Origin of the sequence: Rhodoflexus caldus (assembly GCF_021206925.1) — a bacterium.
GTDB classification, from domain to species: Bacteria; Bacteroidota; Bacteroidia; order Cytophagales; family Thermoflexibacteraceae; genus Rhodoflexus; species Rhodoflexus caldus.
Genome location: NZ_JAJPRF010000017.1, coordinates 1 through 57,671 on the forward strand (window position 1 = coordinate 1; position 57,671 = coordinate 57,671).

Sequence of the window (57,671 nt, forward strand, 5' to 3'; positions counted from 1 at the left end):
TTGTCACTTTTAAGATGCGACGTGCAACGTGTGAAAAATACTTGCCATAGTTATATAAATTTGAAAGAATCACCAAGTAAAATTAGGTAATTCACTGATAATCACCAACCAAAAGGTCTAAGGTAGACTGATAAAAGAAGGCAAACTTTAGAATTACAAAATTACCTTTCTTAATCTTGTACAAGAAAGTAGTTAACCTTCACTCTCTCTTATTTGCGGCATGAAAATCAGTTGGTACGAACTGCCAACAAGCGCATTGCCCTCACATACTCGTAAAAAGCAAGTCTATGTTCAGGCTTGCTTTCCGCTTTTTTAGCATCTTAATAAAGAGCATCCTATACTACACACCAAAAAATCCGTGTGCATGAAAACAAGGCAGTAGCGCTTTGCAATATCTTTGCGGCATGAAAAATCAGCCGCTGTTACAACCCGTTCGTCAGGAAGATTTCTGGTACGAACTGCCCGATGAGCGCATTGCCCGTTTCCCGTTAGAAGAGCGCGATGCCTCCAATCTGTTGGTCTATCGCGATGGTGAAATCCGCCACAGTCGTTTTCGCCAAATTGCCAATGAATTGAAAAAAGGGGATACGCTGTTTTTCAATAACACCAAGGTAATTCCTGCCAGAATTTATTTCCAGAAGGAAACAGGGGCACTTATTGAGGTTTTTTTGTTGCATCCCGTGGCTCCTACGTCGGATGTGGCGCTGATGATGCAGCAGACCGAGCGCTGCACATGGGCTTGCGCTGTCGGCAACCTGAAACGCTTGAAAGATGACACCTTGTTGGAGCGTGAGGTGGAGATAGAAGGCAAAACGGTCAAACTGCAAGCCACTTTGCAAAACCGCGAAGTGCAATGGGTTGATTTTCGGTGGAACAGTTCGGATATAAGTTTCGCCGAGCTGCTGACCTACGTGGGCGTAACTCCGCTGCCGCCCTACCTGAAACGCGAAGCGGAAGAAAAAGACAAGCAGGTTTACCAAACCGTTTATGCCAAACAGGAAGGGGCAGTAGCCGCACCAACGGCGGGGTTACATTTTACAGACTACATTTTACAGGAGGCCTTGCCGCAAAAAGGCGTACAAACCGACTATCTGACGCTGCACGTGGCAGGCGGGACGTTTCAGCCCATCAAGCATGAGAACGTGTTAGACCACCCCATGCACTCCGAGCAGATGATTGTCAGCATGGAAAATATTGACCGCCTGTTGGCTGCCGAAGATGTGATAGCCGTCGGCACAACTTCCATGCGCACGTTGGAAAGCCTTTATTGGTACGGCGTACTGCTTGGCGAAAACCCCGATGCCACTTTCCACATTCCCAAACTGATGCCCTATGGCTACGAGCCGGCACAACTGCCTACACGCAAAGCGTCCATTGCTCGCGTAAAGGACTACATGCAGCGCCATCAGTTGAAAAAACTACAAGGCGAAACTGAAATCATGATTATCCCGGGCTATGATTTCAAAGTTTGCGATGCGCTGATTACCAACTTCCACCTGCCCGGCACCACGCTGATTATGCTTGTGGCAGCATTTATTGGCAATGATTGGCAAAAGGTTTATCAGGAAGCGTTGGATAATAATTACCGCTTCCTGAGTTTTGGCGATTCATCGCTGCTGTTTCGCAAGAAAATGTAGCATCGCATTTGCCAAACAGCACCTGCGGTTTACTCTTTCCCTTCTGCGAACGCCTGCAAATAGGCATACCGCTGGGTCAAGTGTCCGCCTTGGGTGATGGTAGCGCGTGCAATTACGCCCTCGTCATCTTTGAACAGGTGAGCCAGAATGCGCTCAATGAAGATACCGCCAAACTCCTCCGAGGCATCGCGGGGCAGTTCGCTGGGCAGGTTATCTATTGCCATGACCGAAACATTGTCGGGATTGCTGTAGGGCGGCTCCAACTGTTCGGTAAAGCGGTTGTAGTCGTACACGGGGTCGCCGATTTTGCTGGGGCGCTTGGTGGAAGGGATAGAGCCGTCGATGTCGCAGGTAATGTCGGCAATGACGCGGATGCGGAAATCATCGCGCTTCATTTCTTCCGCCGTAAACAGTCGGGGGGCTTTCGGATGCCAGTAAGCGGCAGCAATCAACAGGTCGGTATTCCGATAAAAGGGTTCAAAATGCGATTCAAAATGCTCGGGGAAGCTGTAAAATTCTTCGGCAATAAACTTGCGTCCTTTTTTGTGTACGTGGTAGGCAGAGGAACTCAACTGTGTATAAACAGGCATGGAAAACTGTTTTTGGTTGAGATATTCCATCACATCCACGCGCTCAATTTTCATTTCGTCCAGCATTTCCATTGCTCCTTTGGCAACGCGCCCGCTGCCTGTCAGGGCAATTTTGATGGGTGGCAAGGCTAATTTGTGCAGTCCGAAAATCAACTCGTGGCGGTCGAAGCACTGATGCGCAGGTTTCAGATGGAACAGGTTGTACTTTTCGCCGTAAGCCAAAATGCCGTTATAAGCGCCTACCAACCCTGCATAATGCCCGAAAGCAATCAGACGATTACCTTTTTCGTCGGTGAGCGTTTCATAGTCCACCATGGTAATATTTTTCTGCAAAAGTGCTTGCAAAAGCGGACGATTGTATGCCTGTTTTTTTATCGTATGTGAAAAAAAGAAGTACGTTTTATTAGCTATCAGGTTAGCAATCGGCACTTCTTTAATGCCCAGCAATACATCGCAGTGGCTCAAATCTTCGGTGAGCGGCAGCCCTTCGGCGGCGTATTCTTCGTCCGTGTAGCAACGAATGGGGCTGGGCTGTACATATATTTCAACATCCGGATGCAGACGGCGCAACAGGGTGCACTGGCGCGGTGTCAGCGGTACGCGGCGGTCGGGTGGGGTCTTCCCCTCTCTGATGATTCCGATTTTCATGATACCGTGGTTGGTTGATTTGTGATGGGTTGATTTGGCAGTAGAATGATGTAAATGATTCGGTGATGCAATGATTTTGACGGTGTGGGATTGCTCAGTTTGCCTGATGGTGCACAAAGTAATGCCACAAAACAATGCCTGTTGTTACGGCAATATTAAATGAATGTTTGGTGCCGAACTGTGGAATTTCCAGCGCAAAGTCTGCCATGCCAACGGCTGCATCGCTTACGCCGCTTGCTTCATTGCCAAAAATAAAAGCATAATTAGCTTCCGATTGTGGAGCAAATTCATGCAGCATGATTTTTTCGTCGGTTTGTTCTACAACGGCCAGTTGAAAACCTTCGCTTTTCAGATGTGCCAAGCAGACTTCCGTATCTGCAAAGTGTTCCCATGCAACGCTTTCCTGCGCGCCGAGTGCTGTTTTGTGAATATCGCGGTTGGGCGGAGTGGCCGTAATGCCGCACAAATAGAGCTTGTAAATCCCAAAAGCATCTGCCGTTCGGAACACCGAGCCCACATTGAGCGCACTGCGCACATTGTCCAGCACAACAGCTACGCGGCGATTCGCAAATTGACCATAGGCGGCGGCATCTATCCGCCCCAATTCTTCCATGCTGAGTTTGCGCATTTTTTTGACTTTTTTTGAATGCAGATATCGGCAGACTGCACAGATACAAGCAGATAAAGCATCTGTGAGTATCCGTTTGTCCGCATTCCCCAATTAAACGGCGCAAAGTTAGGGCAATAATGCCGACATTTGCCTCATGTCTGCTGTCTTATACGTAACCTGTGCCATCATCGTAGCCAACGGGCGCGTGCTGGCCGCGCGTCGTGCGCTTAACCGTTCGCAGGGTGGCTTGTGGGAATTCCCCGGCGGTAAAATTCACGAAGGAGAATCCGCCGAGGAGTGCATTCGTCGCGAAATTGCAGAAGAACTTGGCGCAACTGTTTGCATCATTGACCGCCTGCCCGATAATGTGCATCATTACGCCGATAAATCCGTTTGTTTGATTCCGTTTGTCTGCAAACCTGCCAATAATACAGACTTTCAGGCGATTGAACATGCGGAAATTCGCTGGTGTACCGATGAGGAGTTGCACGCATTGGACTGGTGCGCCGCCGATATAACCGTATTGCAACAGTACATGGCTTGGAAAATTACAGACAAAAAATCGGATTAACCTTTATCTTTGCCCGTTCAAATGTCTATGGACATATTTCCACCTATTAAAATGATGACTTCCAACGAAATACGCCGGCAATTCTTAGACTTTTTCACCAAAAAATGCGGCCATGCCTACGTGCACTCTGCACCAATGGTACTGAAAAATGACCCTACCCTGATGTTTTCCAACTCAGGTATGGTGCAGTTCAAAGATTATTTTTTGGGCAATCGCATTGCCGAACATAAGCGCGTAGCCAATTCACAAAAATGCTTGCGTGTTTCGGGCAAGCACAACGACCTGGAAGACGTGGGGCTGGATACCTATCACCACACCATGTTTGAGATGCTGGGCAACTGGTCGTTTGGCGATTATTTCAAAAAAGAAGCCATTCAGTGGGCGTGGGAACTGCTGACCGAAGTTTATCGCTTGCCAAAAGACAGACTGTATGTTACCGTTTTTGGCGGCGATGAAAAAGAAGGCCTCAGCCGCGATGACGAAGCCCGCGAACTCTGGAAACAACACATTGACGAAAACCGCATTTTGTACGGCAACAAAAAAGACAACTTTTGGGAAATGGGCGACCAAGGGCCTTGCGGGCCTTGCTCCGAAATCCACATAGACTTGCGCCCCGACGAGGAACGCGCACAGATTTCAGGTTACGATTTGGTAAACAACGACCACCCGCAGGTAATTGAAATCTGGAATCTGGTATTTATGCAGTTCAATCGCAAAGCAGACGGCAGCCTCGAGCCGCTTCCCGACAAGCACGTGGATACAGGCATGGGCTTCGAGCGTCTGGTGCGCGCCATTCAGAACAAAGTTTCCAACTACGATACCGATATCTTCCAGCCGATTATCCGCCAATTGGAGGAGGAATCCGGCAAAAATTATCATCAGGCCGAGCGGGAAAACAGCAAAGTTGCGGTTGCCATGCGCGTGGTTGCTGACCACCTGCGCGCGGTTGTCTTTGCCATTGCCGATGGACAGTTGCCCTCTAACAACAAGGCTGGTTATGTTATCCGCCGCATTTTGCGCCGTGCCGTGCGCTACGGGTACACGTTTTTGGGATTCCGTCAGCCGTTTATGTGCCGCCTTGTGCCACTCATGGCAGAGCAATTTGCAGGTATTTTCCCCGAAGTAAAAGCACAGTTAGATTTTATCGTCAATGTTGTGCGTGAAGAAGAAGCCGCTTTCCTGCGCACATTAGAAAACGGCTTGCGCATGTTGGATGACATCATCGCGCAGTCTGTTGCCACTAAACTCATTGACGGCAAAGTAGCATTTGAATTGTACGATACCTACGGTTTCCCGCTGGATTTGACGGCACTGATTGCACGCGAAAACGGCTTGCTGATAGATGAGGCAGGTTTTGACAAAGCCATGCAGGAGCAAAAAGACCGTTCGCGCAATGCTGCCGCTTCCGAAAAAGGCGATTGGGTCATTCTGGAATCTTCTGACGAGCCTACGGAATTTGTGGGCTACGAAGCCGATGAGGCCGAAGCCCGTTTGCTCCGTTACCGCCAAATAACCGACAAAAAAGGTACACAATACCAGATTGTATTAGACCGTACCCCATTCTATGCCGAAAGCGGCGGACAGGTTGGAGATACAGGTATTTTGGTAGTGCAGGGCGAAAACCCGCGCAAAATCCGCATTGCCGATACCAAAAAAGAAATTGACCAGATTATTCATTTTACTTACGATAACCTGCCTGAAATTTTGGCAGGAGTTAAGGGTGCGCCTGTTGTTACGGCACTGATTGACAACAGCCGCCGTCGCTTAATTGAAAGCAATCACACGGCCACTCACCTGATGCACGCTGCCCTGCGCGAGGTGCTCGGTACGCACGTTGCGCAAAAAGGCTCATTGGTGAACGATGAAGTGCTGCGTTTTGATTTCTCGCATTTTGCTAAAATGACCGAATCGGAAATTGCTCAGGTAGAAAAAATTGTCAATGCAAAAATTCGCGAGAATATTCCGTTGGACGAGCAGCGCAATGTGCCGATTGAAAAGGCCAAAGCAATGGGTGCAATGGCCTTGTTCGGTGAAAAATACGGCGACTTTGTACGGGTGATTACATTTGATAAAAATTTCAGCGTAGAACTTTGCGGAGGTACGCACGTTGCGCAAACAGGTGCTATCGGGCAGTTTAAAATTCTTTCCGAAAGTTCTTCTGCTGCCGGTGTGCGTCGCATTGAGGCCGTTACGGCAGCCAAGGCAGAGCAAATAATCAACGAAGAACTTGCCTTGCTCGATGCCGTGCGTGCGTTGTTAAAAAATCCGAAAGATTTGCTCAAATCCGTAGAAAACCTGCTGGACGAGAAGCAAGCCTTACAAAAAGAAATCGAACGCCTGCAAAATGAAGCGTTGCAAGGCATCAAACAGCAGTTGCGTACACAAATTGCCGATAAAAATGGCGTTCAGTTCCTTGCCGCACAGGTAGAAGTGCCCAAGCCTGATGCCCTCAAAACACTGGCGTTCCAACTGAAACAGGAAACAGAATCGCTGTTTGCGGTGCTTACGGCAGCCATTGACGGCAAAGCACATATTGCGGTGATGATTGCCGATGAGTTGGTAAAAGAGCGCAACTGGAATGCCTCCCAAATCGTGAAAGATCTTGCCAAGTTGGTAGAAGGGGGGGGGGGCGGTCAGCCTTTCTTTGCCACAGCCGCAGGTAAAAATACGGCACAACTGAAAGCCGTGCTTTCGGCTGCCGAACAGATTTTGGCGTAAGTACTTTATCGCGCTGCAACTGCTTATTTGCAAGCAGACGAATACTGTATTGATTCAGGACACAAGCGTGCAAGCGTCTTGTGTCCTTGTGTTTTTTGTGATAAAATCCAAGGCGGCGGCTCGCTTACACACAAATATTTTCTGCTAACCGCTCGCGCTTATGTGCACATATTCAGAGTTTGACATTGGCGCTGCGTTGCGCCCGTTCGCGGCTGATGAGTTCGTGGGAGTTGCGCATGAGTGTGTTATTCATTTGTCGGATGACCTCGTCCATCGCCTTGGCCTCTTCCTGCAACTTCGCGATAATTATCTTTGCATCTTCGCCCATTTGGAAAAGAGCGGTCAGTCCAAGAATGCGTGCCAGCGGGCCGCGCAGTTCATGCGAGGTCAGAAAAGCATATTCGGAGAGGTCTTTCAGCAGTGCTGCCTGATGCTGCTCCAATTGCTTTCTTTCCGAAATTTCATAGTTGATGGAAAGGTATTTGTAAATTTTCCCCTCGGGCGAAAATACCGGATTGATAACCGTTTTCACCCAATAAATGCTCCCGTCTTTGGCGCGGTTGCAGATTTCTCCCCGCCAACTTTTCCCTTGGCTGATGGTTTCCCAGAGTTGTTGCCAGTAGGTCGGCGGGTGTACGCCCGAATTCAGCAGATTGTGGTTTTTGCCGAGCAGTTCTTCGCGGCTGTATTTGCAGACTTCGCAAAACTTGTCATTGACGGTTTCAATGTTGCCTGCTAAGTCCGTAACACTCAACAAAGTTGAGTTGAGCAAGGCATTTTCTAAATTGATGCGCTCCTGTTCAGCAAGGATGTGTTGATTGACATTCTGCGCAACAACAATGCGGCAAGGAGTATTTTGATAGATGGAACTGTGCGAAAATATATTCACGTAGAAAGTTTCGCCCGACTTGCGTTTATGCAGCCAAATGCCACTATTGCTGTAGTCGGCCGCAGGTTTTTGCAACTTAGCGGATAGCTTATGATGTTCACTTTCAGGGCGTAAATCGTACAGGTTGAGTTGGCAAAACTCCTCGGGCGTATAGCCGTATTCGGTACAGGCGGCGTGGTTGGCAATCAAAATTTGACGGGTATCCGTTCTGTAAATCCACATCGGGTGCGGATGGTTTTCAAACAATCGCCTGAAATCTTCGGTTACGGCAAGCAGTCGGTTGGTGTGTTTGCGTATGAGAAAATACAGTAGCACGCTTGTCAGCAATACATAAAAGTAACCCTTGTATTGGCTGATGTGTTCAAGTGTAGCCCTATCGGCATTGGTGTAAGATATGATTGAAAACAGCAGTCGGTCGCTCAGCGTAATCCATACAAGGCCAAGTATCCCGTAAATAACGGGAATGGTAATATTATTGCCTGTGTTTTGCTTTACGTGGTTGATTGGCATTTTCCGTTTTGATAAGGCCAACAGTAGCGTTTAAGTAACGAAAAAAGCCTGTGAATATTGGCATCCACAGGCTTTTAATTGATGACAAAATTTTTAAATGTCCATTTTTAGCCGCGCGGCAATAATTTTTTCAACATGCCTGCGAACGCTTTCTACTTGGATGCGCTCCAACACGTCTTCGGCAAAAGCGAACATGAGCAGGGCTCGGGCGTTTTCTTCGTTGATACCACGGGCGCGCAGGTAGAACAAAGGCTCTTCGTCTAATGCGCCCACCGTGCAGCCGTGCGAACATTTTACGTCATCCGCCCAAATTTCCAATTGCGGTTTGGTATCCACATTGGCATTGGGCGAAAGCAAAATGTTTTTGTTTGATTGGAACGCATTGGTTTTTTGTGCATCCTGACGGACAAATATTTTGCCGTTGAATACTGCCTGTGATTTGCCGTCCAGCAAACCTTTGTAGAGTTCGTTGCTGTGCGAATGTGGTTGGCGGTGGTCGGCTACGGTGTGGTTATCTACGACCGTGTTGCCGTCCAGCACATACAAACCGTTCATGAAGGCTTCGCAATTTTGCCCGTCAATGGCAATGTGCAAGTTGTTGCGCACAATTTCGCCACTGAGCGAAACGGTTGTGTTGGCATAGTGGCTGTCTTGCAACTGCCAAGTTTGCGTAAAGCCAATATGAGAAGAAGTGTTTGCTTCGTTCTGAATTTTATAGTGGTCAAAACGGGCATTGCCGCCTACAAACACCTCTGTTACCATGTTGGTCAGGCTGTGGTTGGCCTGTTCGGTGCTGTTGTAATGCTCTACAACGGTCAGTTGGGCGCTTGTGCCTACTACAAACAAGTTGCGGGTTTGTACCAACACGTCGCCGGCTTCTGCCGAGGCGATGTAGTGCAAAATAACAGGGGCTTCCACCGTTTTGTTGTTCGGCACGTAAATAAAAGCGCCTTCTGCATCGGCAGCCGTGTTGAGCGCAGCAAAAATATGGTGCTCGTCGTTGGCATACTTGCCGAAGTACTTGCCGAACTCGGCGGCGTATTTGCTCTTGGCTTCGCGCAGGTTGCTGATTTTCAGGTCTGATTCGGGCGAAACTACACGAGAAAGTGCGGGCATATAAACGCCATTTACAAACACCAACACATTGGCGTTTTGCTCGTCGTAAGCCTCAACGAAAGGTTTGGCAATTGCAGCAGCCGTATCGCTTGCGTTACCATTGGCAAACGTATAGGCGCGTGAAGCAATGTTTTTCAGATTGAGATATTTCCACTCTTCGTTTTTCGTAGTGGGAATATCCAACGAGCGAAAAACTTCGGCGGCGTGCTTTTGTATATCGGATTGCGGCGGTTTGGATTCCAAATAAGCCAATGCCAGCGATTTTAAATCGGTTTTTTCCATTCCTCAAACGGACATTTTAAGGGTTTACGGTAGCTGATTAGGCGTTTTCGGCTTCTACTTCTGCCTTAATCCAGTCGTAGCCTTTTTCTTCCAACTCAAGCGCCAACTCTTTGGTGCCCGAACGCACGATGCGCCCTTTGTAGAGTACGTGCACGTAATCGGGAACAATATAGTCCAGCAGGCGCTGATAGTGCGTGATAACCAGAATGCCGTTGTCTTTGTTGCGCAGCGTATTTACGCCGTTGGCAACAATGCGCAGCGCGTCAATGTCCAGTCCTGAATCGGTTTCGTCCAGAATGGCCAGTTTTGGCTCCAGTACTGCCATTTGGAAAATTTCGTTGCGCTTCTTCTCACCACCCGAAAAGCCTTCATTCAGCGAACGGTTCAGCAGCGCTTGGTCCATGTTTACGAGTTTCATTTTCTCTTTAATCAGTTTGAGAAAATGAACGGCATCCAAAGGTTCTTCGCCGCGGTATTTGCGCACCGAATTAACGGCAGCTTTTAAAAAGTTGGTATTGCTTACGCCGGGAATTTCTACCGGATATTGGAAAGCCAGAAACAGCCCTTCGCCGGCGCGCTCTTCGGGGGCAAGTTCCAAGAGGTTTTTACCGTTGAATTCTACTTCGCCGCCTGTTACTTCGTAGTCTTCGCGACCTGCCAGCACGGATGCCAAGGTGCTCTTGCCCGAACCGTTAGGCCCCATGATAGCGTGCACTTCGCCGGGTTTGATTTCCAGATTAATTCCTTTTAATATTTGCTTATCGCCAATGGCCGCCTGCAAATTTCTGATAGATAGCATATCTTTAAGCCGATTAATTACGTTTAATAAAAGCGAACGGGTCTGCAAAGTTCTTAATTATTTAGAATAGTTTTAAACAAACTGTCGGATTTTTTGCAGCATCTCCCCGATATTTACCCCGCCTTTGCAACGCAACTGATGCTTTAATCGTCAGTTTTATATGTGTATTACATCTTTTCCGATTTAAATTCAACTGCTATGGTAATAAAGTATGGCTTTGTTGTTTTATTGGGCGTGCTTTTTTGCATAAGTATGTCTGCAAATGCGCAGGAAGATAAAAAAGACAAAAGACGCAATGAGCGACGCAAAGACCCTAAGGAAACTACGCTGAAAGGGCAGGAATTTAGTTTGGAAGATACCGCTTTCTTTTATGACGAAAACGAAATCAGTTTTCGGAATATCAACAAGGTTCCATTTTATTACAACGAGCGGCAGATAAATCTGATTAACAAGTACCAAAAAGAAAAACAGTGGGACAATTTGTTCAGAAGCCTGTTGAGTTATACCTCGCGCTTCGGAATAGGCAATTTCATTGATCCTTCGGGCATGGATATGGTGTGGCAGTTGGCGCGTGTGTCGGGGCAATTGGGCAAAACCCAGATTATGCGGGAGGCATTTCAACTTATCATTAAACATTACAGAGGAGATTTGAGAAGTGCTTGGCGGCGTTATGACAGCTTGTCGCGCTTTGATAAGCCCCGCTACGTGAGTTTAGACCAATACTACCAAATGTTGGAATTGCGCAAGCACATTGACACATTGCGCCCGCCTCACGGTGTGCTTACGAACATAGGCGATGCTGTCAATTCCAAATTTGAAGACTACGGCGTAACTGTTTCCCGCGACGGTAAAACACTGATTTTCACCTCTAAACGCAATCGCACGCCGGGGACTAACCGCCTGAACCAGACCTATAACGAAGACCTCTACATGACCGAGCGCATCGGCGATGACACTACGCAGTGGCAGGATGCCTTCCCTTTTGCCGATATTAATTCCAATTATAACGAAGGTTCGCCTTGTTTAAGCGCAAAAGGTGATTTTATCATTTTCTCCCGCTGCGAAGCACCGGACGGTAAAGGTAACTGCGACTTATACATCAGCTATCGGGTTGATGGGCGCTATTGGTCAGAGCCCGAAAATTTGGGCATCGTAAACAGTACGGCATGGGACTCGCACCCCAGCCTGTCTGTTACGGAGGACACGCTGTTTTTCTCTTCCGACCGCGCAGGCGGTTTTGGCGGAGCCGATTTGTATTTTTCCGTGCGCGAACCCGGTGGCCGATGGGGAGAGGCCAAAAATCTCGGCCCGGTGATTAATACACAGAAAAACGAAGTCAGCCCATTTATTCATCATAAGTATAATGTGCTTTATTTCAGTTCCGACGGGCAGTTGGTCAATTACGGCGATTTTGACATATTTAAAAGCTACAATATTCGCGGCAGATGGACAGAGCCGAAAAACCTCGGCCCTTTGGTAAACAGCAAAGGCCGAGAGTTTTACTTTGCCATAGATGAACAGTCGGACAAGCTGTTTTTTGCCAAAGCCGAAGAAGATAACCCGCGCAATTTGGATATTTATTCCTATCCCATGCCGATGGAGGCTAAACCAAATGCCGTTGTTCGCTTTACGGGGAAAGTCCGCGAAATAACCACCGGTGAAATTTTTAAAGGTATTGTATCCATCATAGACCTGAGCGATGGGGTAGAAGTTATGCCGCGCTATCTGTCCGACGACGGGGTATTTGAGTTCGAGCTCATTAACAACAAGCGCTACATGCTCATTGTGCAAGGCGAAAATTTCTTTCGCTTAGAGGAAGTATTTCTTCTGCAAGGCGATACAGAAAAGAACGTAGCGGTAAAAAGCATCCAAAATGTTCGGTTTGAATCTATTGAATTTGCAGAAGGCAGTGCGCAGATTCTGCCGACTATGGAAAACGACCTTCACCTGATAATCAACTTCTTGGTTGATTATCCTGAATTTCAATTGAAAATATCGGGACATACCGACAGTTCCGGCGATGCTGCCAGCAATTTGAAACTGTCGCAGCGCAGAGCAGATGCCATCAAAAAATACTTGGTTAATTACGGACAAATCAATCCCGAACGTATTCAGGCTGTCGGCTATGGCAGCAGCCGACCCATTATCTCCCCCGAAAAAACACCGGAGCACAAGAAAATCAACCGCCGAGTCGAGTTTAAAATCCACAAGGGTGGCGAATTGGCAGAAGACGACAGCAACAAGTAAGTCGGCACAGGGCTTGCAACATTACTCCTTACCTTTGTAAAAAAGGGATTCCGCCGTATTGTCTGCATCAAGTATGATGTAAAAATGACAATTTGGCATCTTTATCATTATTTGACGGCAACTATGTCACACTATTCTTTTAACGATATTCTATCAATAGCCATGTCGGAAGACGAGGCAGAAGATTTTATTCCGCTGATGAAGGGCACAGAGCAATCCATGGAAGAAAACAGCGATTTTCCGGCCGAATTGCCCATATTACCTGTGCGCAATTCGGTGCTATTCCCCGGGGTTATTATGCCTGTTACGGTCAGTCGCCAGAAAGCTATTAAGTTGGTGCGCAAAGCCTACAAAGGCGACCGTATCATAGGAGTAGTTACCCAAAAAAATAATAATGCCGACGACCCCGGATTAGACGACATCTACACCGTAGGTACTGTGGCGCGCATCATGAAACTGATTGCCTTGCCCGATGGTCATACTACTATCATCATTCAGGGGCGGCGCAAGTTTCATTTGGATGTCATTCTGCGCGAGCACCCGTATCTGACCGCTCAGGTTACTTATCTGACCGACGAAATGCCGGACGAGCGCAAAAAGGATACAAAAGCGTTGGTGCAGTCATTAAAAGAGGCCGCCCACAAAATCATGCGCCTGAATCCTGAAATTCCGCAGGATGCTGAAATTGCCATCAACAACATAGAGAGCACCGACTTCCTGATTCACTTTCTTTCTGCCAACATCAATGCAGAAGTGAAAGACAAACAGGAATTGCTGGAATATAACTCGGTGAAGGAGCGCGGTACAAAGTTGCTGGCACATATGCTCAAAGAGATAGAGCTGCTGCAAATCAAACAGGAAATTCACTCCAAAGCCCACTCCGATTTAGACCAGCAACAGCGCGATTATTTCCTCCGCCAGCAAATCAAAGTTTTGCAGGATGAACTCGGTGTGGACGGACACGAGCAGGAAATAGAGCGTCTTCGCCTTCGCGGTGCTCAGAAAAACTGGCCGGAGGCTGTCGCCAAACACTTTAATAAAGAATTAGACAAAGCCCTGCGCCTGAACCCTCAATCACCCGAATTCCCCATTGCCATCAGCTATGCGGAATTTATGGTGGACTTGCCTTGGAACGAGTTTTCCGAAGATACATTTGACCTGAAAAAAGCACAGGCCATCTTAGATGAAGACCACTACGGGCTGGCAAAGGCCAAACAGCGCATCATTGAATACTTGGCCGTTCTGAAACTGAAAGGCGGCAATATGCGCGGCCCTATTTTGTGTTTCTACGGCCCTCCCGGCGTAGGCAAAACCTCGCTTGGGCGCTCCATTGCCAAAGCATTGGGCAGAAAATACATCCGCATGTCGCTTGGCGGCCTGCGCGACGAGGCCGAAATTCGCGGGCATCGCAAAACCTATATAGGTGCAATGCCCGGCCGCATTTTGCAAAGCATCAAAAAGGCAGGCACAGCCAATCCGGTGTTTATTCTGGATGAAATTGACAAGGTAGGCAACGACTTCCGCGGCGACCCTGCATCGGCCTTACTGGAAGTACTTGACCCCGAGCAAAACAGCACCTTTTTAGACAACTATTTGGAGGTAGAATACGACCTTTCAAAGGTGATGTTTATTGCAACCGCTAACTCGCTGGATACCATTCATCCTGCGCTGCGCGACCGCATGGAAATCATAGAAATTACAGGTTACACACAAGAAGAAAAGGTGCAAATTGCCAAACAACACCTGTTGCCCAAACTTCGCAAAGACCATGGCCTCAAAGCCAAAGATTTCAGCATAGACGATAAAACCCTGCTGAAAATAGTGGAAGAATATACCCGCGAATCGGGCGTGCGCAATTTGGAACAAAAACTCGGTGCAGTAGTGCGCCATGTAGCCAAGTGGGTGGCCATGGAAGAGCCTTATCAGAAGCGGATTAAACCCTCTGATGTGGAGGCAATTTTGGGTGCTCCCATTTTTGACCGCGAAATGTATCAAAACAACAATTTCGCAGGCGTTGTAACAGGTTTGGCATGGACACAAGCGGGCGGCGAAATCTTGTTTGTGGAAGCAAGCCTCAACAAAGGCAAAGGAGCGCTTACCTTGTCAGGGCAGTTGGGCGACGTAATGAAGGAGTCTGCCATTACGGCACTTTCCTATCTGAAAGCGCATGCCGATGAGCTTGGTATAGACCACCGCATTTTTAATAATTACGACCTTCATATCCACGTTCCGGCAGGCGCCGTACCCAAAGACGGTCCCTCGGCAGGTATTACCATGCTGACCGCATTGGCTTCCCTCTACACACAGCGAAAAGTAAAAGACCGCTTGGCAATGACCGGCGAAATCACGCTGCGCGGGAAAGTATTGCCCGTGGGCGGTATCAAAGAAAAGCTGCTGGCTGCCCGACGTGCAGGTATCAACGAAATCGTACTGTCTGCCCGCAACCGCAAAGATGTGGAAGAGATAGACACACAATACCTCCACGATTTGACCATCCACTATGTAGAAACCATAGATGAGGTGCTCCAAAAGGCACTGCTGCCCGAAAAAGTAGCCAAACCCATGCATTTTGAGGTGGAAACCACACCGCAGGTAACTACCAACGGACAGACTGCGGGGGCGTAGGTAACAAAAAAGAATGTTAAAAAGTTAAGTTGAGTATTGGTAAGGACTAAACACCGCGCTAAATTCGCGGTTCAAAAAATTGTGATAAATGGCAATCATTACACGAATTAGGCAACTTTCTACTGCGGTTATCGCGGTTATTTTCATTGCGCTGGGGCTTTTCATTGTTGGCGGAGACTTGTTATCTCCCAACTCTTCCATTATGAACATGTTCAATAGTAAGGAAGTAGCCCGTATCAATGGTGTAAGTATCTCACCTCAGGAATTTAGCGAACAACTGAACATCAGCCGAGCAAACTTGGCCAGTCGTTTGGGGCGCAGCGTTACCGAAGCTGAATCGGACTTCCTGCGCTATGAGGCTTTCAATGAGTTGATTTACAAATATGCCATGGTGCCTCAGATGGAAAAATTAGGCCTGATGGTAACGCCTGAAGAGGTAGTTGATATGGTTCAGGGCAACAATATCCATCCTGAGTTGCAAGAAGCGTTCAGAAATCCGCAAACAGGCGAGATTGACAGAAACCAGATTATCACCTTTTTGAACAATTTGGCTTCTTTGCCGGCAGAACAACGTGCACAGTTTGAAGCGTTCGAGCGCTCACTGGCTCCTGCACGTCTCAGACAAAAGTATTCTCACCTGATGTTGTATTCAACTTTTGCCACCAAGCAAGAAGCCCAAACATACTATCACGACATCAACAATCGCCGTACAATCAAATTTTTGTACGTGCCTTTTACTTCCATCCCGGACTCTGCCATCAAATACACAGAAAGCGACTTGCAGGCTTTCCTGAACGCCAATCAGTCTAAATATAAGCGCAAGGAAAACCGTGCGATAGAGTATGTAACCTTCCCGTTCAAGCCTTCATCCAAAGATACGGCGGCAATCAAAGCACAGGTGATGCGCTTGAAAGAAGAAATGGCTGCACTACCTGAGTCCGATTTGGAAGTATTTGTTACCAACAATTCCGATTTCGGAAACTCTTACCGCGACTTCAAACCCGCAGACATTCCCGAAGAAATTCCGGCTGACAGCCTTAAAGTGGGTGCTGTGGTTGGCCCATACCTGAAAAATGGTTTCTATGTGGTATATCGCATCGTGAAATCAGGTCAGGATTCAGTGAGCTCTGCAAAGGCAAGCCATATCCTGTTCCGCTTCGGCGATGATAAAAATAAGGCCAAAGAGGAAGCCGAAAAGATTTTGGCACAACTGAAAAGCGGTGCAGACTTTGCTTTCATGGCCAACATGTACAGCCAAGACCCGGGCAGCCAATCACGCGGCGGTAACTTGGGCTGGTTTACCGAGAAGCAAATGGTAGAACCTTTTGAGAAAGCCGTAATGAATGCTACCAAAACAGGTCTGATTCCTAACTTGGTTGAAACAGAATACGGCTATCACATCATCAATGTTACAGGTTTGAAAACCCGTACAAAATATACCATTGCAGCCATTGCAAAAGAACTGTTGCCAAGCGAGGCTACCAAAAATGAGGCCTTTATGAAAGCAGGTGAATTTGCAAAAGCTAAAACCGCGAAAGAATACACCGAAAAAGTAATTGCTGCCAAAGATTTGATTAGCATTCAGGCACTTACCATTCCGGAAGATGCGCGCAGCATCAATAACCTAACAAGCCCTAAAGTAAAAGAAATTGTACGTTGGGCTTATGCCGATGAGCGCAACATCGGCGACGTTTCCGAAGTGTTTGAGTTAGAAGACCAATATTTGGTAGCCATGCTCCGCGGTGGTTCAGAAGAAGGTGATGCCAGAGTAGAAGACGTACGCGAGCAATTAATTACCGACTATCGCAAAGAGAAAAAAGCGGAAATGATTCGCGAGAAACTCTCTAAATTGAAAGGCAACACTCTGGAAGAACTTGCGAAAGGTTACGGTGCAGGTGCTGAAATTATTGAGCAACCCGACGTAACACCTCTTACATCTGGTATCCGTCAGGCTAACTATGCGCCTAATGTGGTAGGAGCGACTTATGCACTGAAAAAAGGTGAGCGTTCAAAAATCGTGAAAGATGACTATGGCATGTTCATTATTGAGGTTACACAAGTTGATGATGCCAGCGAACTTGCAGACTACGCCACCTACAAGAATCAGATTGAAGAGCGCCGCAGGTTGCAAACCGAAGACAATATCATTAAAGCCATTAAGAAGTTGGCAAAAGTGAAAGATAACACTGCCCGTTATTTTTAATAGCTTTTCAGGCAATTTAAAATTACAGCCCCAACTTTTGGTTGGGGCTTTTTTTTTATCTATCTTAGGCCAATTTTTAATAATTTGGCAAAACTTAGTGTTGAACAATAAAAAAATGTTAGTAAGACAACTTTTTTGCCGCACATTTCTCAATAATTGCATATGAATATTGAACGTTTGGAAAATTGGGGTATGCCTTCAACGGTTGAAACAGACGTAGCGGTGGCATCCCGAAAGAAACCTTTTATTATTGCAGGGCCTTGCAGTGCCGAAACTCCCGAACAGTTGTTGGCTACTTGCAGAGGGCTGGCTAATACCGGCATCAATGCATTGCGTGCAGGTATCTGGAAGCCGCGTACCCGCCCCAACAGCTTTGAAGGAGTAGGAGAAGTAGGTTTGCAGTGGTTTAAAGAAGTTCGCGATGAATTAGGCATACCGATTGCCACAGAGGTAGCCACGGCAGCACATGTTGAGTTAGCATTAAAATATGGTGTAGATATTCTTTGGATAGGTGCGCGCAGTACGGTTAATCCTTTTACCGTACAGGAAATAGCAGATGCTTTGAGAGGAGTGGATATTCCTGTGATAGTAAAAAACCCCCTAAACCCCGATTTGGCACTGTGGATAGGCGGTATGGAGCGCATTGCCAATGCCGGTATTACCAAATTGGCAGCCATGCACAGAGGATTCTCAACCTTTGAGAAAACCAAATACCGCAACATCCCCATGTGGCAAATGGCCATAGAGTTGCGCAGCCAAATGCCTGAACTGCCTATTTTCTTTGACCCCAGCCATACCGGAGGCAAGCGGGAGTTTATTTACCCGCTTTCGCAAAAAGCCCTTGATTTGGACTATGACGGCTTGATGATTGAGTCGCACATAGACCCCGATAACGCATGGAGCGATGCTTCGCAGCAGGTAACGCCGGAGCGGTTTGCCGAAATCCTTAGCGAACTGAAAATCAGGGAAGTAACATCTGACAATACAGAGTTTCAAAGCGTCTTGGAGGAACTACGCAACAAACTGGATTTAATTGACCGTGAAATTGTGGAGCTGCTTGCATCGCGCATGAACATCGTTGAAAAATTAGGGACTTACAAACGCGAAAACAACGTGGCTGTATTTCAGGTGGACAGATGGATTAAAGTATTTCAGTCACGGCCTGAATGGGGCGAAAAGATGGGCTTAAATAAGGATTTTATAGGCCATATTTTCAAACTCATTCACGATGAGTCCATTCGCATTCAGACCGCCAAAATTAGCGACTAATCAACACCGCTTTTTATTGCCTCCGCCGCTCAAAGACAATTTGGGCGGCATTTCTTTTTTATCAATCTTTGCTCCCTGTTTTTACGTATGGCATACATATGGCTATTTGAGTAATCGATTAAATTTTTTGCTATGAAAAAGTTGTTTGGGCTGATTGTGCTTTTCCTTATCACAGGAGCAGGCCTACGTGCGCAGAACTTCTCAAAAGATATGTGGCACGATGGAGAAGTGGATTTGTTTTCCGGCGAAACTATCAGGGGAAAAATCAAGTACGATTTGGACAATAACTCCTTGCAGGTAACTACGGGAGGAACGGTGCGTTCTTTCAGCTCCTATCAAGTGGAATCTTTCCAGATTTTTGACGATTTACAAAAAACGCCACGTTCGTTTTACACCTTGCCTTACAAAAAAGCCGGTAATTATGACAGCCCGGTTTTTTTTGAGTTGTTATACGAAGGAACCAAACTAACTTTGCTTAACCGAGAGGTGTTCATTCAGCGCGCCATCGGTGCGCCTAATCCTTGGGGGTGGGGGTGGTGGGGGCCTCGAATGGGTATGGGTACTACCGTTGTGCAGTTAGACAGCTACTATGTGCTGGATATGGCAAAAGAGCAGGTAATAAAGCCGGGCGACCAACGAACCGACTGGCTGCCACTGATGAAAGACTTCCGCGACGAGATGAGTGAGTTTATGCGGGCTAACAAACTTTCCGTTACCGAGCGGAAAGATGTTTTGAAAATTATGGCTCACTACGACGAACTTGTTAAAACTGCCTCCAACAAATAGTGCAGGGTGAAGGCAAGAAAAAAAACATAAATCATATTGATATATGAAAATATGTTTATATATTTGCACTGTTATTCATTTATACAGCTATGGACATAGAAACGATTGCGTTGCGAATTGATACGGAAAAACTGGAACGGGCTGCTTTTGTGCTGAAGGCTGTGGCGCATCCGGTACGTATTGCAATTATAGATTTATTAGACCAGTGTGGCCGCCTGAATGTGAGCGAGTTGCAAAATAAGTTAGAGATAGAGCAGGCTTTGTTGTCGCACCACCTGACTAACATGCGCGACCGCGGCATTCTCACTGCCGAGCGCGAAGGTAAATGTATTTACTACTCACTGACCGATACAACCATCACCAATATTATCCACTGTATCAACAGTTGCACACGATTTTAATTATCTGAAAAACTGACGTAAGTCATTTTTTATCAGCTTTAATTTTTTGACTTTTACTTTTAGTTGATTCATTTTTTTAAACTATACAAACCATGAAAATCGAGCAATTGTACACAGGTTGTCTGGCTGAGGCAGCCTATTTTATCGAGTCAGCCGGCGAGGCTGCTGTGATTGACCCCATCCGTGAAACTGAGCCTTACATAAAGTTGGCACAGGAACGCGGTGTTAAAATCAAGTACATTTTTGAAACGCATTTCCATGCCGATTTCGTATCCGGCCACTTGGATTTGTCGCACGCCACAGGAGCGCCTATCGTATTCGGCCCTACTGCGAAGGCACAGTTTGACTATATTGAAGCCAAAGACGGTGAAATTTTTGAAATAGGCGATGTTACACTGAAAGTGCTGCATACGCCCGGACATACGCCGGAATCCATGTGTTTGCTGCTCTACGATGAAAACGGTAAGGAACATGCCGTATTCACAGGCGATACACTGTTTGTGGGTGATGTAGGTCGTCCTGACTTGCTGGACGGTGTTATTATCTCCAAAGAAGAGCAGGTAAGCAACCTGTACGATAGCTTGAACAAGAAAATCAAAACTCTGCCTGATGATGTAATTGTATATCCCGGACATGGCCCGGGTTCACTTTGCGGCAAAAGCATCGGCAAAGAAACTCAGTCCACCATTGGCAGAGAGAAAATGTTTAACTACGCGTTGCAACCGATGACGCGTGAAGAATTTACCCAAATTATTCTGGCAGACCAGTTGCCTGCACCTCAATACTTCGTTAAAAATGCCATCATTAACCGAACCGGTTATGAGTCAATTGACGAGGTGTTAGGTCGCAACGTACAGCCGTTGGGTGTTACATCGGTAGAATTAGAAATAGAAACCGGTGCGTTGGTATTAGACACCCGCAACTCCGATGTGTTTGCAATAGGCCATATCCCTAATTCGCTGCAAATAGCGCTGGATGGTTCTTTTGCCGTATGGGTGGGTACACTCATTACCGATATCAAACAACGGATTGTAGTAGTAGCCGACAAAGGCCGTGAGCGCGAAACCATTCTGCGTTTGGCACGCGTAGGCTACGAAAATGTTGCCGGTTATCTGGAAGGTGGTTTTGATGCATGGCGCGAAGCAGATATGCCTGTGGCCACTACCGAAGTGATTACTGCCGAAGAATTAGAGCGAATTTTTGATGCCGCCACTACAAAAATTTTGGACGTGCGCCGCACCAACGAGTACAAAGGCGGTCATTTGCCTAACGCCATCAACATCCCGCTGCGCGACTTAGAAAAGAATCTGCACCAGTTGAATCCGAAGGAACGCTACTTTGTGCATTGCGCCGGAGGTTATCGCTCTATGATTGCGGCTTCTATTCTGGCACGCAATGGCTATAACAAAGTGGTGAATGTGAATGGAGGCATGGAGGCTATTGCAAAAACCCATCTGCCTGTACTCTCAGAAACACAGATGGCATAGACAGTAACTCAAAAACTGAGGCGGTTTTTAAGTGCCGCCTTAGTTTTTTAAAAAAAACATTTTTATATATAAATATATGTTTGTACATTAGCTGCTACACACCAGTAACATATAATCAGTATGAAAGCCAATCTCAAATCACACTATCAGGTATTAATTGCCGGTGGAGGCAATGGAGGAATATCGGTGGCTGCACAGCTATTGCGCAAACAGTCTAATTTGGATATTGCCATTATTGAGCCTTCCGATAAGCACTATTATCAGCCTGCATGGACTCTTGTAGGCGGCGGAGATTTTGATATTAATGATACAGTTCGCAATGAAGCCGATTTTATTCCCAAAAATGCGGCATGGATAAAAGATAAGGTTGCACAATTTGTACCCGACGAAAACAAGGTCATACTGGCCGGTGGCGATGCGGTTACTTACGATTGGTTAGTAGTTTCTATCGGCATACAACTCAATTGGTCTGCTATTAAAGGGTTGGAAGGCAACTTGGGTAAAAATGGCATTACTTCCAATTATCTCTTCAATGTTGCTCCTTACACGTTTGAGTGTATCAAAAACTTTAAAGGCGGGAAAGCAATTTTTACCAATCCGAGTACACCTGTTAAATGCGGAGGCGCGCCTCAAAAAATTATGTACTTGGCTGCCGATTATTTCCGCAAGCATGGTATATTAGATAAGGCCGATATTCATTTTTACTCCGGTGGCGGTGTAATTTTCGGTGTAAAAAAATATGCTGAAACACTTAACAAAGTTATTCAGCGATACGGTATCAAAACGCACTTCAAGCACAATTTGGTAGAGATTCGCGCCGATGAGAAGAAGGCGATTTTTGAAACCGAGCAAGACGGTCAAAAAGTACAAGTAGTTGAAAACTACGAGTTTATACATGTAACTCCGCCACAGTCTGCACCGGATGTAATTCGTACAAGTCCGTTGGCAGTACCCGACTCTCCGGGAGGATGGTTGGATGTGGACAAAGGTACTTTGAGGCACAACCGATACAAAAACGTATTCGGAATTGGCGATAATACAAGCACGCCCAATGCCAAAACAGGTGCCGCCATTCGCAAACAAGCTCCTGTTTTAGTTGAAAATTTATACCGCAGTATTACAGGGCAACAAATGGATGCCATGTACAACGGTTATGGCTCCTGTCCGTTGGTTACAGGCTACGGCAAATTAGTGTTGGCAGAGTTTGACTACAACAACGAGCCTATCGAAACATTTCCCTTTGACCAAGGAGAAGAACGCTGGACAATGTATCAACTCAAAAAGCGCGTATTGCCGTGGCTGTACTGGAATAAAATCCTGAAAGGAACAGCTTAATTTTTTGATATGTTAATCAAGTATAAAAAATGGTTGCTTGCTTCGGCAGGTATTTTGGTAGGTGGCATTGCCGGATGGGCATTCTGGTACTACATCGGTTGTGAAAGCGGCACCTGCCCGATTACTTCCAATCCGTATCGCAGCATGGCATACGGTGCAGTGATGGGTCTGTTACTGTTTTGGCCGGAGCGAAGCGAGTAAAACGCTGCTGTTTTGTAATTGCAAAAAGACCTGATGTCTCTGAAAAGAGGTGTCGGGTCTTTCTTATGTAGGCGTATTTGAAAAATTTTTATGTAGGCCGCTGAAAAACAGTTTTTAAAATCTGATATTTTACCGGTGAATGTCAATTTTGCACGTAAAAACTACTAAATCAGTCGGATACCAATCATCATGATGTCATCAAGTTGTTTTTGCATGGTTTGCTCCTGCCAGTCTTGCAGTTTTTCAATAAAAATATCCTTTTGCTCGGCCATAGGGCGGCTGTGAATTTCAAGTATTAACTCCCTCAGGCGGCGAATACCAAATCGCTTGTTTTTAGGGCCGCCAAACTGGTCTTGATAGCCATCGGAGAAGAGGTAGCACTCCAACGGTTGTTCAAAAGAAAAGTAATGATTGGTAAATGCAGAGGTAGCCATATCATCGCCCCCGATACTGATTAAATCGCCTTTGATATAATGTAATTCACCGTTTTGTACAATGATAATCGGGCTTTTAGCACCTGCAAAAACCAATTGCTTGCGTGCTTTATCTATACGTATCAGCGCAATATCCATCCCGTCTTTATTGAGAGTTTCGCGCTGTTTGAGCACTTTTTGAATAGCCAAGCGCATTTCCGCTAAAATAGCATCGGGCGTAAGAACACCGTGTTCTACAACAGCCTGCTCCAACAAGTTATTGCCAATCATACTCATGAAAGCACCCGGTACGCCGTGCCCTGTGCAATCGGCAGAGGCTATGAATATATACCCGTCTTTTTCCTGCAACCAATAGAAATCACCACTGACAATATCGCGCGGTTGGTATAATACAAAATGCTCGGGTAGTGTTTCAGCCAGTGTTTCATTGAGCGGTAAGATAGCTTGCTGGATTCGCTGCGCATAGCGAATGGAATCGGTAATCATGCGGTTTTTGGTTTCCAGCTCGCTGTTTTGTACAGCAATAAAGTCGCGTTGTGCCAAAATTTCCTCCTGCTGCGAAAGCAGTTCGGCTTGTGCAATTTCAAGGCTTTGATTTTTTTCGTCTAACTGTTGCAGTGTCTTTTTTAATGCCAAACTGTTAATAAAATTGCTTTTTAGGATATAGTAGCGAAAGATAGAGATGGAAAAAGAAACCAAACCCACCACAAAAAAGCCCGGAAACTCACTTGAAACAAAGAAATCGAGTAAGGGCTTGTCGCAAAAAGCAATGAAAAATGTAATGTTGATAAAAATAATGAAAGCGAAATTGACAATAAATATTACAGGGTAAAGAATCGTCATAACTGCCGCAGCAATGAAACAGATGATATTGGACACTAAGTAGGGCACCCAGTCCACACAATTGGGGCGATAGGCTGCCGAAGTAAACAGAGCTACTGCAATTACCTCAAAAACAATCTCGTGCCGAAATTTAAAAATGCGCTGTAACGCAATAGTGGCCAGAATTACGGGAGTAGGAAACAACATCATGAACCACCAAAGCGATTCGTTGTCTTTGGGAATATGCAACTGCGACAAAATACCGGTAGGGTAGAAGAGTGCAGCCACGAGCCCGCCCCAAATCGCATACCAAGTGCCGATGCGTTTATATTCTTTTTGCCATTCGGGTTCAAATTCGCTTAGGTTCAGGTACTTAGGCAGTAGAAATTTCATTGAACAATAGTTGCCTGTTAAAAATTTGGATAGACGTATTGATTAAAAATTTGACTAATTTCTTGTCTGATTTGTTTGTTGCGTATTTTGCCAAGCATGTAATCGTAATCCTCCCTGATGTTGATTACATAGTCAGGGTTTGTATTGGGTTGTGCATCGGGCACCCATACGGTATGGATAGTAAACCCGAAGGACATATCGGGGTGGTTTAATTTGCAAACAGGCCCTTTGGCGAGGGCTGTGGCATCAAAAATCCAGATTTCAGGTTGGTAATCGTATGTGCCATCCGAAAGCGGATAGCCTACGGAAACCGTTGTCAGTATGTAACCATCTTTGTAGGGTGGTATATCGCTGCGAGGTTCGCTGCGAGGTACAAACTGCAATGACCAGAAGTAGGTTTCTTTGTCAAATGTGTAAAAATCATCTACTGTCATTCCTGCGGTTTCCAGACAAAAGAGGGTGTACTGCGAGCCTTGGCGCGTGGCTTCCAAAACCTCCGGTACAGGCACTTTGCGGTTGCGTTTGGGGTCGTCGTACAGGTTGCGAATAAATACGGTAAGCATATCGGGGCGGAGGCCGTAGCTCTGCCAGTACATATGCGTAATATCGTCTGTTGTGTTATCCGCCGAGCACATATCGCGGTGGGTGTATAAACCAATACCCCACGTGTGTGCTTCGCGGTTATTGGTATTGTAATAATATTTGCTGTGGTCGGCGAGGTAAGTTCCGTTCTTGGCATCCATTACTATGCGGCCTACTTGACCTACGTCCATTGCGCCTACGGCCAGCAACCCTACTTTGTCTTTGCGAATCGGTTGCTGCGGATTAACAGCCTCGCGGTCGTAGGAGCGAATCCATTCGGCAGGGCAGGCAGAGCAGTTATGTGCCGAAAACATGGTAATAATGCCATAAGGATTTTTATAGTTCACCGAAAAGTGAACGGTTTCTATCGGAATGACAATTTTTTTTGCCTTCACATGTTTTACATCGGGGCGCAGGTCTGCCCGATGCACCAGATAAATATCGGTTGAGTCTTGCTGTACGCCACTGGTGAGTTTGCGCATAAACGCATCTATATCTTCCTTGTCGGGAAACACGTTGTACAGCATCACATCCAAGCTAAACTTAAAAGCGGCATCAATCAGGATGATATAATCCTCGCTGAAGCCGATTTGGTGCATATTTTGGTCAATGAGCAAGCCGTTGCCGTCTTGGTCTGTAACTTCCCATTGCTGCATGGCGCCTTGCCCGTTCCATCTCATCAGATAAACTGCGTTTTTATTGCTGATGGACGAATCTATTTTGCCTAAAATTTTGGCTTTCAGCCAGTTCCATATTTTCTCCCAAACAGAATTTTGCGGAATGTATTTGTTTTCCAGTCCGCGGATAAATCCGGCCGCGCGGGTAAGAAAATCTTCGCGCGAGAGGTTTTCTTTTTCCACTATCCGCATAAAGTTGCGGATGCGCTCTTCCAATCCGTCGGGGTCGGTTTCCAGCCAACTAAAAATGGTCGTGGAAGCCATCAGTGCTTCATCGGTTTTGGTAAAGTTTACCGTAAACAACTCGCGGGTGCGCGGGTCAAATACAGGGTGTGCCGTTGTCAGCACCATGGCAAAAGGTTGGCGCATGAAAGGCGGCGTTCCGCCACGCCATTCTTTATTAGCGCCAATGGGTGTAATTAGGTTGAGGGTATGCGGGTCAAACTCAAAGGGGCGGCCTGCATCAAAAGTAGCCAGCAGGCGTGTGTGCTTATCATTGCCGAATTTGACAGGCTGAACGGCAGTGTTAATCTGATTTCGCGTTCCCATTTTAATGGAAATGCGCGCCAGCCCTAAATTCATGAAACCGTATTTTTTGTGCCAAACCGTGCCGCGCATCGTTGCTTCGTCGGCGTAATAGCAGGGAGTGCGCATCAGCCCCGTACTCAGCAGTACCTGACCTTTTTTTGTTAAATCAAATTTAAGAATTAAACCATCGCCGTTGATAACAGGTGTGCTGTATTCCTGCGCAATGCTGCCGTCCGAGTAGCGCTCCGTATAGGGAAGGCCGTTGGTATTAACCGTTCCCACGGCAGAGTTAATGAATACAAAGCCTTGTAAATCAGTAGGAACAGTTCCCTCTTTAACATCTAATGCGATTTGATTCAACTCTTTGCGGCTGGCAGCAAGCAGGGGGCGCGGAGACATAATTAGCTTGTTTGCTCAAATTTAAACGAATTGCGGGAATCTTGCATATATGAAATAAAGTTAGTACTATTACGCATAAATACATGTTTATATGAAAATATGTTTAAAGTGCAGGTCTGTATAACAATTCTAACCATTTATTCCTTGCTGATTTTTTCACCTGCCCATGCGCAGCTACATATGAACTGGTGGACAAGGTTGTCAATTACAACGCCCGTTAGTTCTGTTTTCTATACAGAGTTGGAAGGTCAGATTCGCCGTCAGAACAATTATTTTTCCGAATCGGGTTGGAATCCGACAACGGCACACTTAACCCACAGCCTTCGCTTGTTCGTTCATTACAGACCATCTGCTAAGTTTTCGGCAAGTATTTCACCGTTTACTTGGTTTGCATCAAGTCCCGTTATTGTTGCTCCTTCCGATGCAGAGGCACCATTGCAGCACGAAATTCGCCCGTCCATACTGGCTGAGTGGCAGCCGACACTTACGAACAAGTTATCGGCAGCAGCGCGTACATGGGTAGAATACCGCGATTTTCAGGGAACCCCCAATGACCTGGTGCGATTCAGGCAGCGGTTGGGGGTGCGTTACCGCATGGCTGATAAATGGCAACTTTTTATGGCCAATGAATTGCTGCTGCACGTATATGGTGCAGAAAAAAATCAGTTGTATGACCATAATCGCTTGATTTTCAATATTAATTATAAGCCCAATCCAAAATGGCGGATTGAGTTGGGTTACATGTATGCCAACCGATTGTTGCGCAATCGGATGCAATACATTGATGAAAGTAACCTTATTACACATTTCTATTACACACTGCCTAAGAAAAACTAATCACCATCTTTAAATAATGACAATGAAAAAGCAACATGAACGCAGGGATTTCCTCAAACAATTAAGTGCAATAAGTATTGGCGGCGCAACGTTTTCCGCGCTGCCTTTCAGTGCAGAGGCTCATCGGGAAGAAAAGCCGCAAGAAACTCAAAATCAGAACTTTACTATCAATTTATTGCAAACTACCGACGTGCATTGCCAACTGCACGCACACGACGAACTGTTCTGGGAAAACGGGAAAGCCGTTTTTCGCAAAGCAGGCGGTTATGCACACATGGCAACCTACTTGAATGAGTTTCGCAAAAAAAATCCGTACACTTTTTTAGTTGATACGGGTGATATGTTTCAGGGTAGTGAGCTTTCGGTTAAAACCAAGGGCAAAGCGTTGGTTCCTATCCTGAATCAACTGAACTACGACCTGTATCTGCCGGGCAACTGGGAAGTGGTGTATTACAAAAAAACAATGCAGCAACTGCTCGGCTCGCTCAATGCACCGAAGGTTTGTACTAATATGTACCACGACCTCGGCGACGGCAAAAAGGGTGAGTTGATTTTCCAACCTTACCATATTTGGCATGTAAACGGCATTAAAATCGGTTTTATCGGTTATACCGACCCGCTGGTACCGATTCGCCAATCTCCCAATTACAGTAAGGGGATTATTTATACACAGCCCGAAGAAAATATTGCCTATTATGTAGATGTATTGCGCAATCAGGAGCAATGCCATTTTGTCATTTTGCTTTCGCACTTGGGGCTTTCGCAGCAAATTCACTTGGCCAACCTGCCCGTTTGCGAAGGAGTGGACTATATTTTCGGCGGCGATACACACGAGCGCGTGCGCACACCGATTGTCTGCAAATATGCCAAAGTGGTAGAACCGGGGGCGTTTGGTTCTTTTGTAGGTAAGCTGGAATTGACCGTACAGAACGGCAAAATCGTAAAAGACGAATACGAATTAGTGGAAATCAGCAGCACACGCTACAAGCCCGACAAGGCAATGGAAGCGCTGATAGCAGAAAATGAGCATCCGTTTTTGGAAGACTTGCAAACCATTATCGGCTACAGCACGCTGCCGCTTTATCGCTATTTCGTTATTGAAAATACGATTGACACCATGATTCTGGATGCGCTGTACTGGAAGTTGCAGAAAGAATACAACGTAGATGTGGTGCTTTCCAACGGTTTCCGATTCTGCTCGCCGCGGGCTACTCCCGACAAAACAGGCAATATTCCGATTAACAGCGCCTTCTTGTACGAGATGTTGCCGGTGGACAGCACAGTGCGCGTGGCGCAGGCAACAGGCAGGCAAATCAGTGAATGGCTGGAAAAAGAGTTGAACAACGTGTTTGCCAAAAATGCTGCCGAACGCTTTGGCGGATGGGTAGTGAAATTTAAAGGCATGAAAATCACTTTCAACGCGCATGGTGAAAAAGGACAGCGGGTGCAAAGTGTTCTTATCAACAACGAGCCGTTAAACCCCGATAAGACCTATACACTCTGCGCCTGTGAACGCGACGGCGACCCCGAAGATGTACTTTGCCGCATGAAAGGTGTTAAAAATATGAAAAATACACCTTTCACGCTACACATGGTCATGAAGGATTATCTGAAAGCCAACAGCCCTGTAACGCCTAAACCTGCTGTTTCTGCTAAGGCTTTGGATGTGCCGCAGGATTTGCTCACACAGGTGCGCGGAGTAGATTACCAGTTTCAATAAGTCGTAAATTATTCAAAATCAAGCATTTAAACCTAATGGGTCTTAAAGACCCGTTGGGTTTTTTATAAGTTGGGAGAGCATTTTAAAACACACTTACAAATTTTTCAACCGCAAAGTCGCTGAGTTTTACACAATCGCGCTATTTTCTTACCCAACGCGAATTATTTGCTATTCAATTGAAAATCAGTGCGTTTTGCGCAAAAAAATCAAAACGACACCGCTTGCACGAAAATGTGATTCCGTGAATTGCATTTTTCCGATGCGGGTAAATTTGTAGGACAAGGCACGTATTGTCCCTCTATGGATAACATAGAGCTAAATTAAATTTTTTCAAGATTCTATCGCGAAAAAAATTCGCGTTACCCAATCATCCGATATTCCAGATTCAAATCAGCTAATTTTTGCAAAAACTCGTTGCCCGGGTTGATTTTATACCTGCGCGATACGCTTTCAACGTTCATGTTTTGTATTGGGTCAAAAACGGCTACTCGCAGCTCGCAAGTGCCCGCATGTTGCTGAACGGCTTGCTGCAAGGCATTGAGCATATCGGCGGAAATCTGTTGTACGTTGATGCGCAGTTCTAACTTGCGAATCATTTTTTCGCGGATATCTGCCAGCAGTTGAATTTGCGTCGGGCGAAATTCCCATACGCCAATTTGTCCGTAGCGCTCCTGTACTTTGCCTTTCAGGAAAAGAAACTGCCCCAACGAAAGCATGTAGCTGTGTTTCAGGTAATCTTCGCCAAAGAGGGCAAATTCCAGCGAGCCTTGATAGTCTTCGATGGTAAAAATGCCGAAAGGCTTGCCGTTTTTGCCTACGCGATTGTTTACGTTGGCAACAATGCCTGCAATTTTTATTTCTTGGCCTTTGAAATTTTCAATTTCGGTAACGGCACAGGTGCAGAAATTCTTGATGTCTTCGCGGAACTGGTCTAACGGATGACCGGAGAGATAAAAACCGACTACTTCTTTCTCAAATTTGAGTTTAATTAAATCCGTCCATGGCTCGCAAGGCGGCAATTTGGGTTTAGCCACCGTGCCGCCGCCACCGCCGCCAAAAAGGGAGGCTTGCAGCGAAAGTTTTTCGCTTTGTGCGGCATTGCCGTAGCGGATAATTTTTTCAATACCGGAACTGTCGCCTTCGGGCGTATGGAAATACTGCGCGCGGTGAATATCGGTAAAGCAGTCAAAACTTCCGCCGTAGGCAAGGCTTTCAAAGGTCTTTTTATTGACTGTGCGCAGGTTGATGCGTTCAGCAAAATCCCAGATGCTACTGAATGTGCCTTTTTCTTCGCGCTCCTGAATGATGCTATCCACGGCTGCCTCGCCCGCACCTTTAATGGCACCCAATCCGAAGCGGATTTGTCCTTTTTTGTTTACGTCGAAAGTGGCGGACGATTCGTTCACGTCGGGGCCTAATACGGTGAGCCCCATGCGTTTACATTCTTCAAGGAAGAAACTGATTTTGTCAATATCGCCCATGGAATGGGTCAACACCGATGCCATGTACTCGGCGGGATAGTTGGCTTTGAGATAGCCTGTTTGGTAAGCCACCACAGAGTAGGCCGCAGAGTGAGAACGGTTAAATCCGTACTCGGCAAATTTTTCCATGATGCCGAAAATTTCTTCGGCTTTATTTTGCGGAATGTTGTGCAGTTGTTTGGCTCCGGCAACAAATTTGTCTTTTTCCTTTGCCATTTTTTCCTTATCCTTTTTACCCATCGCACGGCGCAGCAAATCCGCGCCGCCGAGCGAGTAGCCGGCCAGAATCTGAGCAGTTTGCATAATCTGCTCCTGATAAACCATGATGCCGAACGTATAGCCAAGGATAGGCTCCAACAGCGGATGCGGAAACTCCACCTGTTCGCGGCCGTGCTTGCGGGCAATGTAGTTCGGGATGAACTGCATCGGCCCCGGACGGTAAAGGGCGTTCATCGCAATCAGGTCTTCTATGTTGGTGGGTTTCAGTTCTTTGAGGTACATCCGCATACCTTCGGATTCAAACTGGAAAGTACCTATGGTTTCGCCGCGCTGATAGAGTTCAAAAGTTTTGGGGTCGTCGTAAGGAATGCGGTCTATGTCAATTTCTTTGCCATGATTTTTCTTGATGAGTTTGATGGCATCTTGAATGATGGTCAGGGTTTTTAAGCCCAAAAAGTCCATTTTAAGCATCCCCGCATCTTCAATTACCTTGCCGTCAAACTGGGTAACGAGCAGGTCGGAGTCTTTGGCAACGCAAACGGGTATATAGTCTGTCAAATCTGCCGGCGCGATGATAACGCCTGCCGCATGGATGCCCGTATTGCGCACCGAACCTTCCAAGATTTCGGCACTTTTCAGAATTTCGGCGCGGAGGTCGTTGCCCTTGCGAATGGCTGCCAATTCGGGCACTTCTTCGTAGGCTTTGGCCAGTGTGGTGCCGGGCTTTTCGGGAATCAGCTTGGCTAACTGGTTGGTTTCCTCCAACGGGAAATCCAGCACGCGGCCTACGTCTTTCACCGACATTTTGGCCGCCATGCTGCCGTAGGTGATAATTTGTGCCACTTGATTTCTGCCGTATTTGTCCACCACATAGTCAATAACGCGCTGACGGCCTACGTCGTCAAAGTCCACGTCAATATCGGGCATGGACACGCGCTCGGGATTTAGGAAACGCTCGAAAAGCAAATTGTACTTAATCGGGTCAATGTTGGTAATGCCGGTGCAGTAGGCCACAGCCGAGCCGGCAGCCGAACCGCGCCCCGGCCCAACAGCCACACCTAACTGCCGTGCGGCGGCAATAAAATCCTGCACAATGAGGAAGTAGCCCGGGAACCCCATTTTTTTGATAATTTCCAGCTCAAAGTTGAGGCGTTCCTCTATTTCCGACGTAATGGTTCCGTAGTTGCGTTTGGCGCCCAAAAAGGTGAGATGACGCAAGTAGTCGTCTTGGGTTTGAAAACCTTCGGGCAGCGGAAAGTTGGGCAGCAGAATGTCGCGCTTGAGCTTTAGCTTTTCAACTTTTTCTACAATTTCGTTGGTATTGTCCAGCGCTTGCGGCAAGTCGCCGAACAGTTGGTTCATTTCTGCCTGCGACTTGAAGAAAAATTCGTTATTGGGGAAGCCAAACCGAAAGCCTTTTCCATCGCCAACGGGGGTGGAGCGCTTTTCACCCGTGTTGATACACAGCAGAATATCGTGCGGGTCTGCATCTTTCTGGTCAATGTAGTGGCTGTCGTTGGTGGCAATAATTTTGAGGTTGTACTTTTTGGCAAAACCGATGAGGGTTTGGTTGACGTCCTCTTGGCTGATACCCGTTCCGTCTATGTCGTTGATGTGGTGGCGCTGCAACTCTATGTAATAGTCTTCGCCGAAAAGGTCAATCCACCACTGCAACAGCTTTTCGGCTGCCTCTGCCCCCTGATGAATGATGGCTTGCGGCACTTCCGCGCCAATGCAGCAGGAAGTAGCAATCAGACCTTTGTGGTATTTCTGAATCAGTTCCTTGTCTATGCGCGGGTATTTGCTGTACAAGCCCTCAATGAAGCCCAGCGAACACAGTTTGGAGAGGTTGCGATAGCCTTCGGGATTTTTGGCCAGCAGCAGTTGGTGAAAGCGAATGTCTTTGCTGCCTTTGCCAAACTCTTTTCGGTGGCGGTCTGCCACAAGGTAAAACTCACAGCCTACAATGGGTTTTATGCCGTGCTTATCGGCTTCCGCTACGAATTTGAAAGCCCCGAACATATTGCCGTGGTCGGTCAGGGCAACGGCTTTCATGCCGTCGGCAGCGGCTTTTTTCATCATGCCGGAAATGCTTGCTGCGCCGTCCAGCAGCGAAAATTGTGTGTGGCAGTGCAGGTGTGAGAAGGATTGCATAGGCAAATGCGGTGTGCAAAAAGTGTATGTACACAAAATTACGCTTTATTTGTGCCAATCGGAATCGGCAGTGCTTTTACTCCTCCTCATTTTCCGAAACATTGCGTTCTGCAAACGAGATTGCGGGGTCTAACATTTCGTCAATGATTTTTTGGAGGAAGGTTTCCACATAAGTATTAAAATCGCTTATCGTTTGCGGTTCGTCGTCCAGTTTGTAGGGCTGAAAACCTTCGTTGAGTTTTCGGAAAAAGTAGAAGCCCGATGTTATGTTGAAATCATTGACCAACTGTGCGGCTTTTGCCGATGTTTTGAAGGTTGATTGATTTTGCAAATGCTTGATTAGCAGGTATTTGTAAATCAGCAACTGCACTACCTTGCTCTTTTGCGGATTGATGAATAACTCTTCCAAATTGGCAGCCGTCAGGTCTGTTTGGCTGAAAGTACCTGTTTTGTAGTCCACTACCCGCAGTTGGTCGTTGCAAATATCAATGCGGTCGGCTGTGCCCTTCAATAATACGGGAACGGTTTCGCCGGTAGCGAGCAACTGAACGTTAAGCGGAGTGCGCAAATCGGTTTCTTGTGCGAGCAACTCAAAAGGCGCATTGTCTTTTTCCTTGTTAAGGAATTGTTCAATTAGCCAGCCGGCGATGTATTTGAGCAGGTAGTTTTTGCCCTTGTCTGTAATAATGCCGCCTTTGATACGTGTAATGGCATCATTGAGCAGTTGGTCAAGTTGTTCGGGGTTGTTGGCAAGTTCGGCGATGGCTTCGGGGGTAAGGGTTTTCTGTTCGTAGTTTTTGAACAGGTTTTCCAGTGTTTGGTGAACCATTGAGCCGAAAGTATGGTCCATCATATCCTCTTCCATCTCGTTGGGTTCGCCCAAAGCAAGGATATATCGCTGAAAAAATGCCAGCGGATTGTCTATGTAGAGGTTGATGGCAGAGGGCGGAATACCTTTCTGCAAATATTCCCGCACCATTGCCAGCACTGCGGGCGTTTTTTCTACCTGCAAAACAGCGGCTGCTTTTTCGGGCAAGTTGAGTTGCAAACGGTATTGACGCAGCGTGATATTGTCGTATTTGGCAAGTTCGGCTTCCAATTGCGTAATGTAGCGGCTTTTTTCGGTCGTATTGATGCCCCTGCCACCTACCGCATCTACATACACAAGCGTTACATGGCGCGCATGGTGCAGCAAACGGTAAAAAGTATAGGCATAGGTTGCGTCGTTTTCCGTGTGGGTGGGCATACCGAACCGCTTGCGGATATCCATCGGGATAACTGAGCCAAACTGTTTGCCCTTGGGCATGATGCCTTCGTTACAAGAAAGAATAATCAGTCGCTCAAAATCCAGCGTGCGGCTTTCCAGCATCCCCATCAATTGCAGCGGGCTAAGTGGCTCTCCGGTAAAGGGCACCACAGCCCCGCGAATGGTTTCATAGAGAAACTGCTGCAAGGTGCGGGCGCTGATTTGCTTTTTGTAGTCTCCCAATACGCTCTCTATGCGTTTGAGCAGGGTGAAAAACTGCAACAGAAACTCATTTTCCAGTACGTTGTTTTCCCCGTCAAACAGTTGGGAAAGAACTTCGCACAGGTCAAAAAGGGCTTGCAGCGCTGTATCGGCGCGGTTGTCCCACCAGCGAAAGACCGTTTGATAGAAGCTCGTTCCTTCGCCCCATGCCAGCAGGGTTTCCAGCGGCACATATACCAGATTTTCTTTCTGAATATGAATCAGGTGCTCTTGTACTTTGTCATAGTCCTGAGCGAATCGGGTGGAATATTGCAGGTAGGGGTGGCGAAGCAGTTTAAAAATATCCCGAAAATAGACCAAACGCTGCCCGTTTTCGTCGGTTGCAAAGTTTGCCTGCATGGCAAACAGGTTGTCTATGAGGCTGAAAAATGGCGTTTTGTCCATGGAAAGCCCCATGGTAATGTTCAGATACTCTTTGGCGGGCAGTTCCACCCCGTTGATTGCCGCGGTCGGCAGGGCATACAGCACAGGCATCAACATACTTTCATCGGGCAACAATATCCCTACATAGTTGATGGATTGTTTAAAGTCTGCAATGCCTTCGGCAAGTGAGGGGGCGGCTTGTATTTTTTCAAGTATGGCTTTTTGCAACAGGTCGCCGCAGAGTTTTGCCTGCGTAACCTTGTTGCTAACAGCAATCACATCAATCTTTTTGGGTTCTTCGGTCAGCGTTTTGCCCCATTCATAGGCCGATGGAATCAATCCTTCGTTTTTATGCCGCCGCAAATACAGACCTGCCTCATGGCGAGGCTGTGCGGCGATGTAAAACTCATCGGTATCCCAATAGAACTCGGCAATGCCCAACCGCTTGAAGCGTTGAAAAATTTCCGTTTCGGCCGCCGCCAATTGGTTGAACCCTATGAAAAAGACTTTTTTCAGTTGCTGTTTTTCAGCAATTTGTTTGGCATTTTCTGCCACAATGCGGTAGGCCATACCCAGATAGGCGCTGCCTGCATCCAACAGTTTGCCCCGAAAATGGAAGTAAGTATTTTTCAGATATTGCCAAAATTGATAATAAGCCGATACCGTGCTGTTTTGTCCGATTTTCGCCTGTATGTAGGCGATGTCTTGCCCCAATTCTTCAGCCCATCGCTCAATAGCTTTGGCTTCCTCCACGTAGTCAAACAGTTTGTCAGCCTCTACCATATTTTTGTCAATTAAATCAAAATCGCGCAGCAGTGCAGCACCCAGCGGCGCGAATCTGTCTAAGTTATGGTTGGGGTCGGTATCAAAAAGTCGGTAGCTTTCATACAGCGAAAATAAAAGCGAAACATGGTCGGGGATGGTGAGTCCGGCGATGCGGGCTACAAAATCATCGGCGGCTAAAATTTCGGGCGCAAGGAACGAATGTGGAGCAACTTTTGCCAAATATTGCTTCATATACAGACATGCCCGACGCGTAGGAAGTATCAAATACCACGAAGTAAGTTCTTCCCAACCCCTTACAGAGATATGGTCTTCTAACAAACTATTGGCGACCTTTTCCAAAAATACCGACATAGGCGTAATGAAGCTCGCAACGAAATTATAAACATTCACCAGTAATATTTGCAGGTGTTTTGTTAGTTTGTCTATTTTCACTTAAAATTGAGAGACACAACCTAAATAACCAATCATTATTCATTCAAAACAGTGAAGAAAATGTTAGCAAAACTTACTAAACAGCTATGCTTTGCTTTGGGCATGGTGCTGCTGATGGCTGCCCAAGCAATGGCTCAAACAACCGTAACCGGTAAGGTAACGGATGCAGGCACGAAAGAAACACTTGCCGGCGTAAATATTAAAGTGAAAGACCGCGTGGTAGGTACTATCACCGATGGGAAAGGCAATTTCACACTGAAAGTAAACAGTGCGCCTCCGTTTACCTTGCAAGTATCTATTATAGGCTATCAGAGCAAAGAAGTTGAAGTTACTTCCGACGGTATGAACTTGGATATTGCGCTGAACGAGCAAACCATCATGGGGCAGGAAGTAGTGGTTTCCGCTTCCCGCGTGGAAGAGAGCGTACTGAAGTCGCCTGTTACCGTTGAGCGCATGGATATTATGCAAATCCGCGAAACACCGGCAGCCAACTTCTACGACGCTTTGCAAAATATGAAAGGCGTAGAAATGAGCACGCAGAGTTTGACCTTCCGCTCATTCAACACCCGTGGTTTCAATGCCAACGGCAACGTGCGCACGGTGCAAATGATTGACGGTATGGACAACCAAGCGCCCGGTTTGAACTTCCCCGTAGGTAACATTGTAGGTATCTCCGAGCTTGACCTCGAGACACTGGAACTGTTGCCCGGTGCAGCCTCTGCTCTCTACGGCCCGAACGCTATCAACGGTATCATTTTGATGAACTCCAAAAATCCGTTCCAGTATCAGGGGGCAAGTGCCTATGTACGCACAGGTTTGATGAGCGAGAAAAACCGTTTGAAACCCGGTACAGAAGATGCGCTGGGTGCAACAGGTATGGTTGATGCTGCCATCCGCTATGCCAAATCCATCAACGACAAATTGGCATTTAAAATAAACATAGGCTATTTGCGTGCCAACGACTGGCAAGCCTCCGATATCCGCGACCAGAGCTTGCTGAACGGTTTCAACGCTACCACAGGCAACCGCGCCAACAACCCGGGCTACAACGGCGTGAACACCTACGGCGACGAAAACAACGTAAACCTGTTTACTTCTCTGTTTGCCAATGGTCAACCGGGCACGGGTGCGGGCGGTACTTCGCCTTTCTTGGGTGCAATTGCCAGCTTCCGCTATCCTGCCGGAACGCCCGGCATTGGCGGTGCTTCGCTCACTCAACTGACAGGTCAAACACCTCAACAAATTTTTAATGCTATTATTCCGAATACATTCGTTTCACGTACCGGCTACAACGAGCGCGATTTGGCAGACTATACTACCAAGAGTGTGAAGTTTAACGGTGCGTTGCACTATCGCCTGAACGATAAGGTAGAAGCCATTTTGCAAGCCAACTTAGGTATGGGTACTACCGTTTATACAGGTGCTGACCGCTATTCGTTGAGCAACTTCACGCTGGCACAATACAAGGCCGAGGTGCGCGGTTCTAACTTTTATTTGCGCGCCTATACTACCCGTGAAAACTCAGGCGACTCTTATGCCATCGGTACATTGGGTTCAGGTATCAACGAAGCATGGAAACCAAGCACTACATGGTTCCCTCAATACTTCGGTGCATTCGGCGAGCGCGCCTTGGGTGCTTATGCCACCACTTTTGCAGGTGCTTTAGCACAGGGACAAACCCCTGCTGCTGCCGCTGCCGCTGCTGCCGCTGCTGCTCAAGCAGGTTTCAACACCTTCCATCAGCAAGCACGTGCCATAGCCGACCAAGGACGCTTCCTGCCCGGCTCGGCAGAGTTCCAACGCGCATCTGAAGCTGTTCGCAGCCGTCCTATTCCGGGCAATGCACAAGGCGTAGGTGCACGCTTTACCGACAAAACCAGCCTGTACCACTTCGAGGGTATGTACAACTTCTCTAATCAGATTAAGTTTGCCGAAATCATCGTAGGTGCCAATTACCGCATATATGCGCTCAACTCCGAGGGAACACTCTTTGCACGCCAAGATGACGGCAGCGAATTTAACATCAACGAATACGGCGGTTATGTACAGGCTTCCAAAAAACTATTTGAAGACCGTTTGAAATTAAGCGGCTCACTGCGCTACGATAAGAACCAAAATTTCAAGGGACAAGTGAACCCGCGTGCTTCTGCTGTATTGACAGTTGCCAAAGACCACAACATCCGCGCTTCTTATCAGACAGGTTTCCGTATTCCGACTACGCAGAACCAATATATTGACCTGTTGACTCCGCAAGCCCGATTGGTAGGTGGTCTGCCGCTGTTCCGCGAGCGCTATAACATGATTAACAACCCTGTTTATACGCTGCAATCTGTACAGGCATTCGGTGCTGCTTTGCAACGTGGTGTAGCTCCTGCCGAAGCTGCTCGCCTGCTGCAACAGTTCCAGTTCCGCGACTTCCAGCCTGAGCGTGTGCGTTCATTTGAATTTGGTTATAAGAGCTTGATTGCCAATAAATTGTCTATTGACGCTTATTATTACAACAGCACATTCCTGAACTTTGACGGTGGTGCAGTAGTTGTACAATCAAGAACCCCGCTGCCTGCCGGTGCATTACCGCTGACACTGTTGAGCGCCGACACCCGCAATGTTTACAGCTTCCCTGTAAACAGCGACCAGCAACTGACCAACCACGGTTGGGCATTGGGTGTAGACTATGCACTGCCTAAAGGTTTCGCTGTTGGCGGTAACGTTTCTTACAACGAACTGCTGAATACAGACAAACTGCCTGCAGGCTTTGAAACATCTTTCAACACACCTAAGTATCGCTATAACCTGTCGCTTTCTAACCGCAACTGGATTAAGAACGTGAGCTTCAGCGTAAACTACCGCTGGCAAGACCAGTTTGTATGGCAAAGCTCTTTCGTAGGCCCTGCCATCCGTGGTGCGAGCCAAAGCATTGTGCCTGCGTTCAGCACATTAGATGCACAGGTAAGCCTGAAAATACCTTCTGTTAAGTCTATCGTAAAAGTAGGCGGCAGCAACCTGTTGAACCAAAGCTATACACAAGCTTGGGGTAACCCATCAGTAGGTGCTATCTACTACATCCAAATTACTTTTGATGAGTTCCTTAACTAATTTCGGAAACTCATTGCACCGAAAAGCCCCGCCGTTTTTATGATGGCGGGGTTTTTTGTTTGATGATGTTTTGCCTGTTGTGCTGTAATATTTTCTCGTGAAAGTCGTTATCTTACGCTATTGATAAAACAACTTCTTCTGTATGAGGCATTTATACCTCATGGCCTTGGGGGCAATATTGGTGATGCTGCCTGCCCATGCCCGACAAACTGTAATTACGGCAAGCACGCAGGCAAGTGAAATTTCTCTCGGGAAATATTTTTACTATTTTGAGGACACTACCCGCCAATTACAACTGTCTGATATTCAAAAAATTGCTGCAAAGGGGTTGTTTAAGAAATCTGATACAGACATTCCTTATTTGGGCATGTCGGCTTCTGCATATTGGTTGAAATTTGATATAGATGCCGCATCATTTGCACAGGATGACTGGGTGCTTACGTGCGGGCTTGCAAGCTATTCCGATATATCGCTGTTCTATTTCAACGGGCAAACGTGGGAGAGTTACCGCACAGGCACTAAGTTTCCGTTTCATACACGCCCGGTCAGTTATCGTTTTTTTGCTTTTCCGCTGCGCATATACAGCGAAACAGGTACTGTTTCGTACTTTATACGCATCCAAACCGAACGGGCTTTCACGCTGCCGCTCAGTTTGCAACGCACCGCCCGCTTCATTGGCCATGTGATTTATCAGGAGTGGATTTACGGGGCTTATTTGGGCATTTTGCTGTTTTTCAGCATTTATAACCTGATATTGTTTTTGGCTTTTCGCGAGCGGACATTCTTGTTTTATGCCATCTACATTTTTTTCTCTGCTTTGCTGTTGCTGTTTTACTACGGCTACATTTTCCAGTTTTTCTTGCCCGATGTAGTTATCAACCCAAGTGTGGCCTTTTTCTATTCCATTTTGGCGCAACGTTGCGGATTAATTTTGTTGGTTATCAGTTTTTTTAACATTAACAAACGCGGCGGCAATACTTACCGCATTTTGCAAGGCTTACTCTTGCTCTATGTGTTGATATTTCTGCTCAGTTTTGTATTTCCGCGCAATATGCTCACTTCTTGGCAGTCCATGCTTTCATTGCTCACACTGGGGCTGACCACCGTTTACGGGTTTTACTTTTATTTTAAAAAGAAACTGAAGTATGCGCGGTTCTATCTGGCAGGGCACACGATTTATTTCCTTTTTGCCATATCTAACAATGTCAGTTTTTTTGATATCGGCCTGTTGCTGCCCAAGTTTATATTCATGCACATCGGCGAGGTGGGCATATTGATTGAGGCTGTATTTCTGGCACTTGCGCTAACGGATAAATACACGTGGGAAAGGCAGCAAATTGTGCGTGCCAAAGAAAAAGCACAGGAACAACTGATTAACATACAAAGGAAAATCAACGAGGAGTTGGAGCAAAAAGTGGCAGAACGCACTGCTGAGTTGCAGGAAACCAACGAAGAACTCCGATTGCAAAAAGAAGAAATCGGTATATTGAACAATTATTTGGAGCAGCAGGTTGCCGCACGCACCGAAGAACTGAACCATACCGTAAATCGTCTTATCCGACAGAATGAAAATTTGGAGCAGTTCTCCTACATCATTTCGCACAATATCAAAGCGCCGGTAGCGAGCATTAAAGGCTTGCTCAATATCTATGATACAAGCGAAATTTCAAGCAGCATCAATGCAAGTGTTTTTGAACACCTGCAAATTACGACCCATAAGTTGGATATGCTGGTAGGCGACCTTTCCGAAATACTGTCCATCAGAAACACCACTGATTTTCACAAGGAATGGGTTCATTTGGACAATCTCATCCGAAATTCGCTGGAACATGTGGCCGACCAAATCATGTTGCACAATGTGCACGTAGAGAAGCAATTGCTCACACAGGAAGTTTATACTTCCAAAAACTTTCTGCAATCCGTTTTGAACCACCTGATTGACAATGCGGTCAAATTCAGAGACCCCGAACGCCCCTTGGAAATTGTTATTAAAGCGGAAACCATTGACGGCAAACATTGCATTTCTGTCAGCGACAACGGTTTAGGGGTAGATATATCCGACGATTACAAAATTTTTGGGCTGTATCAACGGATGCATACCCATGTAGAAGGTAAAGGATTGGGGCTTTACTTATGCAAAACGCAAGTTGAGGCACTTGGTGGCTACATAAAAGTAGAAAGTACTCCCGGCGAAGGAAGTACTTTCTACGTATGGCTGCCGAACGATACCGATTGAGCTTATGCCGCTTTGGTAACAACGGCAAATAAATCTAAGCATACATCAGGGTTGCTGTCTAACGAAAAATCCTCTATGCCGATATTGCTGACTAATTCGTTGTCCTGATGCATCAACTTATTGCGGTTGATGCGGTTCAATATGTCGTAAGGAATCTGCAATACCTGACGCGGCAGTTTGTGCTGTAAATCAAAAATATCCCAGCGCATAATTCGCTGCACCGAGCGACGGTTTTGCTCGTGGTACTTCATCACCGCCTCACTGCCTTTTACGCCTTTCAGCTCTACCTGCCCCGGGAAATACTGTTCCAGCAATGCTTTTAGTTGAGCGGGCGTGTATTCGCGAACATGCCAAGGGTTGCGGGAGAGCGTATAGTTAATATTGGGTGTGCTGATGATGGCTTTACCCCCCGGTTTCAGTACACGCCTGATTTCGCGGAGGAATGCATGGTCATCTTCAATGTGTTCTATTACTTGCAGCGTAACTACCACGTCAAAATCATTATCTTTTACTCCTTGCAAGGGCGGAATAAAGCAGTCAATAAACGTAAATCTTGGATAGAGTTTTGACAAGTGGTTAAGCAATTGCGTATTCTTGTCAATGGCGGTGTAGTGCTCGCAGCGGTTTGCAAAAACAGTAAGCCCTTTGCCTGTTCCGCAACCCACTTCCAGCAGGTTGCCGTGCACCATTTCCGCCGCTTTTTTGTAGGCAAAAAACAAGCGATTGTTTAACACGTTATCGCTTGCAATTTCGTAGGAAGTAACCTCAGAGGTTTTGAACATTTTTTCCATCAGCAATGATGTTATTACATCGGCTGCAAAGTTACGCAGCTTTTCCGTCTGCTTGCGCCGTTGTTTTGTTTTTTGGTTACTGCATCCGATTTCGGCTGAAAATCACTAACTTTCAATCAATCTACATTAGCTATTCCACCGAACAATGAAAACGAAAAAACTACACTCGCGCCGCACATTTGTCAAAGCCTCTGCGCTGGCTTCGGGCGGCTTGCTTGCTATGGGTATGCCTTGGGGCGCATATGCCCGCCATGCCGATGATACCATTAAAGTAGCACTCATCGGTTGCGGCGGCAGGGGAACAGGCGCTGCGGCTCAGGCACTTTCCGTAAAGCAAAATACGAAGCTGGTAGCCATGGCCGATGCCTTTGCAGACCGCCTCGAGGATTCGTACAAAGCCCTCACTGCCAAATCGTTCAAAGACTGGACAGGCACAGAAGTAAACGTTGCCTCCAAGGTAGATGTTCCCAAAGAGCGTCGTTTTGTCGGGTTTGACGGCTACCTGAAAGCCATTGAACTCGCCGATGTGGTGATTTTGGCTACACCGCCCGGTTTTCGCCCCGCGCACTTTGAGGCGTGCATCAAAGCGGGCAAGCATGTGTTTATGGAAAAACCCGTGGCAACCGATGCCCCCGGCGTGCGCAAAGTGCTGGAAACCGCCGAACTCGCCAAGCAGAAAAAGCTCAACGTGGTGGTCGGCTTGCAGCGACACTACGAAACCAGCTACCGCGAAATGATGCAGCGCATCCACGGCGGCGAAATCGGCGATATTGTGGCCGGACAGGTGTACTGGAACAACGATGGCGTATGGGTGATAGACCGCAAACCCGAATGGACGGAAATGGAATATCAGATGCGGAACTGGTACTATTTCAACTGGCTTTGCGGCGACCACATTGTAGAGCAGCACATCCACAATATTGATGTGTTCAACTGGGCTAAAAATGCCTACCCAGTGCGTGCGCAGGGAATGGGTGGCAGGGAAGTTCGCACCGGTAAACAATATGGCGAAATTTTTGACCATCATTTCGTGGAATTTGAATATGCGGACGGTACGATACTCAACAGCCAGTGCCGCCACATCCCCGGCACAATGAGCCGCGTTTCGGAAACCATCATCGGTACGAAGGGGCGCGCCACAACTCACAATAACCACGTTATCACCGACCTGAAAGGCAATCGCTTGTGGAGTTATCGGAAGAAAGAAAAAGAGCTGAATCCTTATCAGGTAGAACACGACGAACTGTTTGAGGCAGTCGCCAAAGGTGAATTTAAGTTTCAGGATGCCGAATTTGGCGCAAAAAGCACGATGACAGCCATTTTGGGACGCATGGCTACTTATTCGGGGCAAGTGATTACATGGGAAGAAGCCTTGAACTCCAATATTAATCTGATGCCCGACAAGCTCGCATGGGATGCACTGCCCAAAGTCCTGCCCGACGCAAACGGCCTGTATCCTGTGGCAATTCCCGGCAAAACAAAAGTTGTGTAACAAAAAACCTCTTATGCGCTATGAATATTGGTAAAAAAATCGGCTTTTTTTCTGCTTTTATCATTCCTGCTTTGGTTGTGGCCGGATTCTACATCGGTGGATGGTGGAATTACATGTCGGCCGTATTTGTGTTCATTCTCATCCCCTTGATTGACGCACAAGTGGGGTTAGACGATGAAAACGTACCCGAAAGCGAGGTTAAAATCGTATCGGAAGAATTTTACTATCGTTTTGTAACCTATGTATGGACGTATTTTCAGGTGGCATTCCTGCTCTGGGCAATGTGGCAAATAGCGGTTCACCCGTTTACAACAGCCGAACTGATTGGCTTTGTGATAGGCGTTCCCTTGGTAACAGGTGGCATAGGTATTACCGTAGCACATGAGTTAGGGCATAAAAAGCCTGCCATTGAGCGGCTGTATGCACAAATTTTGCTGCTGACCGTCTGTTACATGCACTTCTACATTGAACACAACAAAGGGCATCACGTGCATGTAGGTACGCCCTTAGACCCCGCTACCAGTCGCCGCGGTGAAAATTTTTACGCTTTCTGGTGGCGTTCGGTCAGTGGCGGCTACCTGAGCGCATGGCGGCTTGAAGCCGAAAGGCTGCGCAAGAGGGGGCTTTCTCCTTATTCCCTGCAAAATATGATGATATGGTACACTTTGCTGCCGTTTGTTTTTGGCATTAGTGTAGCATGGATATTCAGCCTTTGGGCAGGTCAGGCGGCCTTTTGGCCTGTACTGGGTTTCTTTCTGATACAGAGCGTGCTTGCCTTTACTTTGCTCGAGTTGGTTAATTACATTGAGCACTACGGCATCCTGCGTCGCGAGGTAGCCCCCGGACGTTACGAAAAAGTGAATACCTTACACTCGTGGAACGCTAACCAACTGATTAGCAACTTTTTCTTGTTCCAATTGCAGCGTCACTCCGACCACCACGCCTATGCACACAAGCGCTATCAGGTCTTGCGGCATATTCCTGAAAGTCCGCAACTGCCCGCCGGCTATCCTGCCATGATTTTACTGGCGATGGTGCCGCCGCTTTGGTTTGCTATTATGGATAAAAAATTGGATGAGTGGCAGCGGGCATACGGTCGCGCCTTAACAACCTGAAAGTGCCGTTCCATAAGGGGATTTTTGCAAAATTTTGCACTTAAACACTTTTTTCTATAACTTTACAAATATCAATAACCGACAGACCTATGCCGCCCGTATGGAATGTTGCCAATGCAAAGCATTTGTTAGCCCGAACTTTGTTTGGCTACACAAGGCGCGACTTGGAACAGGCGCTCTCTACGTCGCTCACCAATTTTGTCAATAATCAATTGTTGGCCAACCTGCCTGCACCGGCTCCTCCGGGTGCATGGATTAGGGAAGCGCCTGTTGCCAACAACGGGACGGTTGACCGCCAACGCCTGCAAGAAATGCGTCTTTGGTGGCTTGGACTCATGGCGCGGCAAGGCCTGAACATTCAGGAAAAAATGGTGCTGTTTTGGCACAATCATTTTGTGTCGGAATCGTCCAAAGTGCAATATCCGCAGTACCTCTACGAACAAAACCGCCTGACCCGACAATATGCGCTTGGCGATTTTCGCGAATTTACCAAAGCAATGACCATAGACCCTGCCATGTTGATTTATTTGGATGGCAGAACCAATACGCGAAGCAGTCCCAACGAAAATTATGCGCGCGAATTGCTGGAATTATTTACAATCGGCATTGGGCACTATACCGAAGCCGATATTCGCGAAGCCGCCAAGGCGCTTACAGGCTGGACGGTGAACGGTTTAAATGCTGTTTTTACACAAAGCAGATTCAATACGGAAACCAAAACCTTTTTGGGCAGACGCGGCAATTTTGGCTATCGGGAAATTGTGGACATCATATTTGAGCAGGCAGAAACCGCACGCTTTATCTGCCGCAAACTCTACAAAGAATTTGTCTATTATCAACCCGATGAGGCCTTTGTGGAACAAATGGCTGATGTTTTTCGCCGCAACAACTATCAAATCAGACCGGTTTTGGCTTTTTTGTTTACCTCCGACCATTTCTATGAACCGCGCTTTAAAGGTGTCAAAATCAAGTCGCCCGTAGAGTTGGCCATCGGGGTTATCAAACAACTGGAACTTACGGTCAATGACTTTTCCTACCTCAACGAAATGACCCGCAGCCTGCAACAGGAGCTCTTTGAGCCTCCCGATGTGCGCGGTTGGGAAGGACAACGCAAATGGATAACCTCAACCACCTATCCGAACCGCAACGTATTTACCGATACGCTGATAAACGGTAGGCGCACCAACGGACAAACGCTCCCGTTTCGCTTGAATGCTCTTACTTATGCCCGCAGCTATCGCAATGCGGAAAATGCTGCCCTTTTCGTCAGAGAAGTAACCGATTTCTGTCTGGATTATCCGCTGACAGACAGCCGTCGGGCAAGTCTTCTGGAAACGCTGCTGAGCGGTACAATTGCAGCCAACTGGTCAACGTCGCTGGCAATGGCAGATACTCGCATTTTGTCGTTTTTACGCGCCATGATGCGCTTGCCGGAGTATCAGTTGTGCTAAACTCTATTTTGTCAAATTTTACACCACTTGCCCGATGAGCCTATGAATCGCCGAGATTTCTTATACCAACTCAGTTTTTTAACAGGCGGCGCCACAGTTGCCATGAGCGGCATCCCCTTGCGGGCATTTGCGCACCCGCTTGTACCCGATGCGGCAACTGCCAATGGCAAAATCATTGTGTTGTTGCAACTCAACGGCGGCAATGACGGCCTGAATACCGTTATTCCGTTTCGCAATGATATTTACTATCAGAAACGCCCTACCATTGCCATCAGGCGAGAAAATACCATTGCCTTAAACGATGAAATAGGGCTGCATCCTTCTATGCGCCTGCTCAAAAACCTGTACGACAAGGGGCAAGTCAGCATTGTGCAAAATGTTGGTTATGACAACCCCAATCGCTCGCATTTTCGCTCTACCGATATTTGGTTGTCAGGTTCAGATGCCAATGAGTTTCTTTACGATGGGTGGACAGGTCGCTATTTGGCACAGGCATTCCCCGAGTTCCCCGGCAAATTTCCCGAACATCCGATGGCTATCCAGTTGGGGGCGGTAGAGTCTATGCTGTTGCAAAGTCAATGGGGTTCTATGGGCGTAGTATTTGACAGCCCAAGTGCCTTTTATCAGTTGGTATCGGGCAGCCGTGCCGACTCAGACCCGCCGCCGCCGACCATTGCAGGCGAAGAGCTCAGATTTTTGAAAGGAATTGCGGCTCAATCTATCCAATACGCCAACGTAATTAAGGCGGCAGCCGACAAAGCACAAAATCAGGTAACATATCCCAATACGAACATTGGCAGGCAGTTAGCCATTATTGCCGAACTGATTGGCGGCGGTTTGCAAACCTCTGTTTACTTGGCAACACTGGGTGGATTTGATACACATGCCGGGCAGTTGCCGCTACACGCCAATCTACTGACACAGTTTTCCGAAGCCGTAGCCGCTTTTCAGGCAGACCTCGAAAAATTAGGTGTTGCGGAGAAAGTAGTACTGATGACATTTTCCGAGTTTGGCAGAAGGCTCAACGAAAACGGCAGCGCAGGAACCGACCACGGTACGGCAGCCCCCTTGTTTGTGATTGGCAAAAGTGTCAGAGGCGGTATTTACGGCGATGCGCCTGCACTCAATGATTTGGATAATGTAGGCGACATCAAGTTTCGTTATGATTACCGACAAATTTACACCGCAGTTCTTCGCGACCACCTCGGGCTTACGAATGCCGATATAAAAAAGGTGCTGGAACAGCGCGATTTCAATGCACTGCCTATTTTCAAACGCAACACTCCGCCATTGGCTGCCGATGTGCTGTTTGAGTTATATACTAATGCGCCCAATCCTTTTTCCGAAAGCACCACGATTGCCTATAAACTTGCTAAAAGCATGGATATCAGGCTAAGGGTTTACGATTTGCAGGGGCATGTAGTTGCCGTCTTGCATGAAGGCATACAGGATGCAGGTATGCACGAAATCCGTATGGAGCGTGCAGGAATGGCCGCAGGGGTTTATTTATGTGCGCTGGAAGCCGAGGGGCAACGCGCCGTAAAGAAAATGTTGGCTTTATAGAGGGCTGTATGTATTTATTGCAGGCTCCGACAAACAAAATACCCGACAGGCAAACCACCTGCCGGGTTACTGCAACAGACCTATAGAAAAAACACTTATTGGCTGAATGTAAGAACAGAACGCCCCGACTTTTTGGCTACCTTTTCAGTCAAATTGCCAAACAAGAAGTGCGCTAAGCCGTTCCGGTCTGAGTTGGTCATAGCTATCAGGTCGGCCTGTACCGATTCGGCAAATTCCCGAATGGCCACTTCCTTATTTTCACCCGAATAGATATTGGCGGTATAATTCAAAAATCCGTGGCGCATGGCAAATGCGGAAATGATATCCAGATTTTCCTTTTGCCATTCTACATCGGACTTAGGCGGAATAATCTTCACAAAGTGGACGGTAGCCCCAAGCAATTGCTGTATGGTTTTTAGGTGGTCAATCGTTTTGCTTGATATATTCTTAAAATTGGAGGCAAAAACTACATTGTTAAAATCAAGCGTTCGCTGCTTTTTCTTGACAGTAAATACAGGCACTTTTGCCTGATGGATAATTTTCTCTTCCATCTGGCTGCGGGTAATGTCTGCCGCCGATTCACCGTCGCTGTGGGAGCCCAAAACAATTAAATCAGCATTTTCGGCTACAATAAAATCGGCAATGTCTTTGGTAAATTCATCAAATACTATCTGTTTGCGAATGCGCAACTCCGGATAGCGATTAACAAAAGCCTGCAATTTATCTTTGGCCTGCACAACCATTTTTGGCAGGTAGGTTTGCGCCATATTTACTTCTTCCGCCGCCTCTTCGGCTGTTATTATGCGTTTTGCTCCTGAAAACAAATGTGCCAGCGGCATATCTATCACATGAAATAGCAATAATTCTGCATGGCTGCGCCTGGCAATAAGGGCTGCCACCTCAAAAGCGTTCTCCGATTCTTCGGAAAAGTCCATCGGAATCAAAATAGTGCGCAGTTTCATGGTGTTATAGTTTAGTGTAAAAATCGGTAAAAACTTACATTTGAAATGATAAGTGCAATATAGGAATAAAAGTGCACTTTATCAAGTTGTAATTGGATTTTATTTCCAAATACCTTCAACTGCTCTAAACACCGCGAAATTGCATCCACACAAAAGTTCTTTAATTTTACCCTCCTAAAATGAACAGCATCTATGGCCGCTTTTCACGAATTATCATTTGCGGATATCCGTGTGCGCTTACAAAGCAAAGCACAACAGGTAAATCACCGGACAGCCGATGCCTTTCCTGAATGGATGACGGCAGAGCAAATTTCCGTGCCGGCTTTTTACCGACCCGAAGCCCGCTCGCAATGGGAACACATCAAGTATTTGGCAGGCGTTCCGCCCTACCTGCGCGGCCCTTATGCGACCATGTACACCCAACGTCCGTGGACTGTTCGCCAGTATGCAGGTTTCAGTACTGCCGAGGAAAGCAACGCCTTCTATCGCCGCAACTTGGCAGCGGGGCAGATGGGGCTTTCCGTGGCTTTTGACTTGGCTACTCACCGCGGCTACGACTCCGACCACCCTCGCGTGCAAGGCGACGTAGGCAAAGCAGGTGTTGCCATCGACTCTGTTTTGGATATGAAAATTTTGTTCAACGAAATTCCGTTGGACAAAATGTCGGTTTCCATGACCATGAACGGCGCTGTTATTCCCGTCATGGCTTTTTACATCGTGGCAGCCGAAGAACAGGGTGTAAAACCCGAACAACTCAGCGGCACTATTCAAAATGATATCCTCAAAGAGTTCATGGTGCGCAATACGTACATCTACCCGCCTGCACCGAGTATGCAGATTATCGCCGATATTTTTGAATATACCGCGCGCTACATGCCCAAATTTAACAGCATCAGCATCAGCGGCTACCACATGCAGGAAGCAGGCGCAACAGCAGATATTGAACTGGCATATACTCTTGCCGACGGGCTGGAATACCTGCGCACGGGCGTTGCTGCGGGGCTGCCGATAGATGACTTCGCACCGCGTTTGTCGTTCTTCTGGGCAATCGGCATGAATCATTTCATGGAAATTGCCAAAATGCGCGCCGGCCGCCTGCTCTGGTCTAAAATCGTGAAGCAGTTCAACCCGCAAGATACCAAAAGCATGGCACTGCGCACCCACTGCCAAACTTCGGGCTGGAGCCTGACCGAACAAGATGCGTTCAACAACGTTACGCGCACTTGCATTGAGGCAATGGCTGCCGCGCTTGGAGGCACGCAAAGTTTGCATACCAACTCATTGGATGAAGCCATTGCGCTGCCAACAGATTTTTCGGCAAGAATTGCAAGAAATACGCAACTTTTTATTCAAAAGGAAACAGATATTACACGCGCTATCGACCCTTGGGGTGGTGCCTATTACGTGGAGCACCTCACTCATGCGCTGGCGCATCGGGCTTGGCAACTCATTGAGGAAGTGGAGCAATTGGGCGGCATGACCAAAGCCATTGAAGCGGGCTTGCCCAAAATGCGCATTGAAGAAGCCGCTGCCCGCAAACAGGCGCGAATTGATTCGGGCAAAGACGTAATTGTGGGCGTAAACCGCTACCAAACTACCGAAGAGAAGGAAATTGACTTGTTGGAAGTGGACAATACCGCCGTGCGTCAGTCGCAAATTGAGCGCTTGCAGCAACTCAAAGCCAGCCGCGACAGCCAAGCCGTCGAGCAAATTTTGGCAAAAATCACCGCTTGCGCCACCGAAAAAATGGCACGCATCAAAGCCAACAACGGACAGATTCCTGCCTCTACGGGCAAAGACAGCGACAACCTGCTGGCGCTTGCCGTAGAAGCTGCCCGTGCCCGCGCCACGCTGGGCGAAATTTCCGACGCGATGGAAAAAGCCTTCGGCAGGCATCAGGCAGTTATCCGCAGCATTGCGGGCGTGTACGCAGGCGAAGCCGCCGAGGACAAGGAGTTTAGCAAAGCCAAAGCAATGGTAGAACAATTTACCGCGCAGGAAGGCCGCCGTCCGCGCATTATGATTGCCAAAATGGGGCAAGACGGACACGACCGCGGCGCAAAAGTCATTGCCACCAGCTTTGCCGACTTGGGTTTTGATGTGGACATCGGGCCGTTGTTCCAAACCCCCGAAGAGGTAGCCCATCAAGCCGCCGAGAACGACGTACATATTGTAGGAGCATCCAGCCTTGCGGCAGGGCACAAAACCCTTGTGCCTCAATTGATTAACGAACTGAAAAAAATCGGCCGTGAGGACATTATGGTTATTGCAGGCGGCGTAATTCCGCCCAAAGATTATCAGTTCCTGTATGAGCACGGCGTAGCGGAAGTATTTGGCCCCGGTACGGTCATTCCGGTTGCCGCTCAAAAGATTCTGGAAAAATTAATGTAATGCGAATTATTTGCTAATCATCTGATAATCAAAACATTTTGTGTCGGAAAAATCAAAATGAAACATTATCGCAAAGATGCATGTTGGTAAATTGTATTTTTTCTATGTAGGTATATTTGTAGGGACAAGGCATACCTTATCCCTACAGGTTTTGCATGAATTATTGCGCAAAACCGAATTTAATCAAATTTAATTTTTCCAAGATTCTGCCGCGAAATTCGCGTTAATCAATCAAGCCAATTAAAACGCATTGCGCAAGCAGGCGGATTGTTGCGGGCGATACGTTTTTCGCTGATTTTTTTAAATCTGAAATCTAAAATGCCTGCTCAACGGCTTACTTCAAAAATCGCTTAGCAACCAAGGCCGGCAGCAGCAGATTTTTGCGGATACCGTTGGCACGCCACAGCGGACTCCCGAAATAGCCTTTCAAAGCAGCCAATCCTTCCTTGTGCCGCAGTTGCCAATAGTCATACCAGATTTCACCAATCACTTCGGCCATTGCTTCTTGTTGGTAAATGCGGTGTTTTTGGTTTTGGTGCAGCAGGTATGCCAGCCATTTTTGGGCTTCTTGGGCAAAGGTATTATCCAATGCAAACTGACGATGCCGCAGTTGTTGGTGCAAAAACAATTCATTGGCAGCAGGGGCGATGCACAGTTTACCAATATTGTGCCTGATAATTTCTTCGGTTTGCTGCCTGCTTTTTTCCGATTCGCGGTTTGTCCAATTGTTGTTGTGCTCACGTCTTGCGCCTAACTTCTCGGGGATAATATGCAGGCGTGTAATGGTTGCCGCTTCCGACCAAAGGGCATAATCTTCGCAAGGTTCAAATGCAGCAGGGAAACCATGCAACCGCTCCCACACACTGCGCCGCATCATTACCGAGGAAAGTGCGAAAGCATTGCCAAATAACAGAAAAACGGGCAAATGCGTATCCTTTTCCCTGCGCCAAATCCATTGTAGCGGATGTAGCAGGCCGTTTTGGTCAATGATATCTAACCAATGGGCAACAAGCCCCACCGATGGATTTTGCTGCATAAAGACGACTTGTTTTTGCAGCCGTTGGGGGTAGGCAAGGTCATCGGCATCCAGAAAGGCAATCAGTTCGCCACAGGATACTTCAATGGCCTTATTGCGACTCTGCGCGGCTCCTGCCTGCTTTTCGTTGCGGATGAGGCGGATGCGTTTGTCCGTATCAGCCCATAACGAAACGATGGCAGCCGTATCATCTCGGCTGCCATCGTCAATAACGATTAGTTCCCAATCAGTAAAATGCTGATTGACAATGCTTTGTACTGATTCGCTGATGTACTGCGCTGCCTGATAAGCCGGCATGATAACACTGACTTTCGGCATAGTATCCCAAGATTATCCCTGCTTTTGTGAGGCAGCCTTTTCAATCAGGTACACCACGGCAAAACCGACCAAGCACAATGCAATACAAGCCGCCAGCATGGGTTCTTTTCCTGTCAGCTCGAGGTATTGTGTGGGCAGAACGTTGCTTTCTACAATGGGTTTGAGCTTGCCGTGTCGGTCGGTATAGTATTCCAATACCTGTTTCCATGGCCATACTTTGTTTAACGAACCAAGCATGAAGCCCATCAGCAGGGCTACGGCCAAATCGTGGTAACGTTTTAATAACCAATGCAATACATGCGAAAAACTCAACAGACCTGCAACGCAGCCCAAAGCAAAAGTAATGATGACTTTAAAGTTGAGTTCGGTCAGTGAGCGGATGATGTACTCATATTTACTCATCAGCAACAAAATGAAACTGCCTGAAATGCCGGGCAGAATCATGGCGCAGATGGCAATGGCTCCACTCAGGAAAATAAACCACAAATCGGTAGGGGTTTCAACCGGAACGGCAATCGTTACCCAATAGGCAACAGCAGTTCCTGCCATCAAGGCAACTATTGCCGCTATGTTCCACTGCTTTACCGATTTGGCTACCAGCAGAGCAGAAGCTATAATCAACCCAAAAAAGAACGACCAAAGCATTTCGGGCTGATTGGCCAACAAATACAAGATGAGTTTTGACAGGCCAAGCACAGACGTTCCGATGCCCGCAAATAAAACCACCAGAAAAGTGCCGTCTATATGCTGCCAAAGCTCCTTGATGCGTCCTAAAAAGAGTAGCTTCAGCGCTGTGCCGTTGGCAGAGCGGATGGCATCCAATAATCGTTCGTAAATGCCGGAAATAAAGGCAATTGTTCCTCCCGAAACACCCGGTACCACATCAGCGGCACCCATGGCAACACCTTTCAGGAAGAGGAAGATATACTCTCTCACGTGAAGTTTGTTCTATGAATGGATGAAAATAATCAGGCAGTTTTCACCTCGTTTTGGCACGGTTCGCCTGCTTTTTTGCCGCAAACCACGCAATCAACACCGTTTTCGCGCAGGGCAGGGCTTTGTGTGGCACATGTGCCTTTAAACTCGCCGTTTTTAACAAACAGCAGGCGCACGCTCATCAGTACAAAAAATACTGCCATTACGCCAACTGCCAAAAGGATAGTCATCATGGTTGTAAAGGAATTAAGACCGTACAAAGTTAATCATTTTTCGGTGCTTCTTACAGGCTTTCCAACATGCGTTTGAGAACAGCCTGACACGCCCAAACGCGATTGGCTGCCTGCGGAATAATCAGCGATTGCGGGCTGTCAATCACCGCATCGTCCACTACCACATTGCGCCGCACGGGCAGGCAGTGCATGAAGTGCGCATTGTTCGTCAGTGCCATTTTTTCGGCGCTGACCGTCCATGAACGGTCGCGCAGCAGTATCTGGCCATATTCGTGGTAGCTCGACCAGTTTTTGGCATAGATAAAATCCGCATTTTTGAAGGCCTCTGCTTGGTCGTAAGTAATTTTGGCACCTTGGGTGAAGGATTCGTCCAATTCGTATCCTTCGGGATGTGCGATAGTCAAATCCACATCGGCGGCCAGCATCCACTCCGCAAACGAATTGGGAACAGCTTGCGGCAGTGCGCGCGGGTGCGGAGCCCATGTAAGTACTACCTTGGGGCGGGGTTTCTTTTTGTATTCTTCAATGGTTACAAGGTCTGCCAGCGATTGCAGCGGGTGGCGGGTAGCCGACTCGAGGCTTACCACAGGTACGCCGGAGTAACGAATGAAATCGTTCAGGTTTTGCTCGGCGTAGTCTTCCTCTTTGTTCACAAGTGTAGCAAAAGAACGCAGCCCCAGAATGTCGCAATACTGTCCCATAACGGCCACCGCATCTTTAATGTGTTCTGCCGCATCGCCATTCATTACCACACCTTCACCGGTTGCCATTTTCCACGCATCTTTGTCGGCATTCATTACCATAGCCTGCATACCCAAATTGAGGGCGGCGCGTTGAGTGCTTAGGCGTGTCCTGAGGCTGGGGTTCATAAAAACCAGACCGATAACTTTGTTTTTGCCCAAGTGCTGATGTGCAAACGGATTTTTTTTCAACGCGATGGCATCTTTTACCAATTCATGCAAAAAATTTCTGACATCGGCTACGCCGGTAAATTGTTTCATGGTTTTTAATTTAAGAAGGATGAACGGCCGTGAATAATTTGAAATAATAAAAAAAGCCCTAAGGACAAATGGGAATCCTCAGGGCTTTGGATGGTTTATCGTACCATAACCGTGCTAATCGTCAAGGCTTCCCAGACCTACGTCTAAAACTTCAGCCCTCTCTTCTGTTGCACGGCGGCGAGTTGTTTTCCTTGCAGGCGCAGCTTTTTCAGGTGCGATGTTTTCTTCCACACCTGCAAGCACGCGGCCGCAATGTTCACAAACAATTAGTTTCTTTTGCTCTCTGATTTCTGCCTGACGTTGTGGAGGCACGATATTGAAACAGCCGCCACAGGCATCGCGCTTAACGGTAACAACGGCAAGGCCATTGTTAGAGTTTTCGCGAATTTTCATGTATGATTTGTACAGGCGCGGCTCGAGGCTTTTGGCGCGTTTTTCTCTTTCTTTGAAAAGTTTCGCCTCGTCTTCTTCGCTTTCCGCAATAATCAGTTCAAGTTCTTTGCGCTTGTTTTCCAAGTCTTTTTCGCGGTCGGCCAGCAATTGTTGAGTTTCTTCAATTTGCTTTTTCTTGCCTTCAATTTTCAGCTCAAGCTCTTTGTTCTTCTTTTTGAAAATCTGAATTTCCAGCTCTTGCAACTCAATTTCCTTGCTGATGGCTGCAAACTCTCGGTCATTGCGCACGTTTTCTTGCTGTGCTTGGTATTTTTCAATCAGCTTTTCAGCGTCTTTAATGCTTTGCTTGTTATTGCTGACTGTTTCGTTGAAAGATTTCAGCTCATCGTTGAATTTGGAAATACGGGTTTGATAGCCTGCAATTTCGTCTTCCAAATCCTGCACTTCTTCGGGTAAATCGCCTCTGATTTTATCGATTTCGTCTAATTTGGAATCTATCTGCTGCAATTTGAGCAGCGCTTCTAATTTTTTTGCTATCGGGTTTTCCATGAGAGGACGGGCAAGAGTAATTTTGTTTGATAATAGCCGCAAAGTAAGTCATTATTTCACCAATAATCAAGAAATTGGGGCTTGAAAAGCGGTGTCGTCTTTTATTTTCTTTTAACTAAACCCGACAAACTTTGAACATATGGATGTATCTACGGCTACGCCTTCCATAACCATTGTTGGTGCAGGTATATCCGGGCTTTCGTTGGCTGCGGCTTTGCAAAAAAGAGGCTTGCAAGCAGCCGTTTTCGAGGCTGCCAACGAGCCCGGTGGCAACATAAAAACCCTACAATCAGGCGCTTACAGGTTCGATACAGGGCCTAATTCGCTTTTGGCAGATGATGCGGTGCGCCAATTTCTGGCCGATGCGGGTGCGGATGATTTGATGGTGGCACCATCGGAGGTGTCGTCGCACCGCTACATACTTTGGGGGGGCAAGCCGCAATTGCTGCCGACCTCTCCACCTGCCTTGCTGAAAAGCGATTTTTTTTCATGGCATACCAAGTGGCGTATTTTTTCGGAGCTTTTCCGAAGAAGCAAAGGGGCTGCCGATGAAACGCTGGCAGATTTTGTCCGCCGTCGCTTTTCGGATGAAGCAGTAGAAAAGGTGTTGAAGCCTTTTGTAGCCGGCATCTATGCGGGTGACCCCGAGCAACTGTTGGTCAGGGAAGCCTTTCCGCAATTAGTTGATTATGAGCAACAATATGGTTCCGTGCTGCGCGGTATGATGAAGGCCGGCGGGGGAGGCAGAAAGCAATCCTATTCGTTTAAAGGAGGGATGCAGGGCTTGGCAAAAGCACTGGCCAGAAATCTGAACGTTACCTATGGCGCTCAACTGGCAGGGGTTAGAAAAATCGGAAAGCGGTTTCGGCTTTTGTTCGAGGGCACGGGCAGCGTAGAAACCGACTATTTGGTGCTGGCCTTGCCTGCGTGGCAAGTGGCCAAAATCGTTGCCGACTTGTATCCTGCGGCTGCTGCGGCGTTCAAGGAGGTGTACTATCCGCCCATGTGTGTGGTACATACCGTTTTTGCCAAAAAATCGGTCAAACTGTTGCCCAACGGATTTGGGTTGCTGCATCCGAAGGCTGAGGGAACTTTTATGGCAGGCAGCATTTGGAGCAGCAGTATTTTTCCGGACTGTTGCCCCGACGACCAAGTGCTTTTTACCTCTTTTGTAGGAGGGGCAATGTTTGCCGAAAATACCCTGATGCCGCAAAAGCATATTGTAAGCCGAGTAGTAGAAGAATTGCAGCGCATTTACGGCATAGATGCAGCCCCGTTGGCTACTCATTTTACGCGATGGGAGCGTGCCATTCCTCAGTATGACAAGCATATTACCGCGGCAAAACAGGCGGCGGCCATGCTGCGCACCGAGGGCATTTACTGCCACTCCAATTGGGTGCATGGCATTTCATTAGCCGACTGTATCCGTGCCGGAGTAAAACTTGCCGCAGAGTTTGACAGGCATTAATGAGTACTTCCGGGGAGTTTGCTCTCTTTATTTTCGCTGACTTTTCGGTGTAGCGCTTCGTGGGTTGCTTGCAACTCTTCCATGTTTTGGCGGAGTTCTTCCTCTTGTACGCGCATGGTTTCGGTTTGCAGTTTGAGCTGCTCTAACAGCAGGCGATTCTGTTCTGCATTTTTCTGTGAGGCAATGGCAGAAGCGAGAAACTCGCAAGTGCGCTCTAAAAAAGCAACGGTTTCATTGTCATAGGTCTGCAAAGTGGCCAATTCTATCACTCCTTCCACCAAATCGTTGGTTTTCAACGGGATAATGATAAGCTCTTTGGGCTTGACAGACCCCATGCCCGCAGAAATGGCGGTATAGTCTG

General features: G+C 47.2%; 39 protein-coding genes (1 of these 39 running past the window's edge). 22 read left to right on the forward strand and 17 right to left on the reverse strand.

What is annotated here, in order from left to right; translation table 11 throughout:
• Positions 1-404: 404 nt before the first annotated feature.
• A complete protein-coding gene (locus NDK19_RS14495; protein ID WP_250632622.1) occupies positions 405-1,637 on the forward strand; it encodes an S-adenosylmethionine:tRNA ribosyltransferase-isomerase in 1,233 nt (410 codons plus the stop codon).
• A gap of 29 nt (positions 1,638-1,666) precedes the next feature.
• On the opposite strand, the gene NDK19_RS14500 is transcribed toward NDK19_RS14495, so the two are convergent.
• Together NDK19_RS14500 and NDK19_RS14505 are read right to left on the reverse strand one after the other, a co-directional pair.
• Positions 1,667-2,875, reverse strand: coding sequence for an NAD(P)-dependent oxidoreductase (locus NDK19_RS14500; RefSeq protein ID WP_250632623.1), 1,209 nt, complete (start codon positions 2,873-2,875; stop codon positions 1,667-1,669).
• A 94-nt stretch (positions 2,876-2,969) separates the two neighbouring features.
• Positions 2,970-3,503 (reverse strand): RNA methyltransferase, encoded by a 534-nt coding sequence (locus NDK19_RS14505; RefSeq protein WP_250632624.1) that lies wholly within the window; start codon positions 3,501-3,503, stop codon positions 2,970-2,972.
• A gap of 136 nt (positions 3,504-3,639) precedes the next feature.
• On the opposite strand from NDK19_RS14505, the gene NDK19_RS14510 reads away from it, so the two are divergent.
• Complete coding sequence (locus tag NDK19_RS14510) at positions 3,640-4,056, forward strand: (deoxy)nucleoside triphosphate pyrophosphohydrolase (RefSeq protein WP_250632625.1); 417 nt, start codon at positions 3,640-3,642, stop codon at positions 4,054-4,056.
• Between the two features lie 54 nt (positions 4,057-4,110).
• A complete protein-coding gene (alaS, locus tag NDK19_RS14515; RefSeq protein WP_250632674.1) occupies positions 4,111-6,774 on the forward strand; it encodes an alanine--tRNA ligase in 2,664 nt (887 codons plus the stop codon).
• A gap of 172 nt (positions 6,775-6,946) precedes the next feature.
• Here alaS and NDK19_RS14520 read toward each other — a convergent pair whose 3' ends face one another.
• From NDK19_RS14520 to sufC, 3 genes are all read right to left on the reverse strand, one after another.
• Positions 6,947-8,173: a PAS domain-containing protein gene (locus NDK19_RS14520; protein ID WP_250632626.1), complete on the reverse strand. Its 1,227-nt coding sequence runs from the start codon at positions 8,171-8,173 to the stop codon at positions 6,947-6,949.
• Between the two features lie 93 nt (positions 8,174-8,266).
• The gene (gene sufD / locus NDK19_RS14525) at positions 8,267-9,571 is read right to left on the reverse strand and encodes a Fe-S cluster assembly protein SufD (protein WP_250632627.1); all 1,305 of its coding nucleotides are present in this window, start codon (positions 9,569-9,571) and stop codon (positions 8,267-8,269) included.
• A gap of 37 nt (positions 9,572-9,608) precedes the next feature.
• Positions 9,609-10,370: a Fe-S cluster assembly ATPase SufC gene (gene sufC / locus NDK19_RS14530; protein ID WP_250632628.1), complete on the reverse strand. Its 762-nt coding sequence runs from the start codon at positions 10,368-10,370 to the stop codon at positions 9,609-9,611.
• A gap of 198 nt (positions 10,371-10,568) precedes the next feature.
• On the opposite strand from sufC, the gene NDK19_RS14535 reads away from it, so the two are divergent.
• The 9 genes from NDK19_RS14535 to NDK19_RS14575 all read left to right on the forward strand — a co-directional run bounded on the left by NDK19_RS14535 (position 10,569) and on the right by NDK19_RS14575 (position 22,924).
• Complete coding sequence (locus NDK19_RS14535) at positions 10,569-12,617, forward strand: OmpA family protein (protein ID WP_250632629.1); 2,049 nt, start codon at positions 10,569-10,571, stop codon at positions 12,615-12,617.
• Positions 12,618-12,740: 123 nt separating this feature from the next.
• Positions 12,741-15,242, forward strand: a complete 2,502-nt coding sequence (gene lon, locus NDK19_RS14540; RefSeq protein WP_250632630.1) for an endopeptidase La — start codon at positions 12,741-12,743, stop codon at positions 15,240-15,242.
• 88 nt (positions 15,243-15,330) lie between these two features.
• Positions 15,331-17,445 (forward strand): peptidylprolyl isomerase, encoded by a 2,115-nt coding sequence (locus NDK19_RS14545; RefSeq protein WP_250632631.1) that lies wholly within the window; start codon positions 15,331-15,333, stop codon positions 17,443-17,445.
• Positions 17,446-17,607: 162 nt separating this feature from the next.
• Complete coding sequence (locus NDK19_RS14550) at positions 17,608-18,714, forward strand: chorismate mutase (RefSeq protein ID WP_394801687.1); 1,107 nt, start codon at positions 17,608-17,610, stop codon at positions 18,712-18,714.
• A 132-nt stretch (positions 18,715-18,846) separates the two neighbouring features.
• Positions 18,847-19,500 carry a hypothetical protein gene (locus NDK19_RS14555; protein WP_250632632.1) on the forward strand — a complete coding sequence of 218 codons (654 nt, stop codon included), beginning with the start codon at positions 18,847-18,849 and terminating at the stop codon, positions 19,498-19,500.
• An 89-nt stretch (positions 19,501-19,589) separates the two neighbouring features.
• Positions 19,590-19,901 carry an ArsR/SmtB family transcription factor gene (locus NDK19_RS14560; RefSeq protein ID WP_250632633.1) on the forward strand — a complete coding sequence of 104 codons (312 nt, stop codon included), beginning with the start codon at positions 19,590-19,592 and terminating at the stop codon, positions 19,899-19,901.
• A 92-nt stretch (positions 19,902-19,993) separates the two neighbouring features.
• On the forward strand, positions 19,994-21,388 hold the full coding sequence (locus NDK19_RS14565; RefSeq protein WP_250632634.1) for an MBL fold metallo-hydrolase: 1,395 nt from the start codon (positions 19,994-19,996) through the stop codon (positions 21,386-21,388).
• A 120-nt stretch (positions 21,389-21,508) separates the two neighbouring features.
• Complete coding sequence (locus NDK19_RS14570) at positions 21,509-22,723, forward strand: NAD(P)/FAD-dependent oxidoreductase (protein WP_250632635.1); 1,215 nt, start codon at positions 21,509-21,511, stop codon at positions 22,721-22,723.
• Between the two features lie 9 nt (positions 22,724-22,732).
• On the forward strand, positions 22,733-22,924 hold the full coding sequence (locus NDK19_RS14575) for a DUF6132 family protein (RefSeq protein WP_250632636.1): 192 nt from the start codon (positions 22,733-22,735) through the stop codon (positions 22,922-22,924).
• 164 nt (positions 22,925-23,088) lie between these two features.
• On the opposite strand, the gene NDK19_RS14580 is transcribed toward NDK19_RS14575, so the two are convergent.
• Together NDK19_RS14580 and NDK19_RS14585 are read right to left on the reverse strand one after the other, a co-directional pair.
• Positions 23,089-24,573 (reverse strand): SpoIIE family protein phosphatase, encoded by a 1,485-nt coding sequence (locus NDK19_RS14580; RefSeq protein ID WP_250632637.1) that lies wholly within the window; start codon positions 24,571-24,573, stop codon positions 23,089-23,091.
• Positions 24,574-24,590: 17 nt separating this feature from the next.
• Positions 24,591-26,759, reverse strand: a complete 2,169-nt coding sequence (locus tag NDK19_RS14585) for a carotenoid oxygenase family protein (protein ID WP_250632638.1) — start codon at positions 26,757-26,759, stop codon at positions 24,591-24,593.
• A 180-nt stretch (positions 26,760-26,939) separates the two neighbouring features.
• Between NDK19_RS14585 and NDK19_RS14590 the strand changes: the two genes are divergently transcribed.
• On the forward strand, positions 26,940-27,596 hold the full coding sequence (locus tag NDK19_RS14590; protein WP_250632639.1) for a DUF2490 domain-containing protein: 657 nt from the start codon (positions 26,940-26,942) through the stop codon (positions 27,594-27,596).
• A 22-nt stretch (positions 27,597-27,618) separates the two neighbouring features.
• On the forward strand, positions 27,619-29,316 hold the full coding sequence (locus NDK19_RS14595; protein WP_250632640.1) for a bifunctional metallophosphatase/5'-nucleotidase: 1,698 nt from the start codon (positions 27,619-27,621) through the stop codon (positions 29,314-29,316).
• Between the two features lie 359 nt (positions 29,317-29,675).
• On the opposite strand, the gene dnaE is transcribed toward NDK19_RS14595, so the two are convergent.
• Together dnaE and NDK19_RS14605 are read right to left on the reverse strand one after the other, a co-directional pair.
• Positions 29,676-33,170: a DNA polymerase III subunit alpha gene (gene dnaE, locus NDK19_RS14600; RefSeq protein WP_250632641.1), complete on the reverse strand. Its 3,495-nt coding sequence runs from the start codon at positions 33,168-33,170 to the stop codon at positions 29,676-29,678.
• A gap of 76 nt (positions 33,171-33,246) precedes the next feature.
• The gene (locus tag NDK19_RS14605) at positions 33,247-36,198 is read right to left on the reverse strand and encodes a PD-(D/E)XK nuclease family protein (RefSeq protein WP_250632642.1); all 2,952 of its coding nucleotides are present in this window, start codon (positions 36,196-36,198) and stop codon (positions 33,247-33,249) included.
• Between the two features lie 141 nt (positions 36,199-36,339).
• Between NDK19_RS14605 and NDK19_RS14610 the strand changes: the two genes are divergently transcribed.
• Together NDK19_RS14610 and NDK19_RS14615 are read left to right on the forward strand one after the other, a co-directional pair.
• Complete coding sequence (locus tag NDK19_RS14610) at positions 36,340-39,375, forward strand: TonB-dependent receptor domain-containing protein (RefSeq protein ID WP_250632643.1); 3,036 nt, start codon at positions 36,340-36,342, stop codon at positions 39,373-39,375.
• A gap of 142 nt (positions 39,376-39,517) precedes the next feature.
• Positions 39,518-41,611, forward strand: a complete 2,094-nt coding sequence (locus tag NDK19_RS14615) for a sensor histidine kinase (RefSeq protein ID WP_250632644.1) — start codon at positions 39,518-39,520, stop codon at positions 41,609-41,611.
• Positions 41,612-41,613: 2 nt separating this feature from the next.
• Here NDK19_RS14615 and NDK19_RS14620 read toward each other — a convergent pair whose 3' ends face one another.
• A complete protein-coding gene (locus NDK19_RS14620) occupies positions 41,614-42,402 on the reverse strand; it encodes a class I SAM-dependent methyltransferase (protein WP_317207176.1) in 789 nt (262 codons plus the stop codon).
• Between the two features lie 145 nt (positions 42,403-42,547).
• Here NDK19_RS14620 and NDK19_RS14625 point away from each other — a divergent pair, with 145 nt between their 5' ends.
• The 4 genes from NDK19_RS14625 (at position 42,548) to NDK19_RS14640 (ending at position 48,023) form a co-directional block, all read left to right on the forward strand.
• Entirely contained in the window at positions 42,548-43,894 is a 1,347-nt protein-coding gene (locus NDK19_RS14625) for a Gfo/Idh/MocA family protein (protein WP_250632645.1), read from the forward strand.
• A 20-nt stretch (positions 43,895-43,914) separates the two neighbouring features.
• The gene (locus NDK19_RS14630) at positions 43,915-45,009 is read left to right on the forward strand and encodes an alkane 1-monooxygenase (RefSeq protein WP_250632646.1); all 1,095 of its coding nucleotides are present in this window, start codon (positions 43,915-43,917) and stop codon (positions 45,007-45,009) included.
• Between the two features lie 89 nt (positions 45,010-45,098).
• The gene (locus NDK19_RS14635) at positions 45,099-46,460 is read left to right on the forward strand and encodes a DUF1800 domain-containing protein (RefSeq protein ID WP_250632647.1); all 1,362 of its coding nucleotides are present in this window, start codon (positions 45,099-45,101) and stop codon (positions 46,458-46,460) included.
• 42 nt (positions 46,461-46,502) lie between these two features.
• The gene (locus NDK19_RS14640) at positions 46,503-48,023 is read left to right on the forward strand and encodes a DUF1501 domain-containing protein (RefSeq protein ID WP_250632648.1); all 1,521 of its coding nucleotides are present in this window, start codon (positions 46,503-46,505) and stop codon (positions 48,021-48,023) included.
• Between the two features lie 95 nt (positions 48,024-48,118).
• On the opposite strand, the gene NDK19_RS14645 is transcribed toward NDK19_RS14640, so the two are convergent.
• Entirely contained in the window at positions 48,119-48,985 is an 867-nt protein-coding gene (locus NDK19_RS14645) for a universal stress protein (protein ID WP_250632649.1), read from the reverse strand.
• A 192-nt stretch (positions 48,986-49,177) separates the two neighbouring features.
• On the opposite strand from NDK19_RS14645, the gene scpA reads away from it, so the two are divergent.
• Positions 49,178-51,376 carry a methylmalonyl-CoA mutase gene (gene scpA / locus NDK19_RS14650; RefSeq protein ID WP_250632650.1) on the forward strand — a complete coding sequence of 733 codons (2,199 nt, stop codon included), beginning with the start codon at positions 49,178-49,180 and terminating at the stop codon, positions 51,374-51,376.
• 334 nt (positions 51,377-51,710) lie between these two features.
• Here the strand turns inward: scpA and NDK19_RS14655 are convergent, their stop codons facing one another.
• The 5 genes from NDK19_RS14655 to NDK19_RS14675 form a co-directional block, all read right to left on the reverse strand.
• The gene (locus NDK19_RS14655; RefSeq protein WP_250632651.1) at positions 51,711-52,730 is read right to left on the reverse strand and encodes a glycosyltransferase family 2 protein; all 1,020 of its coding nucleotides are present in this window, start codon (positions 52,728-52,730) and stop codon (positions 51,711-51,713) included.
• 12 nt (positions 52,731-52,742) lie between these two features.
• Entirely contained in the window at positions 52,743-53,666 is a 924-nt protein-coding gene (locus NDK19_RS14660; protein WP_250632652.1) for a DUF368 domain-containing protein, read from the reverse strand.
• 32 nt (positions 53,667-53,698) lie between these two features.
• Positions 53,699-53,899 carry a hypothetical protein gene (locus NDK19_RS14665; protein ID WP_250632653.1) on the reverse strand — a complete coding sequence of 67 codons (201 nt, stop codon included), beginning with the start codon at positions 53,897-53,899 and terminating at the stop codon, positions 53,699-53,701.
• Between the two features lie 50 nt (positions 53,900-53,949).
• Positions 53,950-54,900, reverse strand: coding sequence for an N-acetylornithine carbamoyltransferase (locus tag NDK19_RS14670; RefSeq protein ID WP_250632654.1), 951 nt, complete (start codon positions 54,898-54,900; stop codon positions 53,950-53,952).
• 114 nt (positions 54,901-55,014) lie between these two features.
• Complete coding sequence (locus NDK19_RS14675) at positions 55,015-55,842, reverse strand: zinc ribbon domain-containing protein (RefSeq protein ID WP_250632655.1); 828 nt, start codon at positions 55,840-55,842, stop codon at positions 55,015-55,017.
• A 139-nt stretch (positions 55,843-55,981) separates the two neighbouring features.
• On the opposite strand from NDK19_RS14675, the gene hemG reads away from it, so the two are divergent.
• Positions 55,982-57,310 (forward strand): protoporphyrinogen oxidase, encoded by a 1,329-nt coding sequence (hemG, locus tag NDK19_RS14680; RefSeq protein ID WP_250632656.1) that lies wholly within the window; start codon positions 55,982-55,984, stop codon positions 57,308-57,310.
• Here the strand turns inward: hemG and NDK19_RS14685 are convergent.
• A protein-coding gene (locus NDK19_RS14685; protein WP_250632657.1) for a GAF domain-containing protein crosses the window boundary here: on the reverse strand, positions 57,307-57,671 show its 3' end. It continues 1,222 nt past the right edge of the window; 365 of the gene's 1,587 nt are visible here — the last part of the coding sequence; its start codon lies off the right edge, out of view — the gene reads right to left on this strand; its stop codon occupies positions 57,307-57,309. The genes hemG and NDK19_RS14685 overlap by 4 nt on opposite strands.

Coding starts and splice junctions, on each gene's coding strand:
- NDK19_RS14495 (WP_250632622.1), top strand. CDS start 405: ATGAAAAATCAGCCGCTGTTACAACCCGTTCGTCAGGAAGATTTCTGG.
- NDK19_RS14500 (WP_250632623.1), bottom strand. CDS start 2,875: ATGAAAATCGGAATCATCAGAGAGGGGAAGACCCCACCCGACCGCCGC.
- NDK19_RS14505 (WP_250632624.1), bottom strand. CDS start 3,503: ATGCGCAAACTCAGCATGGAAGAATTGGGGCGGATAGATGCCGCCGCC.
- NDK19_RS14510 (WP_250632625.1), top strand. CDS start 3,640: ATGTCTGCTGTCTTATACGTAACCTGTGCCATCATCGTAGCCAACGGG.
- alaS (WP_250632674.1), top strand. CDS start 4,111: ATGACTTCCAACGAAATACGCCGGCAATTCTTAGACTTTTTCACCAAA.
- NDK19_RS14520 (WP_250632626.1), bottom strand. CDS start 8,173: ATGCCAATCAACCACGTAAAGCAAAACACAGGCAATAATATTACCATT.
- sufD (WP_250632627.1), bottom strand. CDS start 9,571: ATGGAAAAAACCGATTTAAAATCGCTGGCATTGGCTTATTTGGAATCC.
- sufC (WP_250632628.1), bottom strand. CDS start 10,370: ATGCTATCTATCAGAAATTTGCAGGCGGCCATTGGCGATAAGCAAATA.
- NDK19_RS14535 (WP_250632629.1), top strand. CDS start 10,569: ATGGTAATAAAGTATGGCTTTGTTGTTTTATTGGGCGTGCTTTTTTGC.
- lon (WP_250632630.1), top strand. CDS start 12,741: ATGTCACACTATTCTTTTAACGATATTCTATCAATAGCCATGTCGGAA.
- NDK19_RS14545 (WP_250632631.1), top strand. CDS start 15,331: ATGGCAATCATTACACGAATTAGGCAACTTTCTACTGCGGTTATCGCG.
- NDK19_RS14550 (WP_394801687.1), top strand. CDS start 17,608: ATGAATATTGAACGTTTGGAAAATTGGGGTATGCCTTCAACGGTTGAA.
- NDK19_RS14555 (WP_250632632.1), top strand. CDS start 18,847: ATGAAAAAGTTGTTTGGGCTGATTGTGCTTTTCCTTATCACAGGAGCA.
- NDK19_RS14560 (WP_250632633.1), top strand. CDS start 19,590: ATGGACATAGAAACGATTGCGTTGCGAATTGATACGGAAAAACTGGAA.
- NDK19_RS14565 (WP_250632634.1), top strand. CDS start 19,994: ATGAAAATCGAGCAATTGTACACAGGTTGTCTGGCTGAGGCAGCCTAT.
- NDK19_RS14570 (WP_250632635.1), top strand. CDS start 21,509: ATGAAAGCCAATCTCAAATCACACTATCAGGTATTAATTGCCGGTGGA.
- NDK19_RS14575 (WP_250632636.1), top strand. CDS start 22,733: ATGTTAATCAAGTATAAAAAATGGTTGCTTGCTTCGGCAGGTATTTTG.
- NDK19_RS14580 (WP_250632637.1), bottom strand. CDS start 24,573: ATGAAATTTCTACTGCCTAAGTACCTGAACCTAAGCGAATTTGAACCC.
- NDK19_RS14585 (WP_250632638.1), bottom strand. CDS start 26,759: ATGTCTCCGCGCCCCCTGCTTGCTGCCAGCCGCAAAGAGTTGAATCAA.
- NDK19_RS14590 (WP_250632639.1), top strand. CDS start 26,940: ATGAACTGGTGGACAAGGTTGTCAATTACAACGCCCGTTAGTTCTGTT.
- NDK19_RS14595 (WP_250632640.1), top strand. CDS start 27,619: ATGAAAAAGCAACATGAACGCAGGGATTTCCTCAAACAATTAAGTGCA.
- dnaE (WP_250632641.1), bottom strand. CDS start 33,170: ATGCAATCCTTCTCACACCTGCACTGCCACACACAATTTTCGCTGCTG.
- NDK19_RS14605 (WP_250632642.1), bottom strand. CDS start 36,198: ATGTCGGTATTTTTGGAAAAGGTCGCCAATAGTTTGTTAGAAGACCAT.
- NDK19_RS14610 (WP_250632643.1), top strand. CDS start 36,340: ATGTTAGCAAAACTTACTAAACAGCTATGCTTTGCTTTGGGCATGGTG.
- NDK19_RS14615 (WP_250632644.1), top strand. CDS start 39,518: ATGAGGCATTTATACCTCATGGCCTTGGGGGCAATATTGGTGATGCTG.
- NDK19_RS14620 (WP_317207176.1), bottom strand. CDS start 42,402: ATGGAAAAAATGTTCAAAACCTCTGAGGTTACTTCCTACGAAATTGCA.
- NDK19_RS14625 (WP_250632645.1), top strand. CDS start 42,548: ATGAAAACGAAAAAACTACACTCGCGCCGCACATTTGTCAAAGCCTCT.
- NDK19_RS14630 (WP_250632646.1), top strand. CDS start 43,915: ATGAATATTGGTAAAAAAATCGGCTTTTTTTCTGCTTTTATCATTCCT.
- NDK19_RS14635 (WP_250632647.1), top strand. CDS start 45,099: ATGCCGCCCGTATGGAATGTTGCCAATGCAAAGCATTTGTTAGCCCGA.
- NDK19_RS14640 (WP_250632648.1), top strand. CDS start 46,503: ATGAATCGCCGAGATTTCTTATACCAACTCAGTTTTTTAACAGGCGGC.
- NDK19_RS14645 (WP_250632649.1), bottom strand. CDS start 48,985: ATGAAACTGCGCACTATTTTGATTCCGATGGACTTTTCCGAAGAATCG.
- scpA (WP_250632650.1), top strand. CDS start 49,178: ATGGCCGCTTTTCACGAATTATCATTTGCGGATATCCGTGTGCGCTTA.
- NDK19_RS14655 (WP_250632651.1), bottom strand. CDS start 52,730: ATGCCGAAAGTCAGTGTTATCATGCCGGCTTATCAGGCAGCGCAGTAC.
- NDK19_RS14665 (WP_250632653.1), bottom strand. CDS start 53,899: ATGATGACTATCCTTTTGGCAGTTGGCGTAATGGCAGTATTTTTTGTA.
- NDK19_RS14670 (WP_250632654.1), bottom strand. CDS start 54,900: ATGAAACAATTTACCGGCGTAGCCGATGTCAGAAATTTTTTGCATGAA.
- NDK19_RS14675 (WP_250632655.1), bottom strand. CDS start 55,842: ATGGAAAACCCGATAGCAAAAAAATTAGAAGCGCTGCTCAAATTGCAG.
- hemG (WP_250632656.1), top strand. CDS start 55,982: ATGGATGTATCTACGGCTACGCCTTCCATAACCATTGTTGGTGCAGGT.